General features: G+C 60.8%; 38 protein-coding genes and 1 pseudogene (1 of these 39 running past the window's edge). 24 read left to right on the top strand and 15 right to left on the bottom strand.

The window, feature by feature from the left end:
• Positions 1-127 precede the first annotated feature (127 nt).
• Both QMK33_RS15880 and QMK33_RS15875 read right to left on the bottom strand, forming a co-directional pair.
• Complete coding sequence (locus tag QMK33_RS15880; RefSeq protein WP_283565595.1) at positions 128-742, bottom strand: hypothetical protein; 615 nt, start codon at positions 740-742, stop codon at positions 128-130.
• Positions 743-886: 144 nt separating this feature from the next.
• Positions 887-1,681: a M48 family metallopeptidase gene (locus QMK33_RS15875; RefSeq protein WP_283565594.1), complete on the bottom strand. Its 795-nt coding sequence runs from the start codon at positions 1,679-1,681 to the stop codon at positions 887-889.
• 206 nt (positions 1,682-1,887) lie between these two features.
• Between QMK33_RS15875 and QMK33_RS15870 the strand changes: the two genes are divergently transcribed.
• The 3 genes from QMK33_RS15870 to bcp all read left to right on the top strand — a co-directional run bounded on the left by QMK33_RS15870 (position 1,888) and on the right by bcp (position 5,193).
• Positions 1,888-2,502 (top strand): fumarylacetoacetate hydrolase family protein, encoded by a 615-nt coding sequence (locus QMK33_RS15870; protein WP_283565593.1) that lies wholly within the window; start codon positions 1,888-1,890, stop codon positions 2,500-2,502.
• A gap of 107 nt (positions 2,503-2,609) precedes the next feature.
• The gene (locus QMK33_RS15865; protein ID WP_283565592.1) at positions 2,610-4,658 is read left to right on the top strand and encodes a M23 family metallopeptidase; all 2,049 of its coding nucleotides are present in this window, start codon (positions 2,610-2,612) and stop codon (positions 4,656-4,658) included.
• A gap of 85 nt (positions 4,659-4,743) precedes the next feature.
• Positions 4,744-5,193, top strand: a complete 450-nt coding sequence (gene bcp, locus QMK33_RS15860; RefSeq protein WP_283565591.1) for a thioredoxin-dependent thiol peroxidase — start codon at positions 4,744-4,746, stop codon at positions 5,191-5,193.
• A gap of 133 nt (positions 5,194-5,326) precedes the next feature.
• On the opposite strand, the gene QMK33_RS15855 is transcribed toward bcp, so the two are convergent.
• The gene (locus QMK33_RS15855) at positions 5,327-6,301 is read right to left on the bottom strand and encodes an NAD(P)H-quinone oxidoreductase (protein WP_283565590.1); all 975 of its coding nucleotides are present in this window, start codon (positions 6,299-6,301) and stop codon (positions 5,327-5,329) included.
• 191 nt (positions 6,302-6,492) lie between these two features.
• Between QMK33_RS15855 and QMK33_RS15850 the strand changes: the two genes are divergently transcribed.
• The gene (locus QMK33_RS15850; RefSeq protein WP_283565589.1) at positions 6,493-7,209 is read left to right on the top strand and encodes a 3-ketoacyl-ACP reductase; all 717 of its coding nucleotides are present in this window, start codon (positions 6,493-6,495) and stop codon (positions 7,207-7,209) included.
• Positions 7,210-7,406: 197 nt separating this feature from the next.
• Positions 7,407-13,382, top strand: coding sequence for a carboxypeptidase-like regulatory domain-containing protein (locus QMK33_RS15845; RefSeq protein ID WP_283565588.1), 5,976 nt, complete (start codon positions 7,407-7,409; stop codon positions 13,380-13,382).
• A gap of 39 nt (positions 13,383-13,421) precedes the next feature.
• Here the strand turns inward: QMK33_RS15845 and QMK33_RS15840 are convergent, their stop codons facing one another.
• Positions 13,422-14,036 carry a MarC family protein gene (locus QMK33_RS15840; RefSeq protein WP_283565587.1) on the bottom strand — a complete coding sequence of 205 codons (615 nt, stop codon included), beginning with the start codon at positions 14,034-14,036 and terminating at the stop codon, positions 13,422-13,424.
• A gap of 127 nt (positions 14,037-14,163) precedes the next feature.
• Between QMK33_RS15840 and QMK33_RS15835 the strand changes: the two genes are divergently transcribed.
• Positions 14,164-15,264, top strand: coding sequence for an endonuclease/exonuclease/phosphatase family protein (locus tag QMK33_RS15835; protein WP_283565586.1), 1,101 nt, complete (start codon positions 14,164-14,166; stop codon positions 15,262-15,264).
• A 95-nt stretch (positions 15,265-15,359) separates the two neighbouring features.
• Here QMK33_RS15835 and QMK33_RS15830 read toward each other — a convergent pair whose 3' ends face one another.
• From QMK33_RS15830 to dnaK, 3 genes are all read right to left on the bottom strand, one after another.
• Positions 15,360-16,040 carry an LEA type 2 family protein gene (locus QMK33_RS15830; RefSeq protein WP_283565585.1) on the bottom strand — a complete coding sequence of 227 codons (681 nt, stop codon included), beginning with the start codon at positions 16,038-16,040 and terminating at the stop codon, positions 15,360-15,362.
• 464 nt (positions 16,041-16,504) lie between these two features.
• On the bottom strand, positions 16,505-17,584 hold the full coding sequence (locus QMK33_RS15825) for a hypothetical protein (protein ID WP_283565584.1): 1,080 nt from the start codon (positions 17,582-17,584) through the stop codon (positions 16,505-16,507).
• A 169-nt stretch (positions 17,585-17,753) separates the two neighbouring features.
• Entirely contained in the window at positions 17,754-19,694 is a 1,941-nt protein-coding gene (dnaK, locus tag QMK33_RS15820; RefSeq protein ID WP_283565582.1) for a molecular chaperone DnaK, read from the bottom strand.
• Positions 19,695-20,060: 366 nt separating this feature from the next.
• On the opposite strand from dnaK, the gene QMK33_RS15815 reads away from it, so the two are divergent.
• The 4 genes from QMK33_RS15815 to QMK33_RS15800 all read left to right on the top strand — a co-directional run bounded on the left by QMK33_RS15815 (position 20,061) and on the right by QMK33_RS15800 (position 25,020).
• The gene (locus QMK33_RS15815; RefSeq protein WP_283565581.1) at positions 20,061-20,573 is read left to right on the top strand and encodes a CHRD domain-containing protein; all 513 of its coding nucleotides are present in this window, start codon (positions 20,061-20,063) and stop codon (positions 20,571-20,573) included.
• A 133-nt stretch (positions 20,574-20,706) separates the two neighbouring features.
• Entirely contained in the window at positions 20,707-23,196 is a 2,490-nt protein-coding gene (locus QMK33_RS15810) for a M1 family metallopeptidase (protein WP_283565580.1), read from the top strand.
• A 228-nt stretch (positions 23,197-23,424) separates the two neighbouring features.
• Complete coding sequence (locus QMK33_RS15805) at positions 23,425-24,285, top strand: transporter (RefSeq protein WP_283565579.1); 861 nt, start codon at positions 23,425-23,427, stop codon at positions 24,283-24,285.
• A gap of 252 nt (positions 24,286-24,537) precedes the next feature.
• Positions 24,538-25,020, top strand: coding sequence for an META domain-containing protein (locus QMK33_RS15800; protein ID WP_283565578.1), 483 nt, complete (start codon positions 24,538-24,540; stop codon positions 25,018-25,020).
• A 4-nt stretch (positions 25,021-25,024) separates the two neighbouring features.
• Here QMK33_RS15800 and QMK33_RS15795 read toward each other — a convergent pair whose 3' ends face one another.
• The 6 genes from QMK33_RS15795 to argB form a co-directional block, all read right to left on the bottom strand.
• Positions 25,025-26,332 (bottom strand): M20/M25/M40 family metallo-hydrolase, encoded by a 1,308-nt coding sequence (locus tag QMK33_RS15795; protein ID WP_283565577.1) that lies wholly within the window; start codon positions 26,330-26,332, stop codon positions 25,025-25,027.
• Positions 26,333-26,418: 86 nt separating this feature from the next.
• Positions 26,419-27,138, bottom strand: coding sequence for a hypothetical protein (locus QMK33_RS15790; protein WP_283565576.1), 720 nt, complete (start codon positions 27,136-27,138; stop codon positions 26,419-26,421).
• Between the two features lie 39 nt (positions 27,139-27,177).
• Positions 27,178-30,621: a pyruvate carboxylase gene (locus tag QMK33_RS15785; RefSeq protein WP_283565575.1), complete on the bottom strand. Its 3,444-nt coding sequence runs from the start codon at positions 30,619-30,621 to the stop codon at positions 27,178-27,180.
• A gap of 70 nt (positions 30,622-30,691) precedes the next feature.
• Positions 30,692-32,008, bottom strand: coding sequence for an argininosuccinate lyase (argH, locus tag QMK33_RS15780; protein ID WP_283565574.1), 1,317 nt, complete (start codon positions 32,006-32,008; stop codon positions 30,692-30,694).
• Between the two features lie 78 nt (positions 32,009-32,086).
• Positions 32,087-33,211 (bottom strand): M20 family metallo-hydrolase, encoded by a 1,125-nt coding sequence (locus QMK33_RS15775; protein ID WP_283565573.1) that lies wholly within the window; start codon positions 33,209-33,211, stop codon positions 32,087-32,089.
• Positions 33,199-33,984: an acetylglutamate kinase gene (argB, locus tag QMK33_RS15770; protein WP_283565572.1), complete on the bottom strand. Its 786-nt coding sequence runs from the start codon at positions 33,982-33,984 to the stop codon at positions 33,199-33,201. The genes QMK33_RS15775 and argB overlap by 13 nt, the downstream gene beginning before the upstream one ends.
• 406 nt (positions 33,985-34,390) lie before the next feature.
• Between argB and QMK33_RS15765 the strand changes: the two genes are divergently transcribed.
• The 14 genes and pseudogenes from QMK33_RS15765 to QMK33_RS15700 form a co-directional block, all read left to right on the top strand.
• The gene (locus tag QMK33_RS15765) at positions 34,391-34,939 is read left to right on the top strand and encodes a GNAT family N-acetyltransferase (protein WP_283565571.1); all 549 of its coding nucleotides are present in this window, start codon (positions 34,391-34,393) and stop codon (positions 34,937-34,939) included.
• A gap of 134 nt (positions 34,940-35,073) precedes the next feature.
• The gene (gene argG, locus QMK33_RS15760; protein ID WP_283565570.1) at positions 35,074-36,255 is read left to right on the top strand and encodes an argininosuccinate synthase; all 1,182 of its coding nucleotides are present in this window, start codon (positions 35,074-35,076) and stop codon (positions 36,253-36,255) included.
• 154 nt (positions 36,256-36,409) lie between these two features.
• On the top strand, positions 36,410-37,399 hold the full coding sequence (gene argC, locus QMK33_RS15755) for an N-acetyl-gamma-glutamyl-phosphate reductase (protein WP_283565569.1): 990 nt from the start codon (positions 36,410-36,412) through the stop codon (positions 37,397-37,399).
• A gap of 186 nt (positions 37,400-37,585) precedes the next feature.
• Positions 37,586-38,682, top strand: a protein-coding gene (locus QMK33_RS15750; RefSeq protein ID WP_502867070.1) for an IS3 family transposase whose coding sequence is annotated in 2 segments (ribosomal slippage) — positions 37,586-37,832 and positions 37,832-38,682 — 1,098 coding nt in all. Because the reading frame shifts where the segments join, the coding sequence is not laid out codon by codon here.
• Between the two features lie 13 nt (positions 38,683-38,695).
• Positions 38,696-39,154 (top strand): Imm50 family immunity protein, encoded by a 459-nt coding sequence (locus QMK33_RS15745; protein WP_349361759.1) that lies wholly within the window; start codon positions 38,696-38,698, stop codon positions 39,152-39,154.
• Between the two features lie 72 nt (positions 39,155-39,226).
• Positions 39,227-40,411, top strand: coding sequence for an aspartate aminotransferase family protein (locus tag QMK33_RS15740; RefSeq protein ID WP_283565567.1), 1,185 nt, complete (start codon positions 39,227-39,229; stop codon positions 40,409-40,411).
• A gap of 125 nt (positions 40,412-40,536) precedes the next feature.
• The gene (carA, locus tag QMK33_RS15735) at positions 40,537-41,625 is read left to right on the top strand and encodes a glutamine-hydrolyzing carbamoyl-phosphate synthase small subunit (protein ID WP_283565566.1); all 1,089 of its coding nucleotides are present in this window, start codon (positions 40,537-40,539) and stop codon (positions 41,623-41,625) included.
• Between the two features lie 109 nt (positions 41,626-41,734).
• Positions 41,735-41,995: a hypothetical protein gene (locus tag QMK33_RS15730; RefSeq protein ID WP_283565565.1), complete on the top strand. Its 261-nt coding sequence runs from the start codon at positions 41,735-41,737 to the stop codon at positions 41,993-41,995.
• A 71-nt stretch (positions 41,996-42,066) separates the two neighbouring features.
• Positions 42,067-42,357, top strand: a complete 291-nt coding sequence (locus QMK33_RS15725) for a GIY-YIG nuclease family protein (protein ID WP_283565564.1) — start codon at positions 42,067-42,069, stop codon at positions 42,355-42,357.
• Positions 42,358-42,465: 108 nt separating this feature from the next.
• Entirely contained in the window at positions 42,466-45,699 is a 3,234-nt protein-coding gene (gene carB / locus QMK33_RS15720) for a carbamoyl-phosphate synthase (glutamine-hydrolyzing) large subunit (RefSeq protein ID WP_283565563.1), read from the top strand.
• A 701-nt stretch (positions 45,700-46,400) separates the two neighbouring features.
• A complete protein-coding gene (locus tag QMK33_RS15715) occupies positions 46,401-47,345 on the top strand; it encodes a Rossmann-fold NAD(P)-binding domain-containing protein (protein ID WP_283565562.1) in 945 nt (314 codons plus the stop codon).
• 86 nt (positions 47,346-47,431) lie between these two features.
• Positions 47,432-47,923 (top strand): GNAT family N-acetyltransferase, encoded by a 492-nt coding sequence (locus tag QMK33_RS15710; protein WP_283565561.1) that lies wholly within the window; start codon positions 47,432-47,434, stop codon positions 47,921-47,923.
• 206 nt (positions 47,924-48,129) lie between these two features.
• Positions 48,130-48,330: a hypothetical protein gene (locus QMK33_RS15705; RefSeq protein ID WP_283565560.1), complete on the top strand. Its 201-nt coding sequence runs from the start codon at positions 48,130-48,132 to the stop codon at positions 48,328-48,330.
• 434 nt (positions 48,331-48,764) lie between these two features.
• A pseudogene (locus QMK33_RS15700) lies at positions 48,765-49,001 on the top strand (urease subunit gamma); the annotation flags it as partial.
• A gap of 268 nt (positions 49,002-49,269) precedes the next feature.
• On the opposite strand, the gene QMK33_RS15695 reads toward QMK33_RS15700, so the two are convergent.
• Positions 49,270-49,689, bottom strand: a complete 420-nt coding sequence (locus tag QMK33_RS15695; protein WP_283565559.1) for a response regulator — start codon at positions 49,687-49,689, stop codon at positions 49,270-49,272.
• 38 nt (positions 49,690-49,727) lie between these two features.
• Positions 49,728-50,358 carry the end of a PAS domain-containing protein gene (locus QMK33_RS15690; protein WP_283565558.1) on the bottom strand. It continues 3,572 nt past the right edge of the window, so the window shows 631 of its 4,203 coding nt (coding positions 3,573-4,203); its start codon lies off the right edge, out of view; it ends in the stop codon at positions 49,728-49,730.

Here is a 50,358-nt window from a genome sequence, read left to right as displayed (position 1 = left end):
GCCCAAGTCCCTAAAAAAACCCGCTATTCGGCGGGTTTTTTTAGGGACTTGGGCCGGCCGCTATCGTTGACCAATAGCACGGCTAAGGCGGTGAGGGTCAGGCGCAGGGCCCATTTGGCGGCGCGGCTCATTTGAGAGGTTTTACAGTGGGGGCGTCGGGCATGGTTTTAGCAAACACCTGGTTGGCGGGCAGTATCTGCATGGTGCAGCTGCTGCCGCCCGAGTTGTCGTCGCAGGTGGTGCCGATGATGTGGCCGTCCTCAAAATCGAAGTAGCAGCTGGGGCAGCCCACGCCTGAGATAACGTAGCGGCTGGCGCTGGGCGCGAGGTAGTAGGTGCTGTCGGTGGTGGCGCGCAGGGGCAGGGCAATGGCCCGGTAGCTGCCTTTGTTGTGGCCCAGGCCAATGAGGTAGTACACGGGGCTAACGGCATCACTACCAGGCGCTTTGCGCACCTGCACGCGGTCGATAACCGTGCCGTCGTTGAACTGCCGGATGAGCGCCGCCGCCATCACCGATTGCGCTAGCTTGTACTTCACCTTGCCGTCGCCATCGAGCTGCATCACTTGGTGGCTGGCCGCTGAGCCCGACAGCGAGGCCCCGGGCACCTTGCCCACACGCTGCGACCGGTTGGCCGGGTTGCTATCCTCACTGGTGCGCGTGGTTTCGCACGAGCTGAGCAGTAATAAACTGCTCAGCATGCCCAGCAAAAACAGGCCAAATAAGCGAGGCAATGTACGCATAGTTTTGATTAGTAGGCAGTTACTAAATAAGCGAAGCAGCAATGGAGCGTAGCAATTCTTTGCCTTTCCCACGGCTCGGGTTAGATACGTCGCAGGTAGGACGAAGGATTACCGCGCTCCAACTGGCCAAAAATGCGCGTGCGGCTAGCGGGGCTTGTAGTATTTGAGCGCGCCCGGCAGTTGGGTCTGAATATCGGCGATGCGGGTGGCATCGGCGGGGTGGTCGGAGAGAAACTCGGGGGTAGTGCTCTGGCTTTGGGCGGCCATGCGCTCCCAAAACGGAATTGCGCCGCTGGGATTATAGCCCGCCATCGCCATAAAAATCAGGCCCAGGTGGTCGGCCTCACTTTCCTGGCGGCGGCTAAATTTGAGTAGGCCCACCTGCGTGCCCATGCCTACGGCCTGCTGAAACAGGTTTTTGGTAACGCTCGGGTTTTGCGAGAGCGCCGTGGAAAGCGCCGCGCCGCCCACCTGGGCCGCCAACTGGTCGCTCATGCGCTCGGCCCCGTGCTTGGCTACGGCGTGCGAAATTTCGTGGGCCATTACCACGGCCAGGCCGTTTTCGTCCTTGGTGAGGGGCAGAATACCCGAGTACACGGCCACTTTGCCGCCGGGCATGCACCAGGCATTCACCGTTTTGGGGTCGTCGATAAGATTAAATTCCCACTGGTAGCCTTCGAGCTGCGCCGACTGGCCCTGCTGCTTGAAATACAGCTCCACGGCCTGCGAAATGCGCTGGCCCACGCGCCGCACCTCGGCCACCTCGGCGGCGTTGGTCGAGAGCTTAGCCTCGCCCAGCGTTTGCTTGTACTGAGTGATAGCCAGTGTGTTCATCTCGCTGTCTGACACCAGGCTGAGCTGGCGGCGGCCCGTGATGGGCACCGTAGTGCAGCCGGCAGTGGCGAGCAGGCAGCTGGCAAGAATGATTTTTTTAAACATAAGAAAGTAGTCGTAAGGTTTGGAGATAGCGTGGAATAAGCCCGCCGATTCCTGGCTGAAAGCAAGTCATTGCTGGCACCGGCCGGCCCTAGCTATACGCAACCGGGCGGGGAGAATGTTTACTTTGTGCAGGCAGGGGCCGCGCCGCGGGCCGCCCGCCGGCCCCGCCCCTGCCCTCCTCCCTGGTTTTTAGCTATTCCTCGTCCATGAAAATTATCTGCATCGGCCGCAACTACGCCGACCATATCGCCGAGCTGCAAAACGAAACGCCCAGCGCCCCAGTCATCTTCCTCAAGCCCGAAACCGCCCTGATACAGCGCGGCCAGCCGTTTTTTGTGCCCGCTTTTTCCGGCGATGTGCACCACGAGCTGGAGCTGGTGCTGCGCATCTGCAAAAACGGCCGCCACGTGGAGGAGCAGTTTGCCCACACCTACTTCGACGCCATCGGCCTGGGCATCGACTTCACGGCCCGCGACCTGCAAAGCGAGCTCAAGAAAAAAGGCCTGCCCTGGGAGCTGGCCAAGGCCTTCGACGGCTCGGCCCCGGTGTCGCCCACGTTCAAGCCCGTAACCGATTTCCCCGACCTGGCCAACATCAACTTCAAGCTCGAAATAAACGGCGAAGTGCGCCAGCAGGGCAATTCGGGCCTCATGCTGCACCCGTTTGCCAAGATTATCGCCTTCGTGTCGCAGTACTTCACCCTCAAGCAGGGCGACCTCATTTTTACCGGCACGCCCGCCGGCGTGGGCCCCGTGCAGCCCGGCGACGAGCTGGTGGGCTACCTGGAAGGCGAAAAAATTCTGGAAGTACCCGTGCGGTAGCACGTGCGGTAAGCTTTAGCTTGCCGTAGCCCGCCCGGTTCATTATAAAAACAGCCTGCCGCCCCTATTACCGACGGCAAGCTAAAGCTTACCGCACTTTTATCTTGTTGATTATCAAATTAGTGCGCCGGCTGTCAGTGCCGGCGCTCGGTGGCTTGCTGTTGCTGGCCACCGCCGGCCACGGCCAAGACGATGGCCAGGACGACACCACCGCCCGCCGCGCCAGCGGCCCCATTAAGCCGGCCGCCGCCGCGGGCCACGTAGACGTGCCGCCCGGCTATTTCCTGTTTCCGATTGCGCCCGGCCAGCCGGGCTTTCTGGCGGCCAGCATGGGCGAACTGCGGCCCAACCACTTCCACGGCGGCCTCGACATCAAAACGGCCAGCGTGGTGAACAAGCCCGTGTACGCGGCGGCCGATGGCTACGTGTCGCGCCTCAAGCAGTCGGCGTTTGGCTACGGCAACGTGCTGTATATCACCCACCCCAACGGCCTGACCACCGTGTACGGCCACCTCAACAAGTTTGGGGGCGCCGTGGGGGCCGAGCTGCTGCGCCGCCAGTACGAGCAGCAGACCTACGAGCTGGAGCTGTTTTTTGACAAGGGCCAGTTTCCGGTGCGGCGCGGCGAGGAGGTAGCGCTATCGGGCAATACCGGCGGCTCGGCGGGCCCGCATGTGCACTGGGAAGTACGCGACGCCCAGGACCGCCAGCTGAACCCCCTGCAATGGGGCGGCTTTTCGGAAATCCAGGACCACACCGGGCCCACCTTGCAGGCGCTGGCCGTAGAGCCGCTGGCCATTGGGGCGCGGGTGCGCGGGCGCTTCGAGCGGGCGCTGCTGGTGCCCAAGTTGCAGCCCGCCCCCGGCGCGGCCACTACGTGGCACGATACCGTGGCCTGCTTCGGGCCGGTGGGCCTGCTGTTGCAGGGCTTCGATAGGTTTGACGGGGCTTGGAACAAGAACGGCATCCAGCGCGTGACGGTGCGCGTAAATGGGCAGCCTCACTACCAGCACGTTATCGACGCAGTGCCGTTTCCGACCGGCACCCGGCAGGTCAACAATTTTGTGGACTTTGCCTACGCCCGCACCGGCGGCCGCACCCTGCAAAAGCTGTGGGTGGATGAGGGCAACGACCTGCCCTTCTACACCCCGCCCGGCATCGGCCAGGGCAAGCTCGACGTAGAGGCCGGCAAAGTGTATAGCATTGATTTTGAGCTGGCTGACGCGTATAACAACAAGGCCACGGCCCACCTGGTATTGAAGGGCGAGCAGCCCCTCGACTACGCCAAGCTGCCCGGCGCGGCCACGGCCCCCACCGCCAAGCCCAAGCTCAGCTACGACATCACCCGCAACCTGCTGCGCGCCACGGCCCTCAACGCCCCCACCGACACGGCCGGGCTGCCCGCGCAGCTGCTGCTGCGGCGCGGCGGCCGGCAGTTGGCCCTGCGCCCCAGCTACTCGGTGGGCGCGGCCACCACCTACCTCTACGACCTGCGCGCCGGCCTGCCCGATTCGCTGCTGCTGGGCGGCACCCGCCTGGCCTTCGACCGCCAGGCCATGATTCCGGCCAATCAGGAAACGAGCTATGCCACGCCCTACGCCAACCTGGTTTTTGGCCCGCAAACGCTGTTTTCGCCCCTCTTCCTCAGTACGCTGCACCGGCCCAACGCCGGCCCCACCGCCCCCGAAAGCTGGACCATCGGCACGGCGCTGGTGCCGCTCTACCTGCCCCTGCGCCTCACCCTGAAGCCCGCCACCCTGCCCGCCGACCGCCGCCGCGCCGCCATCTACAGCGTATCGGCCAACGGGGGCCGCGCCTACGTGGGCGGCACCTGGAACGCCGACAGCACCCAGCTCTCGGCCAACCTCAAGCAGTTTGGCCAGTTCCGGCTCTGCACCGATACCAAGGCCCCCGAGGGCCGGCTGCTGGGCCGCGCCGGCGGGCAGCTCACCTTCCGGGTGGGCGACGATATGTCGGGCCTGGCGTCGTATAAGTTGCTGATTGGCGGGCGCTTCCGCCTGCTGCGCTACGAGTACAAGAACGCCACGCTCTTCACCGTGGCCGGCGATACGCTGGGCCCCGCGCTGCGCGGCCCCGCCGAGCTGCACCTCACCGACCAGGTTGGTAATAAGCGCGTTATCCCGCTGACTTTGTAGGCTGTTGTTAAGTAAAGAATGTCATGCTTCCCTGCGTTCAGCATGACGTTCTTTTTCCTTCTTTACTCCTCCTAAATTCTATCCTATGCTTCCCGAAACCGGCACCCCCGCCCCCGACTTCACCGCGCCCGACCAGCACGGCAACCCCTTTACGCTGAGCAGCTTGCGCGGCCAGCGGGTGGCGCTCTACTTCTACCCCAAGGACGATACGCCCGGCTGCACCGCCCAGGCCTGCAACCTGCGCGACAACGAAAGCCAACTCGCTGCCCAGGGCATCAAAGTAGTGGGCGTGAGCACCGACGACGCGGCCTCGCACGGCAAGTTTGCGGCGAAATACGACCTGAATTTTCCTCTCGTGGCCGATGCCGACAAAGCCATCGTAACGGCCTATGGCGTGTGGCAGGAGAAGAAAAACTACGGCAAAACCTATTGGGGCACCGTGCGCACCACGTTTTTGATTAATGCTAACGGGCTGATTGAGAAGGTTATCAAGCGGCCGGACACCAAGGAACACGCGGCGCAGGTGCTGAAGTAGCGCCGCTTAGCTGAACATAAAAGAACGTCATGCTGAACGCAGTGAAGCACCTCTACCACGCCAACAGGTTCGTAACCCAACGGCGTGGTAGAGATGCTTGACTGCGTTCAGCATAACATTCTTTTTCAGCTGGTTACGCCTCTTCCTGCACCAGCAGAATCTTCCCGATGTGCTCACTACTCTCCATTAGTTCCTGCGCCTGGGCAGCCTCCGCTAGCGGGAACGTCTTGTAAATCACGGGTTTGAGTTGGCCGCTGGCGGCCAGTGGCCACACGCGCTTTTCAACCTCAGCCGCCAGTGCGGCCTTGAAATCGACGGAGCGGGGCCGCAACATGCTGCCGCTCACACGCAGGCGCTTGGTCATGATGTCGAGCAAGTTGATTTCGACTTTGGCACCTTTCATGGCGTTGATGTATTGCAGGCGGCCATCGGGCGCGAGTAGGCGCAGATTTTTGGCGGTATACTCGCCGCCCACCATGTCGAGGATAACGTTGATTTTCTCGTCTTTGAAAGCTTCTTCGAATTCTTCCTCCTTATAATTGACGCAGCGGGCGGCCCCGAACTTTTCGCAGTCGTGGCACTTCTCAGCCGTGCCGGCGGTGGCCAGCACCCGGCTGCCCAGCGCCGTGGCTAGCTGAATGAGGGTGAGGCCGATACCGCTGCTGCCGCCGTGCACCAGCACCGTTTCGCCGGGCTGGAGGGCAGCCGTTTGAAACACGTTGGACCACACCGTGAACACGGTTTCGGGCAGGCTGGCGGCTTCTTCCAGCGACCAACCGGCGGGTACCGGCAGGCAGTGCCGGGCATCGACGGCCACGTACTCGGCGTAGGCCCCTTCGGTCACGAGGGCGCACACGGCGTCGCCCACGCGCCAGCGCGGGGCATCGGGGCCTACCTCTACTACTTCGCCGGCTACTTCGAGGCCGGGGATGGTGCCATCCACGGGCGCGCCGCCGTACTTGCCCTCGCGCAGGCCAATGTCGGAGCGGTTGAGGCCGGTGGCGCGCACTTTTACCAGCACTTCGTGGGCGGCCGGCACGGGCCGGGGGCACGTTTGCAGCTGCAATACTTCGGGGCCGCCGGGGTGGGTAATGACGATGGCTTTCATGGGGGAGAAGGGCTATTGAATAATGTGAGGCTTGATTAGTAGCAAGTTGACCCGGCAAGCCGGGGCCGACAGTACCGCTCGTCCCTACTCGATACGCGAACAACTCGTTCTGGTGGGCTGTTCAGGGGCAATTGTTTGGCACGCTTCGCCGTAAAGACAAACACTCACCAGCACTAAAAACCAATCTTCTCATGGAAAAACTAACCGGAAAAGTCGCCCTCGTAACGGGCGCAGGCAAAGGCATCGGCAAGGCAATCGCCATTGCGCTGGCCCACGAGGGCGTGCACGTGGGCCTGCTGGCCCGCTCGGCCGACCAGCTCGCCGAGGTAGCCGCCGAGCTGCAAAAGCTGGGCGTGAAAACCAGCGTGGCCACCGCCGACGTGGCCGACGAAGCCGCCGTGAACGCCGCCGTGGCCCACATCACCGGCGAGCTGGGCCCGCTCGACATCCTGATTAACAACGCCGGCATCGGCACCTTCGCCAAGTTTCTCGATATGCCGGTGGCCGATTGGGAGCATATTATTCGGGTGAACCTGCTGGGCGTGTACTACGTGACCCGCGCCGCGCTGCCCGCCATGATTGAGCGGCAGTCGGGCGACATCATCAATATTTCCTCGACCTCGGGGCTGCGCGCCTCGGCGGGCAGCAGCGCCTACAGCGCCTCCAAGTTTGCGGTGATGGGCCTGAGCGAATCGCTGATGCAGGAGGTGCGCAAGCACAACATCCGGGTGTCGGCCCTCGCGCCCAGCACGGTAGCTACCGAGCTGGCAATCAGCAATAACCTCACCGACGGCAACCCCGACAAGGTGATGCAGCCCGAGGATATTGCCGAGTTTGTGGTTTCGCAATTGCAGCTCAACCGCCGCATTTTCGTGAAGGAAGCGGGGCTGTGGTCTACTAATCCGTAGCGGCTCACAAAAGCCCGCATAAGAACGTCATGCTGAGCTTGTCGAAGCATCTCTACCACGCCGCCGGGATTAGTAACCCTACTGGCGTGGTGGAGATGCTTCGACGAGCTCAGCATGACGTTCTTTTTTTCATCCTTTTTAGCTTGTGCAAAAAACCATATACCGGCATCAGGTAGCCAGTCCCTACCCCGCCGCTTATGTATCAACTTGTACTCGCCCTGCTGCTGTGCTGGCTGGCGCTGCCCGTGCTGGCCCAGCAACAGCTGGCCAAAGCCCGCCAGAGCAGCTACCTCACCAAAGTTTTTCGGCTGACCGAAGCCCAGGCGCGCCGCCTCTACGAGCAGGGGCTGCAAAGCGCCCGGCCCGATTTTTTCACGGTGCCCGTCGATTCTTTCCCTACCGACCAGCTGATGCTGCGGGGGCGGCCCCTGCCGCTGGGCTACTACCTGGTGGCCCACACCGAAGGGCCCCAGCTCGTGTACTGGCTGCGCGCCGAAACCAGCCGCACGGTGGAAGTCATTGACAACCAGCGCGACCTGAGCCTGACGGTGCGCGACTCGCTGGGCCGCCTGCTGCCCGGTGCGCGGGTGGCCGTGGCCGGCCGGCCCCTCCCCTACGACCCCGCCACCCACGCCTACCGCCGCGCCCGCGGCGCCCGCCCCGGCCTGGTGGCCGTGACGATAGACGGGCGCACCACCTTTCACCCGCTGGCCCCGCCCGCTGCCAAGCCGCGCGGCAATTGGGCAGTGCGGGCCGGGCGGCGGGTAGTGTTTGGGCGGCCGCTGGGCTACCTCACGGTGCCCATGTGGCGCACGGCGCAGGCGCTGCGGCACCCCAGCCGGGCCACTACCGGGCTGGTGGGGCTGCTGCGCTCGCCCTTTAGCAAGAACCTGCGCAACCAGCGCCAGCGCCAGCGGCAATACCAGAACCAAGAGCGTGAGCGCTGGCTCAGCTACCTGCTTCTCAGCCAGCCGCGCTACCGGCCCACCGGCGACACCCTGCGCCTGAAGGCGCGCGTGCTGCGTCGCCGCAACGGCCGGCCCAGCACCCAGCCCCTCACGCTGTGGCTGGGCGGGCCCGCAGCGGGGCGCAAGCGCTTGGCCGTGCTGCGGCCCGTGCGGCCCGGCTCGTACGAGTACAGCCTGCCGCTGACCGACACGCTGGGCTTGCGCGCGGGCACTAGCGCCGAGGTGTATTTGGAAGATGACCAGTACGTTACGGTGGCCAAGGGCAGCTTTCTCTTTGAGGATTACGAGCTTAAAAACGACCACTATGCCCTGCGCCTGCTGGCCGATAAGCCCTGGCGGGGCCAGCCGCAGGCCGTGTTTTTGCGCGGCAGCGACGCCAACGAGCTCAACCTGCCCGATGCGCGGGTGCGGCTGGCGGTGCTGCCCGCCGCCGCGCCGGGGCTGCTGCCCACGCGCCGGCTCTTCGTGCCCGATACCCTCTGGACCCACGCCCAACTACTTGACCCGCTGGGCGAAACGCGGGTGAATATCCCGGCGCGCATCTTCCCTGACCTGGACCTGAGCTACGCGGTGCAAGCCACATTTCTGACCTCGGATAATGAGCGGCACGTCGAAACTATCGGCCTGCCCTATCGGCGTGACCCCGGCCGGCTGTACCTGGAGCTGGGCCCCGATTCGGTGCGCCTGCGCTTCGACTCGCTGGGCGTGAGCCAGCCCCACCGTGCCCGCCTCACCCTCAACCTGGCCGACTACGCCCCCGGTGGCTCGCCTACAACGGCCGTGCAGCTGCCCCTGACGCTGCCCCTCAACTTGCTGGCTACCAGCTACGAGCTGCGTGATGCGCTGGACCGCGCCGATTATCTCTACCTGAATGAGAACAACGCAGACCTGACCCTGCGCGCCGACCGCCGCGACTCACTGCGCCTGGCCGTGGCTAACCCGCACCGCCTGCCCTTCTGGTACTACGTGTACCAGGGCAACGCCCTGCGCTACCAAGGATATACTACTGATTATAAGCTCACTATCAAGGACCAGAGCCCGGCCGCCTGGCACGTGTCGCTGCACTACGACTGGGGCGGCGAGCGCCGCACGGCCGAGTACACGGTGGGCGCGCCGCAGCCGCAGCTCACCATCACCACCACGCAGCCCGATGTAGCCTACCCCGGCCAGCGCCTGCGCCTGGGCATCGCCGTGACGGACGAGGCCGGCCGGCCCGTGCCCAACGCCGACCTCACGGCCTACGCCTACACCAGTAAGTTTGGCGAACCCGAGCCGCCCGAGCTGCCCCGCTTTGCGCCGCGGTCGGTGCCGGGCCGGGTGGCGCGCCAGCGTTTCACGCTCAGCGAGGGCTTTGGCGAAAGCGCGGCCACGCGGCCGCTGGCCTGGCCCACGTGGCGGCATCGGCTGGGGCTCGACTCGCTGCAATTCTACCACTTTTTGTATCCCGAAAGCGGGGCGTTTTACGCGTACCAGCCGGCCCCCGGCGGGCTTGCGCAGGTGGCGGCGTTTGTGGTCGATTCGGGCCGGGTGCAGGCGCCCATTGCGGTGTACGTGGATGGCGAACCGGCTTATATTCATGATATTAACCTGAATCAGCCCTACACCGCTCTGGCCGACAGCGGCTTCCACACGCTCAGCATTCGCACCCGCAACCGGCTCGTTACGCTGCGCGAAGTGTACCTGCGGCCCCTGCACAAGCTCACGCTCAGCCTCGACCTGAACCACCCCTGCGCCGAGCTGACCGTGGAGGCGCGCCCCGCCACGCTGCTACCCGACGAGCTGCTGCCCCTGCGCCGCACGGTGGTGGCCGCGTCCAACACCGGCTACGCTACCCTGCGGCAGGGCAACGCCCTGCGGCCGCTCGATTACAACACGACCACGAGTGGGCTAATGGTAGCGGGGCCTTTCCAGCCCGATTCCGTTTTGCTGCGCTACCGCGAGAATGGGCAGCGGCGCAAGTTTTTGTTTGAGCCGCTTTATGACTACCAATTCAGCCCCGGCGTTCTTAAGCTGACCTGCCTCGCCCCCGACCACCTGGGGCCGCTCAACGGCGCGGGCTTCCCGCCGAATCTCCCGCTCGGCGACTTTGCCTATACCGAAAGTGATTTTCCGCGCGGCCCCTATCTACCCTATACTATTGCAGGGCAGCGTATTATCCAAAAACCACCTACCCTTACTAACCCTACCCAGACGCCTGTTGGCCAGGGCCGCCTAGAGCTGCGCCTGCCACTAGCCCAGCAGCCCGCTGTGCTGCCGGCCATTCTGTACACCCTGCTCACCCGGCCCGACCAGCCCAAGTTTCGGCGCTTGCAAGCGGGGCTGGCGGTGCTGCACGCCCTGCCGCCCGGCCGCTACCGCGCCGCCGTGCTGCTGGCCGACAGCACCTGCCTGGCCCCGAAAGAGCTGATTTTGGTAGAAGCCAACGGCCAGACTTACTACCAGCTGCAAGCCGCCGACCGCCAGCCGGCCGGCGCGCTCAGCCACCGCATCAACCAACTGCTGGGGCAACTGGGGCGGATGATAGTCGTCATTCCCGAGCGCCGCGAGATACTGGTAGAGCAGCCCACGCAGGCCCAGCCGGGCTGGCACCTGCTGCGCGGCCGCGTGCTCGACCACACCACCGAGGAGGGCCTGCCCGGCGTAACGGTGCTGGCCAAGGGCACCACCGTGGGCACCTCCACCAACGCCGATGGCAGCTTTTCGCTGCGGGTGCCGCTCACGGTGCAGGCCCTCACGTTTTCCTTCATCGGCTTCGTCACGCAGGAGTTGCCCCTTAGCCCCGATGGCCTTTTCGCGGTGAGTATGGCGGCTGATTCCAAACAGCTGGAAGAGGTAGTGATAACTGGCTACGGCACTATGAGCCGGGCCAGCCTCACGGGCAGTGTGAGTACCGTGCTGCAAGGCCGGGCGGCCGGCGTGTTTATCTCGGGCGGCCCTGTTCAGATTCGGGGCACGGCCTCGCTGGCGCTGAATTCGGAGCCGCTGTATATCGTTAATGGCCTGCCTTTTAGCGGCAACATGGCCGACATCGCCCCGGCCGATATTCTGGATATAAAGGTGCTGAAAGGCCCCGCGGCGATGGGCCTCTACGGTTCGCGGGCCAGCAACGGGGTTATCCTGATTACGCTGCGCAAGGGCGCGGCGCTGGCGGGCCAGCCCGTGGGCCCCGCCGCCGACCAGCTGCCTGGCCAGGATGCGCGCCTGGCGCTGCGCCGCCGCTTCCGCGACTACGCCTGGTGGCGGCCCACCCTGGTGACCGACGCCCAGGGCCGCGCCCGCACCGACGTGGTGCTGCCCGATGACCTCACGAGCTGGGACACTTTCGTGGTGGGCTCCGATGGGTGCGGGCGCGTGGGCACCGCCACCAGCCGGCTGCGCGCCTTTAAGGCGCTGCTGGCCACGCTGGCCGTGCCGCGCTTTCTGGTGGCCGGCGACCGTGCCCAGGTACTGGGCAAAGCGATTAATTATCAGTCGGATACCGCACAGATTACCACCACCTTCCGGGTGGGTGGGCAGGTAGTGCGCCGCCAGGCCCGCCGCGTGAGCAGCGCCGTTATCGACACGCTCACCGTGACGGCCCCGGCGGCGGCCGACTCCTTGCAGCTCACCTTCGGCCTGGAGCAGGCCAGCGGCTACGCCGATGGCGAGCAGCGCACCCTGCCGGTGCTGCCCGTGGGCACCCGCGAGCGCGTGGGCACCTACGCCGTGCTCACCGCCACCGATACCACCCTGGCCCTACCCCTCGACCCGCGCCTGGGCCCCGCCACGCTACGCCTCGAAAGCGACGCCCTCCCCACCCTGCTGGCCGAGATTCACCACCTGCAAGACTACGCCTACCTCTGCAACGAGCAGGCCGCCTCGCGCCTGCTGGGGCTGCTGCTGGAGCAGCGCATTCGCGCGGCGCAGGCTACGCCGTTCAAGTACCCGAAAATTGTCAACTTTCTCATCAAGAAGCTGTTGGATGGCCGTCAGCAAGCTACCGGCATCTGGGGTACGTGGGCGGCGGCCACTGGCAGCCCCTGGGCTACCGTGCACGTGGTGGAGGCGCTACTGGCCGCCGAAAAGGCCGGCTATGCCGTGAAGCTCGACCACAACCCGCTCATTGCCTATCTCTTGCATGAGCTGGATGCCAGCCTGAGCGCCCCCACCGCCACCCATCGCTACGCCGGCTATTTCCAGCAAAACGACGACCAAATTCGGCTGCTGAAGCTGTTGCATGACCTGGGGGCCCCGGCGCCCTACGCCACCTACCTGCGGCGCATCGAGGCCCTTGCGCCGCCCGCGCCGCGCCGCCCGCCCCTCGACCGCTACCTGGCCCTGGCCGAATTGCGCCAGCAGCTCGGCCTGCCCTACCAGCTCGACAGCCTGCGCCACTACCGCCTGCGCACCGCCCTGGGCGGCGTGTTCTACGCCGACACGCTGCGCGCCGGCACCTACTACCGCTACCTGCTCGCCGACCGGGTGGGCACCAGCCTGCTGGCTTACCGCGTGTTACGCCAGCAGGGCGGCCACGCGGCCGAGCTGGCGCGCATCCGCACGTTCTTGCTGGGGCTGCGCGGCGGTGGCTACTGGGGCAGCACCTACGAAGCGGCCCAAATCCTGACCACCATCGGCCCCGATTTGCTGGGGCCGGGCCCCGGCGGCGCTATGGCGCAGGTGCAGCTCAGCGGCAGCCCGGCGCTGCCGGCCGGGCCGGTTACGCAGTTTCCGCTGGCGCTCACGCTGCCCGCCGGCACCGGGCCGCTCGCGCTGCGCAAGCAGGGCGGCCTGCCCGTGTACGCCACCGCCTACCAAACCCGCTGGAACCCCGCGCCCGAGGCCGTGGCCGCCACCTTCACCGTTGCCACCACGCTGGCTGGCCAGGCTGGCCGCCGCGTGGCGCTGCCCGCCGGCAAGCCCGCCGAGCTGCTCATCACGGTTGAGGTGGCCGCTGAAGCGCGCTACGTGGTGCTGGAAGTGCCCATTCCGGCCGGCTGCTCCTACGGCGAGCCCGCCCCGACTAACCCTTTGGAGGTGCACCGCGAGTACCTCCAGCACCAGGCCGGCCTCTTCATCGACCTGCTGCCGGTGGGCCGCCACACGTTCCACATTGCCTTGCAGCCGCGCTACCGGGGCAGCTACACCCTCAACCCCGCCCGAGCAGAGCTGCTGTATTTCCCCACCAAGTTTGGCCGCTCGGCCAGCAAACGGGTGGATATAAAGTAGGTGGATAAATTAAGCAAAACCGGTTTTTATCCTTACCTACTAATCAACGTGAAATAACACCTTCACGGCCGTTACGAAGAAGTTGACACCAATGGCCAGCGTGAGAAAGCCCATGATGCGGGCCAGCGCGGCCATACCCGGCCGGCCCATGAGCTTGGTGAGGCGCAGCGACGACACCAGGATGAGAAACGCCGCCGCCGCCACCAGCGCAAAGCCCAGCACCGTCATGGCCTTGTCGGCATACGTGGGCCGGATGAGGCCGATGCAGAGCGCCATCGAGCCCGGGCCCGAGAGCATGGGCATGGCCAGCGGCGTGAAGCTGATATCGTCCTTGAGCTTGCTCTCCTCCAGGGCGTCGGGGCCCACGCGGTCGCGGCTGGCGCCCGGCGTGAGCAAGTCGAAGGCCGAGCGCATGAGTAGGATACCGCCCGCAATGCGCAGGTGCTGGATGTTGATACCGAAGAAGTTAAGAATATACTGCCCCCCAAAAAAGGCCACCGATAGTATCGCCATCATATACACGCACGAGCGCAGGGCGATGGCCGTGCGGTCCGAGTTGCTGTCGTCGGCGGTGAGGGTCAGGAACATCGGCATGGCCCCGAAGGGGTTGACGACCGAAAACAAGGTGGTAACAGTGGCAATCAGAACTTCCATGCCGTAAAGGTATTAGCGTAGTAAGCTGGTTGCCGGGCTCGACTCACCGTATAGCAGGCTTTTTTGGACTTTGGCGGCGGCCGCCCATCTTTGCCGATTCATCTGCCCACCGCGCTACTTTCACCACGTGCCCACTCTGTATCTTGTTCTGCACGGCCTGGGGCTGGTGCTGGGCGGCATCGGCCTGCTGGCCACCCTGCTCCCCCTGTTTCGCCAAACTGCCTGGTGGATTCGCGTATGCGATTTTCCGCGCCTGCAAATAGTAGCTGGCTTGCTACTCAGCCTGTTACTACTGAGCCTGCCCGGCGACAGGCTGTGGCTGGCGCACTCGCCGCTGGCCCTGGCGGCGCTGGGGGTGGCCGTGGGCTACCAGGCCTCGCGCATCTGGCCCTACACGCCCTGGCACGGCAAGCAGGTGCAGGACAGCCAGCGCCGGCCCGACGACCCTAACCACCTCAGCCTGCTGGTTACCAACGTGTTGATGTACAACCGCGACGCCTCGCGCTGCCTGGGCGTCATCCGCGAGTACCAGCCCGATATTGTGCTGGCCGTCGAAACCGACGAGTGGTGGCTGAGTCAATTGCAGGGCCTTACTGACGACTACCCGCACACCTGCCACGCCCCGCTGCCCAACACCTACGGTATGCTCGTGTTTTCGCGCTTGCCCTTGCTGGCCAAGGACATGCAGTTTATCCTGGACCCCGGCATTCCGTCGTTTCACGGGCGGGTACGGCTGCCCAGCGGCGTCGAGGCCAACCTACACTTTGTGCACCCCAAGCCCCCGGCCCCCGGCGAGTCCAAAACCAGCACCCGGCGCGATGCCGAGCTGCTACTGGTAGGCCGCGCTATTCAGGCGCACGACGGCCCCACCGTAGTGGCCGGCGACCTCAACGACGTGGCCTGGTCGCACACTTCTGAGCTGTTTCGGCGGCTGGCGCGGCTCCTCGACCCACGCGTGGGCCGGGGCCTACTGCCCACCTTTCACGCCGAGCACAAGCTGCTGCGCTGGCCCCTCGACCACGTGTTTCACTCGGCCCATTTCCGGGTGCAGCGCATGGAGCGGCTGCCCTACATTGGCTCCGACCACTTCCCCATTTTTATTCGTCTCAGCTACGAGCCCCAGGGCTGGGAGGCGCAGGAAGCCGAGCTGGAAGCTTCCGACGCCGAAGACCGCCTCGAAGCCCGCGAAAAAATCAACGACGCCATCGCCGAAGGCCCGGCCGACTAATCAGCGGCCCACCAAGCGAAACGACCCGCCCGGTCGTCCTTTCAAGGACGACCGGGCGGGTCGTTTTTATTTATAATCAACTGGTTATCAAATAGCTATAGTTTTTGGGGAGTAGGCTTGGCGGGCTTCACCCGCGAGTCGGCCTGCACGGTGGGGCGGGCGGGCTTGGTAGTGGCCACGGGCACCGCCTTGCGATGGATGAGCGTGCTGAGGCGGCCCCGGCCATTGCGCGTAATGGCGCGGATGTTCAGCGTTACCCGCTTGCGGCGCAGGTCGCCAAAACCCAGGGCGAAGTTGCGCAGCGCAGGCAGTGCGTCGCTGCCCAGCAGCTTATAAGTATTCATCTCGAACTCGAAGGGCACGCGCACCGAGTCGCGGGCGGGCAGTTCCAGGGCCAGCGGCATGCGGCCGGCCCCCAGCTCTTTGCCATCGACCAGCACCGTGTAGTCGAGGCCCGTGATGGCGGTGGCCTCCAGGTTGGGGTTGTAGGCGTTGAGCTGCAAGCGCATTTTCAGTGGCAATTCCTTATTTACGTATCCCTCAATAAGTTGATTGCGGCGTGGCAGGTCCACATCGGTGGGCGTGCGCAGCTTTAGCACATCCAGGGTGCCGAGGCTGGCTTGCTCCACGGCCCGCACTTTCACCTCGGGCTGCACGTTGGGCGCGCCCTCCTGGCGGGTTTCGCGCAGCGTGCAGCTCGATGCCAGCAAAAGCGCGGCAGCGGGCAAAAGCAGGGTAAAACGGCGAATAGATAGCATAATAGTAACAATTTTCATAACGCGACCTACGAAACGGGCCAGCTAATCGGTTGGCAAAGCACTAAAATAAAAATCATGCCGGGAACCTATTTTCGCCAAACTCCCTCTGCCGCCGGTTGCACCCACTGTGCAGGTGGCTTAAAGAAAAACGGCTGCCCCAGGAGTATCCCCTTTTCAGCTGGCAAACAGCCCCACTTCCCCTTACACTGAAGGCAGCGGCCTGCCAATTAAAATGCTACCTAGATTAGAAGTGGCCGCAAATAATTCCCGGTTAGTAATTACTATGCAAGTTATAGTATATCGCGCCCCACCACAAATAAGCACCTTCGAATCATCCAACCCTCCTCCCATCGCTTATTTTATACAAAGTACTACCAACAAGTAGCTTACAAATTGTCAGTAATCATTTTTTCTTTCTATAATTCTACTAAATATTAGTTAGTATCCAGGTAAAAAAATTGTTTTTTTACGCCGGTAGGTAGTTAGCCAGTACTGAGGCCCTGCATTACGCGCACGCTCACCAGCAATAGCAGCATTATTATAGACAGCACCAGAATGCGCAGCCCGTGCACCCGGTCGGTGGGGCTGTAGGCGGGCACGTACCGGCCATCGGACAGCTCTTTGCGGTGGAAGTACAACTGGTAGCCGATGAGCAACCCGAAGAACCCACCCAACAACGCCGATACGTAGCCGCCTAGTATCCACATTTTGTGGTCTTTGTCGGGCTGGGCCAACTCGGCTACGCGGTGCTGCCGCAGCAGCCGCAGGGTATCGGCCGATACGTCGTGGCCGCGCTCGCGCAGTAGCTGGCCCGCCAGCGCCACGTCGAAGCTGCTCCACTCGTCGGGCTTCACCAGCAGGTCAAACAGCTCTTCGTCGGAGAAGGTGAACAGGTAGTGATTGGGGTCGGCCTGGCTGATGGCGTGCTGGTTCACATCGGCCAGCAGCTGGCCGCCGCGCTCAAAGTCGGCCAGCTGAAGCTTCACGGTAAACTTGCTGACCAGCCGGTTATTGGCAAACGACGAGTCGAAGGCCATTTGGCCATTGTCGGCGTCGGTGCGGGCCACGATGCCCTGCTGGGCCAGCATGGCCAGCAGCGGCTGCGCCGCCTCGGCGGAGGCGAAGGTCTGGAAAGCCCGAAAATCAGTGCGGGCCTCGTAGCTGGTTTCCGCGCGCGCCGCCTGCATATCGGTCGGCGTTTCGTCGAAGTACTCGCCATCGTCGCCCTGCACGCGGGCCTCAAAAACCTGCGCAACCGCCAGCATCTTCCCCAAAATCTCCTCATCGGGGTTCTGCACTACCACCCGGTCCTCCTCATGGCTGAACCACGCATACTTACCCCCGCGCCCATGCCTGGAGTAGCCCAGCCACACGCTCAAGCCCGCCGCCTCCGCAGGCAGCCCCGCCTCCAGCCCCGGCACGGGCGCGCCGGCCTGGCTATCCAGTTGCATCTCAGGGTCGTTGGCTACGTAGGCCAGCCACTCGGGCAGCGAAATAACCGCGTCCTCATCCCCCGCCGCCCAGCTTTCCGCCTTGCGGGTAATGTGTACATTGTAATCCATATATTTATTCGAAACACCCACCAAAAGTGCCCCTCAAAAATAAACAAAAAAAGGCCGGAAGCATAAGCTCCCGGCCTTCCAAAAATCCGAACAAACCACTCAAAAAACGGCCAGTCAGGAGCACCGCCCCGTATCTGCGAAGTCCGTTAAATTCGGTTGAATCTGCGGTTTATTTGCCGTCTACTTCCTCGTAGTCCACATCGGTTACGTGGTCGCCGGCGGGCTGACCCTGGCCGTTCGAGCCCTGGCCGCCATCGGCCCCGGGGAAGCCCTGGCCGCCATCCTGGCCGCCCTGCGCGCCTGCGGCGGCGTACATCTCCTGCGAGGCAGCTTCCCAGGCCTTGTTCAGCGCGGCTACGCCGGCTTCGATGGCAGGGAGGTCCTTGCTTTCGTGGGCCTTCTTGAGGTCGGCCAGCGCGCCTTCAACGGCGGTTTTGTTGCCACCGCTCAGCTTGTCGCCAAATTCCTTCAACTGCTTCTCAGTCTGGAAGATGAGCGAGTCGGCGTCGTTGGTTTTCTTGATGCGGTCGGCTTCGGTTTTGTCCGACTCGGCGTTGGCCGTGGCCTCGGTGCGCATGCGCTCGATGTCGGCATCGGACAGGCCGCTGCTGGCTTCAATGCGGATTTTCTGCTCCTTGCCGGTGCCTTTGTCCTTAGCCGTTACGTTGAGGATACCGTTGGCATCAATGTCGAAGATTACTTCAATCTGCGGTACGCCGCGGGGTGCGGGCGGAATGCTGTCGAGGTGAAACTTGCCGATGGTGCGGTTCTGCGAAGCCAGTGGGCGCTCGCCTTGCAGCACGTGGATTTCTACCGAAGGCTGCGAGTCCGAAGCCGTGGAGAAGGTTTCCGATTTCTTAGTCGGGATGGTGGTGTTGCTCTCGATGAGCTTGGTCATTACGCCGCCCATCGTCTCAATGCCCAGCGAAAGCGGGGTCACGTCGAGCAGGAGCACGTCCTTTACCTCACCGGTGAGCACGCCGCCCTGGATGGCCGCGCCGATGGCTACTACTTCGTCGGGGTTCACGCCTTTCGAAGGCTTCTTGCCGAAGAACTTCTCCACTTCCTCCTGGATGCGGGGAATGCGGGTTGAGCCACCCACGAGGATAACCTCGTCAATTTGCGAAGCCGACAGGCCGGCGTCTTGCAGCGCCTTTTTGCAGGGCTCCATCGAGCGGCGCACGAGGTCGTCGCTGAGCTGCTCAAACTTGGCGCGGCTCAGCTTGACCACCAGGTGCTTGGGGCCGCTGGCGGTTGCCGTGATGTAGGGCAGGTTGATTTCGGTTTCGTTGGAGCTCGACAGCTCAATCTTGGCTTTCTCGGCAGCTTCCTTGAGGCGCTGGAGGGCCATGGCGTCGTTGCGCAGGTCGAGACCTTCATTTTCGCTCTTGAACTGGTCGGCCAGGAAGTCGATGATAACCTGGTCGAAGTCGTCGCCGCCGAGGTGGGTATCCCCGTTGGTGCTCAGCACTTCAAACACGCCATCGCCCAGTTCCAGAATGGATATATCGAAGGTGCCACCGCCGAGGTCGTACACGGCGATTTTCTGGTCCTTGTGCTTCTTGTCGAGGCCGTAGGCCAAGGCAGCCGCCGTGGGCTCGTTGATGATGCGCTTTACTTCGAGGCCCGCGATGGCGCCGGCTTCCTTGGTAGCCTGGCGCTGGGCGTCGTTGAAGTAGGCCGGCACCGTGATAACGGCTTCGGTAACGGGCTGACCCAGATAGTCTTCGGCGGTCTGCTTCATTTTCTGAAGCACCATGGCCGAAATTTCCTGGGGCGTATAGTTGCGGTCACCGATTTTAACGGCAATCGTGCTGTTGGCGCCGGGCGTCAGGTCGTAGGCTACGTACTTGCTCTCGGACGAAACCTCCGAGAACTGACGGCCCATGAAGCGCTTGATGCTGGCGATGGTGTTTTTAGGGTTGGTAACGGCCTGGCGCTTAGCCGGGTCGCCTACTTTGCGCTCGCCCTTGCCATTGTCGAGAAACGCGACAATCGACGGGGTAGTGCGGCGGCCTTCGGAGTTGGGGATTACAACCGGCTCGTTGCCTTCCATTACGGCTACGCAAGAGTTGGTGGTGCCTAAGTCAATACCGATGATTTTGCCCATGATGGTGGGGTGCTAAGGTTTAAAAGTGAAGTGGTGTCTTGGTTAGAGGTAGGGCCGTGGGGCCGCTACCTGCTTACTTACAAGCCGCGTACCAGCCGCGTTTTTCTGCCACTTTGGCCGGGCGGGCGGGTGGCGGCGGGCGCAAGCTGCCAGGGCGGCCAGCCGGCTGGCTCACTATGGCGCCCGGCCTGCCGAAATTGCGGGGCCGTCGCTTCACCCGCACCCCGCTTGGCACAGCGCGGCCGCCGATTAGCCAAAATTTTGGTAGGTCGGGCACATCTACCGAACTTTGTGAAACCGTTTACGGCGTAAGTTAGTTGAGAGCGCACTTGCTTTTATACTTTACTTACCCTTTTTCAAGCTTACATGAAAAATTTCCTCCTTCTCGCGCTGGCTGGCCTGGCCTTCACCACGGCCTGCAAAAAAGACGACAACTCGGCACCTGCTATGATGCAGCTTTCGGGCAACCTGAGTGCGACCAATTCCATCAAGCCAACCAGTGCCTCTACTGCCACCGGCACCGTCACTGGCACGTACGACCCTAATAGCAAGGTTCTCAACTACACGCTGACCTTCTCCGGCCTCACGGGGGCACCGATGATGGCGCACTTCCACTACGGCGACCCGAAGCACGTTGGGGATGTGTTTATTCCCCTTAGTGGCCTGCCGACCGGCACCAGCGGTACCATTACGGGAAGCACTACGCTAACTACGGTTCCGGCCGTAGCGGCCGTACCAGCGACCACAACTACTCCGGCCATCCCGGCCAAGCCAATGGCCGTGCAGCCCGATTCCTTTAAGTTGGGCAACGTATACGCCAACATTCACACGGCTCAATATCCTGCTGGTGAAATTCGCGCCAACGTTGTGGTGAAGTAAGCTGCGTAATGTTTTCGAGCCGGCCGCTACCCAGCGGCCGGCTTTTTGCGTTTAGGGCCGGCTGTGTAGCAACTTTGCGGGGCGGCCGTGCATCTTTGGGCCCCTCACCTCGCTACCCTTCCCCTCCTCACCCATGAAACTCCTTTCCGCCGCCTTGCTGCCGGGCTGCCTGCTGCTAGCCGGGCTAGCCCAGGCCCAGGCCCCCACCACGCCCACAGCCGCGCCCAATGCCCCGTACCAGCCCTCATCTACTAAGACCAACGACCTGGTGCACACCAAGTTGGCTGTGCGCTTCGACTATGCCAAGCGCTACCTCTACGGCCAGGAGTGGGTGACGCTGAAGCCCCACGCCATTGCCACCGACACGCTGCGCCTCGATGCCCAGGGCATGGACATCAAGACGGTGGCCCTGATGAACGGCACCACCCAGAAGCCGCTCAAGTTCGATTATTCGGATAAGAACAACCTGCACATCAACCTGGGCCGCTTGTTCAAGCCGGGTGAGGAATACATCGTGTATATCGAGTACACGGCCAAGCCCGATGAATTGCAAGTACAAGGTTCCCAGGCTATTACCGATGCCAAAGGCCTGTATTTCATCAACCCCGACAGCGCAGTAGCGGGCAAGCCGGTGCAAATCTGGACGCAGGGCGAGACGCAGAGCTCGTCGGCCTGGTTTCCGACCATCGACCGGCCCAACCAGAAAACGACCGAGGAAATTGCCATGACCGTGCCGGCCAAGTACGTGACGCTCAGCAACGGCAAGCTGGTGAGCCAGGTGCCCGCCGGCCCCGGCCTGCGCACCGACACCTGGAAGATGGACCTACCCCACTCGCCCTACCTGTTTATGATGGCGGTGGGCGACTTCAAAATCTACAAGGACACCTGGCGCGGCAAGGAGGTCAATTATTACCTCGAACCCAAGTACGCGCCCTTCGCCAAGCAGATTTTTGGCAATACGCCCGACATGCTGGAGTTTTTCAGCGAGCGCCTGGGCGTGGAATATCCGTGGAATAAATACGCCCAGATTGTGGCCCGCGACTACGTGAGCGGGGCTATGGAAAACACCAGCGCCACCCTGCACGGCGAACAGGTGCAGATGGACGGCCGCGAGCTGCTCGACCGCGAGTACAGCAGCGAGTCGGTGATTGCGCACGAGCTGTTTCACCAGTGGTTTGGCGACTACGTCACGGCCGAGTCGTGGTCCAACATCACGGTAAACGAGTCGATGGCTGACTTTTCGGAGGCGCTTTACGCCCAGCACAAGTACGGCCAGGATGCCGCCGACGCCCACAACTACCGCTACCTGAAGTCGTACCTGGGCAGCCCGCGCGACGCCACCAAGGACCTCGTGCGCTTTCACTACAACAACCGCGAGGACGTGTTTGACCTCGTGAGCTACCAGAAGGGCGGGGCCATTGTGCAGATGCTGCGCACCTACCTGGGCGACGACGTATTCTTCGCCGGCCTCAAGAAGTACCTGACTGACAATAAGTTCGGCAACGGCGAAGCGCACCAGATGCGCCTGGCCATGGAAGCCGTATCGGGCCAGGACCTCAACTGGTTTTATAATCAGTGGTACTTCGGCAGCGGCCAGCCGGTGGTGAGCATCGACTACGCCTGGAACGCGGCCAGCAAGACCCAGAACGTGACCATCAAGCAGACGCAGGCCGACAAGGTGTTTCGGCTGCCGCTGGCCATCGACTACTACGTGAACGGCAAGGCCCAGCGCCAGAATATCACGATGACGCAGGCCACCCAAACGTTTAGCATGGCGCTGGCCGCCAAGCCCGACCTGGTGAACGTGGACGCCGACAAGTTTACCCTCTGGCAGAAAACCGACAACAAGCCCGTAACCGAGTCGCTGTACCAGTACAGCCACGCGCCGCTGTACGTAGACCGCCGCGAGGCCCTCGACGCGGCCCTGGCCTTGCAAACGGCCAACCCCGCCGCCCGCGCCGTAGTGCTGGCCGCCCTCAAGGATACGTTCTATGGCCTGCGCATTGCGGCCATCAACGGCCTGAAGCTCGACAATGCTGCCGTGGCCAAAGCCGCCGCGCCCACCCTGCGCAAGCTGGCCGCTACTGACCCCGAAACCCACGTGCGAGCCGCCGCCCTGGTGGCCCTGGGCCAGCTCAAAGACAGGAAAGACAGTAAGTTGCTGACGGCTGCGCTCAGCAGCCAGTCATACGGGATACAAAGCGCGGGGCTGCAAGCCCTGAGCGAAATCGACGCCCCCACGGCCCTGGCCCGCGCCAAAACCCTGGAAACCGACGAGCACCTGGCCGGTGCCGTTACCACCGTGTATGCCCTGCACGGCGGCCAGGAGCAGTGGAACTACATCCGCACTACCTACGATGCCGCCTCGGGCCGCGGCCGCTACGGCTACATTCAGCCCATGCTGCAGATGCTGGGCCGCCTCGACGACCCCACCGCCTTTGCCGAGGATGTGGACCGCCTGCAAAAGCTGGCCATGGTACCGCAGCTGCGCGCCTACGGCCTGGATAAGCGCATCGTAGATGGCATCCAGAAAGGTGGCGCTGCGCAGGCTGGCAAGCCTAATGCGGCCAAGAACCAGGCTACGGCAGCGGCGGCTGTGCAAGCTATTCAGGCGGCTAAGTAGGGGCTGGCTGAGCAGGCTAAATTAAAGGCTGGCTGATGTCAAAAAGGACGTCATGCGGAGCTTGCCCAAGCATCTCTACCGCTTCATCCAACGATGCGGTAGAGATGCTTGGGCAAGCTCCGCATGACGTCCTTTTTTACGCCTATTAATACCCATTCTACCACCCTCTACCACAAAACGTAACGCGCTACGGTGAACTATCCCTGCGGGTTGCGTGTCGGGTAGGCCATGCGCAAAACCACTCCGCTGGTGCTGGCTATTCTGCTCGCAGGCTGCCTCACCCCCGCCCTGGCCCAAAACACGCCGGAAGAAAGCAACCCGAACGGCGACACGCCTTTTGTGCAGCACATTCGGCCCGACCGCCCTGGCCAGACCATTACAGCGGGCGTGCTGCGGGCGGGCGAGTTTCAGCTCGAAACTGGTATTCAGCGCTTTACGCCCCGCTTGGGCGTGGGCGTGAGCAGCAACGTGAACACGCTGCGCATCGGCTTCTGGAACAGCATGGAGCTGCGCGTAACGCAGCCCTACGTGTTTGGCACACCCACCCTGAGGCAGCCCGGCGGCGAAACCCCCACCCTGCGCACCGACTCGGTAGGCTGGGCTCCGCTCACGGTAGGCCTCAAGCTGATGCTGACGCCCGACCGGGCCAGCCGCTTCCAGGCCTCGCTGCTGGCCGAGGCCAGCCTGCCCAATACCGGCCAGAACGGCCTGCGCCGCACCACCTGGGCCCCCGCCGGCCGCCTGCTGCTGAGCCAGCAGCTGGGCCGCCGCGCCGCCCTGGAGGGCAACTTCGGCTTCGTGCAGTCGGGCCTCACCATGACAGATTTGTTTAATGGCCAGATTGGTGGGCAGTACATCGGCTCGCTGGCCCTCACTGCGCCCATCGGCAACAAGGCCGGCTACTTTGTGGAAGGCTACGGCCGCGGCCGCAGCGAGCTGACTACCGGGGCCACCGCCGGCCTCTACTACCGGCCCTGGACGGGCCTACGCTTCGATGCCACGGTGGGCCGCATCTTGGGCGGCCTGAACGCGGGCGCCAATACGGTGGGCATAGGCATGGCCCTGCGCCTGGGTGGCAACCACCACTGACCGTAGCTTTCAGACTAATATGCTCTTTTGAAATAAATTAAACACGATAAATTAGCAACCTGATTGTCAGCTTTTTAATTTATCTTTTTTAATTCTGCGTGGAGATTCGAAAACCACACTCACTGTTGGAGTTAGCCCAAAAGAGGCAGCCCACGGCCACCCCCACGCATGATGCCCGCATGTACCTCTAGCCAGCCCGCCACGTATACTGGCGGGTTGGCCTTTTTTTGGCCTTCTGACCCACTTTCTGCTATGCGCTTTCAAGCTTTTTTTCTGCCCTGCCTTTTAGTACTTGGCGCTGCCTGCCAGCGCACCGACCGTGGCAACTCCAGCCCGCTTGGTAGCTCCACGTCCACCATCACTACCGCCGATGCCCCACTGCGCGAAACCCGCTGGGTGCTGCGCCAGGTAGCCGGGCAGCCCGTTGCGGCCGTGCCGGCCAATGGCCAGGAGCCGTTTTTGCGCATCACGGCCGCGGGCACAGCCGAAGGCCAGGGCGGCTGCAACACCTTCCGGGGCGGCATGGAGCCCGCCACCAACGACGGCGAATTGAAATTTGCGCCCCTCCGCAGTACCCGCATGGCCTGCCCCAGCCTTACCATTGAGCAGCAATTTTCCCAGGCGCTCAGTGCCACGCGCGCCTACCGCATTAGCGGCGACACGCTGCTGCTGTATGGGAATGCCGAGCGCACTGGCCAGCCGCTGGCCCGCATGGAGGCCGTGTACCTGCGCTAGGCGGCTAGTCTTTTTCGGGGGCAATGCGCGTCGGCGTTTGCTGGCCCGCCACAATGCCACTGGCGCTGCGCGCAATGGCCGAAATTACGGCCGTCATGTTAGCCACGTCCAGGCTGCTCACTTCGTCGTCGACGCTGTGGTAGAGCTTATCGGTCGGAATCTGGTCGGTGCTGATGGTGTGGGCCGGCACGCCCAGCCGGGCCAGCGTGGCGTTGTCGGAGCGGTAAAACAGGTTTTGCTCGGGGTACGGGTCGGGCTCAAACTTGAAGCCCGTGCCCTTCAGGTTGGCTTGCAGCAGCTTGCCGAAGTCTGACCGCTCGTAGCCCGTGATAAAGGCGGTTTTGGGCCCAAACTTGGCGGGCTTGCCAATCATCTCGATATTGAACATGGCCGTGAGGTCTTTCGCATCGAGCTGCTTAGAGAAATAAGTAGCCCCGAAGCCCCCGATTTCTTCGCCCGTAAAAGCTACAAAAACCAGCGACCGGGCGTTGTCGTGGCGCTTCTTAAAATACTCGGCCAGGGCTACTACGGCCGTGGTGCCGCTGGCATCGTCGTCGGCCCCGTTGGCAATAGAGTCGCCGGCCGTGGGTTTGATGATGCCCAGGTGGTCGTAGTGACCCGAGAAAATAACGTCCTCTTTGGCGCGCGCCGCGTTGCGGCCAGGCAGGTAGCCCACCACGTTGCGCAGCAGCAGGGTTTTGGCAACGGTAGTGGCCGCCACGCGGTAGGTAGCCGGGGCCGCCGATGCCGCCACCAGCGCCACCACGCACGAATACGGATTGGTAGCCGCCTCCTTGTGCAGCTGCGGGCCGGCCAGGCGACCCGCCAGGCGTTTAAACAGGTCGGCCTGGGCGGGGTCTACTAGCACCAGCAGGTTTTTGGTGGGCTGAAAAATCTCCTGGAAGTGCGGTTGCAGCTTGTCGGCGGGGCCCAGCACCAGTACCTCCACGGCGTCTTTCTCCGTCCAGGTTACTTGCGGCTGCGTAGTGATGGCCAGCGCATTACCAGCTGGCAGCGCCTGCCCCCCCAGCGTCACCTGCACGCCCGCAGTAGTCGTCTCATAAGCTGGAAATTCCTGCATGAAGCTCGTTAGCCCCGGCAGCGGCTGCAAGCCAATGCGGGTAAACTCGGCGGCCAGAAACTCGGCGGCTTTCAGGTTGCCAGGGCCGGCGGTGGGGCGGCCCCCCATGTCGTCGGCGGCCAGCGCATTAAGCACCCGCTCCACCGTGGCGGCCGATACTTCCTTTTTGGTTTGGGCCGCGGCTGTATGAGAGCTCACGGCCAGGCAGCTTAGTAGTAGCGTAGTGCGCATTATTTGCAAGTTATTGATTATCAATTTTTTATCTCAATCCTTGACCCGTTGCCGAGCGAGGTAACGAGGCATTTCCCGCCGCCGCCCTAGTTGCCGGGGGCGGCCAGCAACGGCTCCAGCTCGGCCACGGCCTGCGCCATTTCGGCCTCGGAGCCCAGGCCGCCCTTGCGCGCTTTCAGCGCCGCCAGGGCGGGGCCGTAGGCGGCCAGCGCCCGCTCCAGGCTGGCGCGCTTCAGGCGCAGGGGCGAGAAGCGGCCATCACTGGGCCAGCGCAAAAAGTACTGCGCTTCCTCCACCAGCGCACCGGGCGTGTGGGCCGTGTACGAGTCGTTGCCGGTGGAGGGCTTAGTCATTTCCTTGTGCAAATACTTGACCAGCTGCACGTTCTTTCCCTCCACCAGCACTTCGGCGCAGGTGCTGGCCACGTCGGGCGGCGAGATGGGGAAATTAATGAAGCGCCGGGCCGGCTCCAGCAGCCGGAACTCACGCACCTGGCTCATGGGCAGCAGCACCGAATCGCCCTGCGGGCGGCGCACTCGCAGCTCCTGCCGGTACAGGTCGTACTTGAGCAGCGCCGCCGTGGCGTGCTGGTTGCCGGCCAGCAGCAGCTCGCCCGGCCGCCAGCCTGCGTACAGCATGGGCGAGCCCAGCAGGGTATCGTCGCGGTTCGAGAAAGCGATGTCGGTACGGTTGCCCAGCACAGTAGCCATGTTCTGGGTTACCTGCATCGTTTCCTTCACCACGCCCTGGGCACCGGCAGCCAGCGAAGAGAGCAGCAGCGGTAAAAATAAGCTCTTGTAAATCATTGGCTTAAGGCTTTGCGCAAGCGTGAAAAGGTCGGGTTACTACGCCACCGTCAGCACCAGGTCGTCGGCCTGCACGCGGGCGCCCTCGGCCAGCGCGAGGCTGCCCACGGTGAGGTCGGCGGGCGCGGTGATGGTGGTTTCCATTTTCATGGCCTCGATGACGAACAGCGGCGTGTTTTTGGCCACCTGCTGGCCCGCCTCCACCAGCACCTTGCTGAGCATGCCTTGCAGGGGCGCGCCAATTTGCTTGGGGTTGGCGCGGTCGGCCTTGGCGTTGTGCACGGTTTTGACCTCCACCTGCCGGTCGCGCACTTCGAGGTTGCGCGTTTGGCCGTTGAGGGCAAAAAACACGGTGCGCATCCCATCCTCATTAACCGGGCCGATGGACTGCAGCCGGATGATAATGGTTTTGCCGCGCGCAATGGTGATGATGGTTTCCTCGCCTTCCTTAAGGCCGAAAAAGAACACCGGCGTCAGGATGCGGCTCACGTCGCCGTAGTCCTGCCGAAACTTCCAGTAATCGGCAAACACCTTGGGGTAGAGCAAGCTAGAGAGCAGGTCGGTAAACTGCGCGTAGGGGTGCTCTTTCTCAAACCCGGCCCATTCCTTGTCGAAGTCGATGGGCGTGAGGTGCTCGTTGGGCCGGTCGGTGAAGGGCTTTTCATCGCGCAGCACGGCCTGCTGAATATCGGCGGGCCACCCGCCCAGCGGCTGGCCAATGTCGCCGCGCAGCAGCTCGCGCACCGACTCCGGGAAGCTCAGGCTCTCGCCCTTGCTAATCACTTCCTCGGGGGTTAAGTTGTTGGAAACCATGAACAACGCCAGGTCGCCCACCACCTTCGACGAGGGTGTGACCTTCGGAATGTCGCCCAGCAGCTGGTTGGCATCGTGAAAGCGCTGCTTCACCTCCTCAAATTTGTCGAGCAGGCCCAGCGCCGCCGCCTGGGGCCGCAGGTTGGAGTACTGCCCGCCCGGAATCTCGTGCTCAAACACCTCGGCCGTACTGGCCAGCAAGCCCGATTCAAACGGGTAGTACTGCTCGCGCAGGGCCTCCCAGTAGTCACTGAACTCGTTGAGGCTGTGCTGGTTGAACTCGCGGTGGCGCGGCGTATGCCGGAACATCTCCACCGCCGAGTTGAAGTTGGGCTGCGAGGTGAGGCCCGAGAGGCCACCCAGCGCCACGTCAATCACGTTTACACCCGCCTCCACGGCTTTCAAATAAGTTGCTGGTTGCAAGCCACTTGTATCGTGGGTGTGCAGGTGAATGGGCAGCTTCACGGTTTCGCGCAGCGCCGTAATCAGCTCCTGCGCCGCGTAGGGCTTCAGCAGGCCCGCCATGTCCTTGATGCAGAGGATGTGCGCGCCGGCATCTTCCAGCTGCTTGGCCAGCGTAAGGTAGTAGTTGAGGTTGTATTTGGGCCGGCTGGGGTCCATGATGTCGCCGGTGTAGCAGATGCTGCCCTCGGCCAGGCCAGTGGTTTGCTGGCGCACAAACTGGATGCAGGCCTCCATGCCCTTCATCCAGTTCAGGGAGTCGAAAATGCGGAACACGTCCACGCCCTTGGCGCCGGCCTCGGCCACGAAGCGCTCGGTCAGGTTGTCCGGATACGCTTTGTAGCCCACGCCGTTGGCCCCGCGAATCAGCATTTGGAGCAGGATGTTGGGCACCGCCTCGCGCAGCCGAGTGAGGCGCGCCCAGGGGTCTTCGTGCAAAAAGCGCAGCGCCACGTCAAACGTGGCCCCGCCCCACACCTCCAGCGAGAAGGTTTGGGGGTGCTGGCGGGCGTAGCGGTCGGCCACCTTCAGCATGTCGATGGTGCGCATGCGGGTGGCCAGCAGGCTCTGGTGGGCGTCGCGCAGCGTGGTATCGGTGTAGTGAATGAGCGGCTCGGCGCGCAGCCACTCGCCAAATTTCTCGGGTCCCAGCTCCTGCAATTTCTGGCGGGTGCCGGGCGCAGGCGGCTGGGTGAGGTCGGCGGCGGGCAGGGGCACGCGGCGCAGTTGGCGGCGCTCGTCCACGCGGCCGGCCACGTCGGGGTTGCCATTCACCACCACCTCGCCAATGTAGTGCAGCAGGCGCGTGGCCCGGTCGAGGCGCTTGCGAAACTCCAGCAGCTCGGGGTGGTCCTTGATGAAGTCAACCGTGGCGTGCCCAGCCTGAAACTCAGGGCTGCGCACGATATTCTGCAAAAACTGCATGTTCGTCTTCACCCCGCGCACCCGGAACTCATCCAGCGTACGCAGCATTTTCTGGGCCGCGCCGGCAAGCGTGGGCGCGTGCGCCGACACCTTCACCAAGAGAGAATCAAAAAACGGCGAAATGATAGCACCTTGGTACACAGAGCCTTGGTCGAGCCGGATGCCGAAGCCGCCCGCCGAGCGGTAGGCCACAATGGTACCGTAATCGGGCTTAAAGTCGTTGGTAGCGTCCTCCGTGGTGATGCGGCACTGCACGGCCACACCTATGCATGGTACCACCACCTCGGGCCCCAGCCCGATTTCGGGCGACTCCAGCGCGTAGCCGCAGGCAATGTAAATCTGAGTTTTTACAATGTCCACGCCCGTTATCATCTCGGTCACCGTGTGCTCGACCTGAATGCGGGGGTTGACTTCGATAAAATAAATGCGGTCCAGCTCGGGGTTCACCAGGAATTCCACGGTGCCCACGTTGTCGTAGCCCACGGCCTTGCCAATCTGCAACGCGTAGGCATACAGTCGGTTACGCAGCGAATCGGTAAGGTCCACGGCCGGCGCTACCTCCACCACTTTCTGGAAGCGGCGCTGCACCGAGCAGTCACGCTCGTAGAGGTGCGTGAGGTGGCCGTGCTGGTCGCCCACCAGCTGCACCTCAATGTGCTTGGGCCGCTCCACAAACTTTTCCAGGAACACCGTATCGTCGCCGAAAGCGTTCAGAGCCTCGTTGCGGGCCTCAAAAAAACCTTTCCGCAGCTGCTCATCGTCGCGAATCACGCGCATGCCGCGCCCGCCGCCGCCGCTAGCTGCCTTCAGCATCAGGGGGTAGCCAATGCGGTGCGCCTCGGTCAGGGCCACGTCAACATCTACCAAATCGGCCTCGCTGCTCTCGATGAGCGGCACGCCGCACTTCAGGGCCACGGCCTTGGCCGCCACCTTGTCGCCGAGCGCCTCCATCACCTCGGGGCGCGGCCCCACGAAGATGATGCCCTCCTCACGGCAGCGCCGGGCCAGGTTGGCATTCTCGCTCAAAAACCCGTAGCCGGGGTGAATGGCCTCCACCCCATTCTCCTTCGCTACCGCGATAATCGCCTCAATATCAAGGTAGGGGCGCAGCGGCTCGTCGTCGCCGCCAATCTGGTAGGCCTCGTCGGCCTTGTAGCGATGCAGCGAATTGCGGTCCTCGTAGGTGTAGATGCCGACCGTGGAAATACCTAGTTCGGTGGCCGCGCGAAACACGCGGATGGCTATTTCGCCGCGGTTAGCGACAAGGAGCTTGGTGATTTTCATGAGAGGGTTGGTAGTAGTAGCGAAATTTCGCTACTAAACTACGCAGCGAAATTTCGCTGCCCAAAACCGCTCAGTTGGCCGCGCCGGTCCCGGCCCAGGGCCGCCGCGCCCGCACCTGCTGCACGCGGGCACTCAGCTCGGCCAGGCCCGGCCGGTGCACGCTGCCCAGGTGCGTGGTGGCAAATTCCTTGTGCGGCACATAGGTACCGGCGTCCACGGCCTGCCCCACCTGCTTGTACGCGTCGCGAAATGGCACCCCGCTCTGAATGAGCTGGTTGATATTTTCGACCGAGAAAATGGCGTCATATTTAGGCTGGTCAATCACGTCCGGTACCACTTCCAGCACCGGCACGGCGAAAAGCAGAATATCCAGGATATTGGCAAACTGCGTCATCGGCCGGAATAGTAGCTCCTTCAAAATCTGGAAGTCGCGGTGGTAGCCGCTGGGAAGATTATTAACAGTGAGAATAATATCGTTCGGTAGCGCTTGCAGCCGGTTGCAGTGCGCCCGCACCAGCTCAAATACGTCGGGGTTTTTCTTGTGCGGCATAATGCTGGAGCCGGTCGTAAACTCCTTCGGCAGCTTCACAAAGCCCAAATCCTGGCTGTTGTACAGCACCAGGTCATAGGCCAGTTTACTGAGCGTACCGGCCACGCCCGCCATGGCAAACGCCAGCGTTTTCTCGGTTTTGCCGCGCAACATTTGTGCACCGACCGCGCTGATGGCCACGTTGCCAAAACCCATCTCCCGCGTCGTCTGCTCGCGGTCGATGCCGAAGCTGCTGCCGAAGCCCGCGCCCGAGCCCAGTGGGTTGTGGTCGGCCACGGTGTGCGCGGCCTCCAACAGGCTCATATCCAGCACTAAATGCTCGGCATACGCCCCAAACCACAGCCCAAAGCTGCTCGGCATAGCCGCCTGAAAATGCGTGTAGCCGGGCAGTAAATGGTCTTTATATTTCTCGCCCTGCCGAATTAATAAATCAGCTAATTCCAGGATTTTCGCGCCGATTTTCTCAGTGTAATCCTTGATAAATAATTGAATCGCCGTCAGTACCTGGTCGTTGCGCGAGCGCGCCGTGTGGATTTTCTTGCCCGCGTCGCCGAATTTAGCAGTGAGGTAATATTCAATTTTAGAGTGCACGTCCTCAAACTCTGGCTCGATAACGAATGTGCCGTTTTCGACCTGGGCCAGCAGCTCATCCAAACCGGTAATTAATTGACCTTCTTCCTCTTTGGAAATCAGACCAGTACTGGCCAGCATTTTGGCCTGCGCCTTGGAGGCTTGCATGTCAAACTGCGCCAGATACAGGTCTAATTCGCGGTCCTGCCCCACCGTGAACTGCTCAATTTTATCGTTGACGGAGAAGCCTTTTTCCCAGATTTTCATAGCGCAAGGTTTCGCGAGGTTAAAAGAGGTTTCGCGAGGTTTTTAAAAAATAAATTGTGGGCTATTTATGCCAGTTGGCTAGCTACCCGGCTGGTTATCCAAACCTTGCGAAACCTCTTTTAACCTCGCGAAACCTTGCGCTTCAAAATCAGTCAGCAGCTTAATATAATCCGCAATTCCGTCGCGGATTTCGCTTAGCAAAATATACTCGTCCGGCGCGTGCGAGCGGGCGCTGTCGCCGGGGCCCATTTTCAGCGTATCAAACGGCATCATCGACTGGTCCGACAGCGTGGGCGAGCCATACGTCGTCTTACCCATCGCCACGCCCTTCTTAATCAACGGGTGATTTTCGCTAATCCGCGAGGAATTTAAATGCGTGGAGCGCGGCATAATTTCCGAAGTTAATTTCTCGCGTAGAAAATCGACGATTGCTTGGTTTTGATATAACTCATTCGTCCGCACGTCAATCACAAACTGGCAGCGGTCGGGCACCACGTTGTGCTGCGTGCCCGCGCTCATTTGGGTTACCGTCATTTTCACCGGCCCCAGCAGCGGCGACACCTGCGGAAACTGGAAGCTACGCAGCCATTGAATATCATCCAGTGCTTTGTAGAGGGCATTTTCACCCTCTTCGCGGGCCGCGTGGCCAGTTTTTCCGTGGGCGGTGGCATCCAGCACAATCAGGCCTTTTTCGGCGATGGCGAGGTTCATGCCAGTGGGCTCGCCCACAATTCCAAAGTCGATTTTCCCAAATTCCGGCAGCACGCTCCGGATACCGTTAGCGCCCGATATTTCCTCCTCGGCCGTGATGGCGCAGATTAAATTGAACGCCGTATCCTGGCCGTAGAAATACCGGAATACCGCCAGCAAACTCACCGCCGAAGCGCCCGCGTCATTGCTGCCCAGGCCCGTTAATTTATCGCCTTCCAGCACCGCGCCGAAGGGCGGGTACGACCAGGCCACACCCGGCTTCACAGTGTCGTGGTGCGAGTTTAGTAGAATGGTAGGTTTTTGCGCGTCGAAGTGGTGGCTCGTGGCCCACACATTATTACCCCGCCGCTGGGCCGGAATACTGTGCTGCGCCAGAAAACTCACCATGATATCGGCCGTACTGGCTTCTTCCCGCGAAAACGAAGGCGTTTGAATTAATTGCTTTAGCAATTCAATCGCATCGTTGCTTAGCTGCGCAATTACTTCAGACATAGCACCGTGCGCAAATCAGCACTAATATGCAGCGCGTGGCCGATAATCACCTGCGCCACGCCCTGGTTGAGTGCTGCGAAAGCATTTTCGAGCTTCGGCAGCATACCCTCGGCAATAATTCCATACTGCTTTAATTCGGCGTAGGTGTCTGAATTAATTTCGGGAATTACCGAATTATCATCGGCTACGTCGTGCAGCACGCCGTTTTTCTCGAAGCAATAATGCAGCGTTACCGTGTACTCAACGGCCAGCGCTACGGCCACGGCCGAGGCAATGGTATCGGCGTTGGTATTTAATAATTGGCCCTGCCCATCGTGAATAATGGGGCACAGCACGGGCGTAATACCAGCTTCTAACAAGCTTTCTAGCAAGGTGTTATTGACGCTGACCGGCGTGAGGTCGCCCACGAAGCCGTAGTCAATATCCTTTACCGGGCGCTTGTGGCCCTTAATTACATTGCCATCGGCCCCGCTCAGGCCGAGCGCGTTCACGCCCAGCTTTTGCAGCTCGGCCACTACCTGCTTGTTGGTTTTACCGGCGTAAAACATCGTCACGATGTCGAGCGTGGCGGCGTCGGTGATGCGGCGGCCATTCACAAGTTGCGGCTGCATGCCGAGCTCGCGCATCAGGGTGCTGGCACCTTTGCCGCCGCCGTGCACCAGAATTTTGGGGCCGTCGGCCTGGGCCAGTAAAGCCAGGAACTTGGTTAGCTCAGCAACGTCGTCAATAATGCTGCCCCCAATTTTATAAATAGTTACGTCCGGCTTATTCATAATCTGTTCGTTACCAAGCCCTGCCCTCCCGGCGAAAAAAAACGTTTTTTCTATTGCGGGCAAAAGTAGGAACTTTTACCTTTGTGGCTCAATTAGGGTCCTTGGTTTGCTAGTCCATTGGCTGGCCCCTGGCTGTTTTACTGCAATGACTCACTTGGTTCGCGCCACTTTTCAGCTTTCTGCCCCGGCCCTTTTGGGTGGCGAAAGCGTGCGCCCACTGGTTAGTGCCTTACTACGACGACCCTAGCCGGCTTCAACTGCCGGGTGCTGGCTGCGAGCTAGCCACGCTGAGCCACCGCTAACGCGCTCAGCCACTTACCGATAGATTTCGGGTTTTCTGCCGCTAACTCGCGTGGTGCGAGGGCCGGTCAACTGCGTCTCTTTCCTAAGTCTTTCTTCCTTACTAATGACAATACGGGTTGCGACAGCAGCAGACGCGCAGTACGCGGACTTGCTGTGTCAATGGTACATCGAATCGGCTAAGCAGCGGGGCACCGGCATTGCCAAGCGCGAGCCGGAATACGTGAAGGCTAAAATGCTGCAAGGCAACGCCGTAATTGCGTTCGTGGACGACAAGCTGGCCGGCTTCTGCTACATCGAGACTTTCGAGAGCGGCAAGTTTGTGGCCAATTCGGGCCTCGTAGTGAATACGGAACTGCGGAAGCACGGCCTGGGCCGCGCTATTAAGCGCGAAATATTCCGGCTCTCCCGCACTAAATATCCGGATGCCAAGATTTTCGGTATCACCACCAGCCTGGCGGTGATGAAAATTAATAGCGACCTGGGTTACAAGCCGGTAACGTTTTCGGAGCTAACTACTAGCGAAGACTTTTGGAAGGGCTGCAAGAGCTGCAAAAACTTTGGCATCCTGACCGAGAATGAGCGCAAAATATGCCTCTGCACGGGCATGGTGTACGACGACATAACAGCCCCACCGCCACCCGAAGAATTATAAAACGGAGGGACACTCCGTTTGGCGTCAGGGTTATTTGCTCTGCTGACTACCAACGATTAACGGAGTACCACTCCGTTTCACTGATTGATTAACCAATGATTAACGGGGTACCAATCCGTTTTACAGACCGACTCATGAAGAAAAAGGCAATTGTAGCGTACAGCGGCGGGCTGGATACCTCGTACTGCGTCGTTAATCTCTCGCGGGAGCATGACCTGGAGATTCACACCGTTATTGTGAACTCGGGCGGTTTTTCGGCCGAAGAACTGGCCGCCATCGAGAAGCGGGCCTACGAGCTGGGCTCGGTGAAGCACGAGGTAATTGACATTACCGAGCGCTTTTACCACGATTGCCTGCGTTACCTGCTGTTTGGCAACGTGCTCAAAAACGACACTTACCCGCTGAGCGTGAGCGCCGAGCGCATGTTTCAGGCGCTCGCCATTGCCGAGTACGCCAAGCGCGAGAATGCCGAATACATCGTGCACGGCAGCACTGGGGCCGGCAACGACCAGGTGCGCTTCGACGTGGCCTTCGCCGTTATTTCGCCTGATACTGAGATTATTACGCCCATCCGCGACCAGAAGCTGTCGCGCCAGGCCGAGATTCAGTACTTGCAGGACCAGGGCTTCGAAATGAGCTGGGAGAAGGCCAAATATTCCATTAACCGGGGCATTTGGGGCACCAGCGTGGGCGGCGTCGAAACGCTGACTTCGCGCCAGGCGCTGCCCGAGAGCGCCTACCCCACCCAGCTTTCCAAAACGGAGCCCAGCCAGCTGGAAATCACCTTCGAGAAGGGCGAGCCAGTGGCCTTGAACGGCCAGCGCATGGACGCTGTGTCGCTCATTCAGCAAATCAACGACATCGCCGGGGCCTACGCCATCGGCCGCGATACGCACGTGGGCGATACCATTCTGGGCATCAAGGGCCGCGTGGGTTTTGAGGCCCCGGCGGCGCTGCTGCTCATCAAGGCGCACCATTTGCTGGAAAAGCACACGCTGTCGCGCTGGCAGCAGCTGCACAAGGAGCCGGTGGCCACCTGGTACGGCACGCTGCTGCACGAGGCGCAGTACCTCGACCCGGCCATGCGCGATTTCGAAGCCTTCCTGCTCTCATCGCAGGAGCGCGTGACGGGCACGGTATTCGTCGAGCTGCGGCCCTATCACTTTGAGCTGCTGGGCATTGATTCGAAGTACGACATGATGCAGTCGAAGGTGGCTACGTATGGCGAGGAGAATAATGCTTGGGATTCACGCGATGCGCGGGGCTTCATCAAGATTTTTGGCAATCAGTTGAAGATTCACGCTTCACTGGGGTAGCCGCCAGCCGTGCAGCCCCACCCCCCGGCCCCCTCCTCTGCGGGAGAGGGGGAGCCAAACGATTTTTTAGCTGCATTTATATAAGTAACCGCTTGCGCCGCCGTGGCTCCCCCTCCCCCGCAGGGGAGGGGGCCGGGGGGTGGGGCTGCACTACATGACCAAATCCATCATCACCGTCGGCATCGTGGGCGGCGCGGGCTACACGGCCGGCGAGCTGCTACGCCTACTACTGCACCACCCGCAGGCTACCATCGGCGCGGTAGTCAGCACCACGCAGGCGGGGCTGCCGGTGCATTCCGTGCACGACGACCTGCTGGGCGATACCGACCTGACCTTTGCCAGCGCGCTGCGTGGCGATGAGGACGTGGTGTTTCTGTGCCTCGGCCACGGCAATTCCCGCGAGTGGCTGCTAAAAACGGACCTGCCCGCCCGCACCAAAATCATCGACCTGAGCAACGACTTCCGCCTGGCGGCCGACCGGCAGGCGGGGGGCAGGGAATTTGTCTACGGCCTGCCCGAGCTGAATCGCGCCGCCATCCGCGCCGCCGACAGCGTGGCCAACCCCGGCTGCTTTGCCTCGGCCATTCAGTTGGCGCTGCTGCCGTTGGCGGAGGCTGGGCTACTGCGCGAGGCGGTGCACGTATCAGCCATCACGGGCAGCACGGGCGCGGGACGCGGGCTGGCCGAAACAACCGGCTACACCTGGCGCACCGGCAACATTTCGACCTATAAAACCTTCACACACCAGCACTTAGGCGAAATCGGCGAAACGCTGGTGGGCTTGCAACCGGACTTCGGGCAGCCAATCCGCTTCATCCCCTACCGCGGCAATTTCACGCGGGGCATCTTCGCCTCCGTTTATACTACCTGTGAACTTTCAGTACTGGAAGTACAAAATTTATACTCCGATTACTACCGCGACGCGCCATTCACGCTTGTTTCGGAGAAGGAAATTCACCTCAAGCAAGTGGTAAACACCAACAAATGCCTGCTGCACGTAGCCAAGCACGACGACCAGGTGCTCATTACCTCCACCCTCGACAACCTACTGAAGGGCGCTTCGGGCCAGGCAGTGCAGAATATGAACTTGATGTTTGGGCTTGAGGAAACGATGGGATTAGGAATAAAGGCTTCGTATTTTTAAGCTAGTAGAACGTCAGCAAAAAGAACGTCATGCTGAGCTTGTCGAAGCATCTTGGCAGGTTCGTTTAATTAGACTGTGTTAAATATGGATGACTATTCAGCAATGAGTGTAGGCTCCCCCTCAAAGTGCGCCAGCCAAAAGTAGAGAGAAGTAGTAACTTTTCACTTTCTCTATTTTTAGCTACTCATGAAAAAGAGTCGATTCAGCGAAGCCCAGATTCTGGGCATCCTGCGCCAACAGGACCAGGGGCAGACCGTCGCCCAGATTTGCCGTGAACATAGTATTAGCGAGGCCACGTTTTACGGGTGGAAAAACAAGTTCGGTGGCATGAGCACCAGCGAGTTACAGCGTCTCAAGCATCTGGAGGACGAAAACCGCCGCCTCAAACAACTCTACGCGGAGCTGAGCCTGGAGAATCAGGTCATTAAGGAGGTGTTGCGAAAAAAGTAACCACCCCCACGGCCCGGCGCGCCGTAGCCCACTACGCCTGCGGGCGGGGGCTGAGCCAGCGCCAGGCGTGTACGCTGGTGGGCCTGGCCCGCAACAGCTACGCCTCGCCACCCGGTGGGGGCCGTGGGGGCATCCAGCCCGTCGATACTGACCTGATGGGCCGCTTGCAGGCTCTGGTCACGCGCCACAGCGGATGGGGCTTTTGGAAGTACTACTACCGCCTGCGCAAGCAGGGTATACTGGTTAATCACAAGCGCTTATGGCGTATCTATCAGGCAATGAGCTTACAACTAGGAAAGCGGCGCAAAAAGAAACGCCTGCCCGAGCGGGTTAAGCGGCCCTTGGAAGTCCCTCCACAGCCTAATGTCTGCTGGTCGCTCGACTTTATGAGCGATGCCTTAACGGATGGCCGCCGCTTCCGCACGCTCAACGTAGTGGAGGACTGGAACCGGGAAGTGCTCGGGATCGAGGTTGATTTCTCGCTGCCCGCTGTGCGTGTAGTGGCCCTGCTCACGACACTGGTTGGTCGCCACGGCCCACCCGCCCGGATTCGAGTAGACAATGGGGCCGAACTCATCAGCCAGGTCTTGCAGACCTGGTGCCAGGACCAGCACATCGAGCTGCACTGGATTCAGCCTGCTAGTCCAACCCAAAACGCCTATATTGAACGCTTTAACGGCTCGTTTCGCCGCGAGCTGCTTAACGCCCACCTCTTCACCAGCCTGCGGCAGGTGCGGGAACAGTGCCAGAGCTGGCAGTATGATTATAACCACCTGCGGCCCCATGAGGCCCTTAACTTCTTAACTCCCATTGAGTTTCGTCAAGCTGCTTGACCTCTACTTTTGACTGGCTCACTTAAAGGGGGAGTCTACAGTTAATTCGGAAGTAATATTTCAGCATTTTGGCTACTGGCCAGATTTTCATGATGCTGAGGTAATGAAAGTTACTTTCGAAGCACTTCCTACTCTACGCTCTGCTGTGACATTCACAATTAACGCTTTTGAGATGACTAATAAGGTCACTGAAAAAGGTTATTTCAAACTAACAAAAAGGTGTCAGATTGAGATACAATTAACTGGGATTAAAAAGCTGAATTTTAACTACTTCAGCTTTCAAAACGTGCTTTTTGAGCTTTGGCTTGAAAAGCAGGGAAGCGATATCAAAGCAGTTTTTAGCTCATCAGTTGGGATGGAAGCTGCCATAGTTGCTGAAGAAGCTTTGATTTTAAGTCTTGTTCCTGTTAATAATTTACAAGTAAATGATATCGGAGGTAATGGGGCCAGGGGTTCAGCTCAGCCTCTTTAGTCAACGAACCTACCAAGATACTTCGGCAAGCTCAGCATGACGTTCTTTTAAAAAGATAACCTACTAGAAATAATGAACCTCTTCAACGTTTATCCGCTGGTTGACATCACGCCGGTGCGGGCGCTGGGTGCGACTCTGTGGGACGACAAGGGCCAGGAATACCTGGATTTTTACGGCGGCCACGCCGTGATTTCCATCGGCCACAGCCACCCGCACTACGTGCAGCGCCTCACCGAGCAGCTGCAAAACATCGGCTTCTACTCCAACTCGGTGCAGATTCCGATTCAGCGCGAGCTAGCCACGAAGCTGGGCCAGGTATCGGGCTACGACGACTACACGCTGTTCTTGTGCAACTCGGGCGCCGAGGCCAACGAGAACGCGCTGAAACTGGCTTCTTTCCACACCGGCAAAAACCGGGTTATCGCCTTTAAGGGTGGGTTCCACGGCCGCACATCGGGCGCAGTAGCGGCGACCGACAACCCTAAAATCGTGGCTCCCTTCAACGCGGGCCACGTGATTTCCATTCTGGAATACGACCTGCAAGCGGTGATAGAAGTGCTGCGCGGCGGCGACGTGTGCGCGGTCATGGTGGAGCCGATTCAGGGCGTGGGCGGCATTATTAGTCCCCCCGACGAGTTTCTGATTGGTCTTTCGCTGGTCTGCGGCGCGCACGGAGCCTTGCTAATTGCCGACGAGGTGCAGTGCGGCTACGGCCGCAGCGGCAAGTTTTTCGCGCACCAGCACGCGGGCATCCGGCCCGATATTATTTCCGTGGCCAAGGGCATGGGCAATGGCTTTCCCATCGGCGGCATCCTCATTGCGCCCCAGTACAAGGCTTCGTTCGGCCTGCTGGGCACCACGTTTGGCGGCAACCACCTGGCCTGCGCGGCCGCCCTGGCCGTGCTGGAAGTCATTGAGGAGGAGGACCTGCTGGCCCACGCTACCGAAATGGGCGACTACCTCCGTACCGAGCTGCTGGCCCACGCCGGTGCCGAAGAAATTCGCGGTCGCGGCCTGATGGTGGGTATTAAATACAACTTCCCCATTAAGGAAATCCGCGATAAGCTATTGTCGGAATTCCACGTGTTCGTGGGTAACGCCTCCGACCCCACGGTGCTGCGGCTGCTGCCACCGTTGAATATCACTAAGGCGGAGGTTGACCGGTTTTTGCAGGCGCTATATGCGCTGGTGCAGCCCCACCCCCTAGCCCCCTCCCCTGCGGGGGAGGGGAGACTAGTTTCTAGTTTTAAATCCTAGTTTACTAATTATAAGCACTTCACTCCTAGTAAATTCTAATTTAAGAATTAAAACTAGCGCTAGAAGCTAGTTCCCCCTCCCCCGCAGGGGAGGGGGCTAGGGGGTGGGGCTGCCATTAGCACGATATGCCACAAGTAAAACTAGTTCTCGAAGACGGCACCGAAATCCAAGGCGAATCCTTCGGCGCGTTCACTTCCGCCGCGGGCGAAGTGGTGTTTAGCACGGCCATGACCGGCTACCCCGAAAACCTCACCGACCCGTCCTTCGCCGGCCAGATTCTGGTGCTCACCACCCCGATGGTGGGCAACTACGGCGTACCCGGCGAGGAATTGTACGAGTCGATTTCCACCATTTTTGAGTCGGATAAAATCCACATTGCCGGGCTCGTGGTGACCTACTACTCGGAGGAGCACAGCCACTGGAACGCCGCCAAGAGCCTAGGCGACTGGCTCAAGGAGTACAACATCCCCGGCATTTTTGGCGTCGATACCCGCATGCTCACCAAAAAGCTGCGCGAGAAGGGCGCTATGCTGGGCAAAATAGTGGCCGAAACCGACGTGCCCCTGCACGACCCCAACCTCGACAACCTGGTGGCGCAGGTGAGCCCGGCCGGCGTGCAGCGCTACGGCAGCGGCCAGCACAAAATCGTGCTCGTGGACTGCGGCACCAAAACCAACATCATCCGCTGCTTCCTGGAGCGCGACGTGGAGCTAATTCGGGTGCCCTGGGACTACGATTTCACGACCCTCGACTACGACGGCCTGTTCCTGAGCAACGGCCCCGGCGACCCCAAAATGTGCGAAGCCACCATCCAGCACCTGCAAAAGGCCCTGGCGCAGGACAAGCCCATTTTCGGCATCTGCCTGGGCAGCCAGCTCATGGGCCTGGCGGCGGGCGGCGACACCTTCAAGCTGAAATACGGCCACCGCAGCCACAACCAGCCCGTGAAGCTCACCGGCACCCAGCACTGCTATATCACCAGCCAAAACCACGGCTTCGCAGTCGATACCGCCACCCTCCCCGCCGAGTGGGACATGCTGTTCGAGAACCTGAACGACGGCACCTGCGAAGGCATCAAGCACAAAACCAAGCCGTTCTTCTCCACCCAGTTTCACCCCGAAGCGGCTGGCGGCCCCCAGGATACGGAGTTTCTGTTTGATGACTTTTTGAAAGCGGTGGTGGAGTATAAAGAGGGAATCAGAACAACGAAATAAGAACGTCATGCTGAGCGCAGCGCAGCGAAGTCGAAGCATCTCTACCGCTTCGTTGTGATTATAAATTCAGCAATTAAGGAAGCATTATCAAACCACAATAGAGGTAGTAATGACCTATACAAAGCGACGTTTTGCAGCTGAATTATTAGCTGAGTTAGAGCGTGATTTAGCAGAAGCTGAACCTACTTTTTCCGTTGTAAGACTTGCGCGTTGGGCTTCAACTAAACATTTCAAATATCAAGGTCATCTTGAAGCTGGCTTAGAGGATAATATGGTGAAAATCATGCTAATGGAAGATGGTGAAGAATTTGAGCTAGACATACACCAAATTAGGCAGCTAGCCACCGAAATGCTGAATATCAACGCATAAAGCTCAACTATCCCAGGGAAGCGGCAGAGATGCTTCGACTTCGCTCAGCATGACGTTCTAAAATCACCAGCATGTACGTCTACATACTGACCAATCAAACCCAAACCGTCCTCTACATCGGCGTTACCAACGACCTCACGCGGCGGCTTTACGAGCACAGCAGCAACCGAGGCAACGCTAGTAAATTCACTGGACGGTATCAGGCTGACTTACTCGTTTATTTTGAAATAGCTCCCAATGCGACGCAGGCCATAGTGCGGGAAAAGCAATTGAAAGGCTGGACGCGCCGGAAGAAAGATGCATTAATTAATGGTTTTAATCCGACTTGGCAGGCCATTGATTTAGAAACGTGGGAAGGCTGAATTTAATAAATCCAACGAAGCGGTAGAGATGCTTCGACTTCGCTGCGCTCCGCTCAGCATGACGTTCAAATTTGACACGACCTTTCGGTCTGTTACCCAACACTTAGAATGAACAAACCCAATAAAGTACTCATCCTCGGTTCCGGCGCGCTGAAAATTGGCGAAGCCGGGGAGTTCGATTATTCCGGCTCGCAGGCCCTCAAGGCGCTGAAGGAGGAAGGCATCCGCACCATCCTCATCAACCCCAATATTGCCACCGTGCAGACGTCGGACAACATGGCCGACGACGTGTACTTCCTGCCCGTGACGCCCTACTTCGTGGAGGAGGTCATCAAAAAGGAGCAGCCCGATGGCATTCTGGTGGCTTTTGGTGGCCAAACGGCCCTCAACTGCGCCGTGGCCCTGTACCGCGCCGGCGTGTTTGAAAAATACAAGGTACAGGTACTGGGCACCCCCGTGCAGAGCATCATCGACACCGAGGACCGGGAGATTTTCAAGGTGAAGCTGGAGCAGATTGGCGTGCTCTCGGCCCGCAGCGTGGCGGTGACGACGATGGACGATGCGCTGGCCGCCGGCGAGAAAATCGGCTTCCCGATTATTGTGCGGGCGGCGTTTGCGCTGGGCGGCCTGGGCAGCGGCTTCGCCAATAACATGGACGAGTTGCGGGAGTTGGCCCAAAAATCCTTCACTACTTCCGACCAGATTCTGGTGGAGGAATCGTTGAAGGGCTGGAAGGAAGTGGAGTATGAAGTGGTGCGCGACCAGTTTGATAACTGCATCACGGTCTGCAATATGGAGAACTTCGACCCCATCGGTATCCACACCGGCGAGAGCATCGTGGTGGCCCCGTCGCAGACGCTCAGCAACCGCGAGTACCACAAGCTGCGCAGCATCGGCATCCAGACCATCCGGCATTTGGGCATCGTGGGCGAGTGCAACATTCAGTACGCGCTGGACCCCGCTTCGGAAGATTACCGCGTGATTGAGGTGAACGCCCGCCTGTCGCGCTCGTCGGCGCTGGCCTCCAAGGCCACGGGCTACCCGCTGGCCTTCGTGGCCGCCAAGCTGAGCCTGGGCTACTCGCTGGCCGAGCTGAAAAACAGCGTAACCCAGACGACAACGGCCTTTTTTGAGCCGGCGCTCGACTACGTGGTGGTTAAGCTGCCGCGCTGGGATTTGGGCAAGTTTGCGGGCGTTAACCGCCAGATTGGCAGCGCGATGAAGAGCGTGGGCGAGGTCATGGCCATCGGCAAATCGTTCGAGGAAGCCATCCAGAAAGGCCTGCGGATGCTGGACACTGGCCGGCGCGGCTTCGTGGCCAACCGGCCTGAGGATGAGCTGGATAACGCCGCCATCGACCAGCTCCTGAGCGAGCCGAACGAGGAGCGCATCTTCGCCATCAACAGCGCCTTTGAGGCCGGCTACACGCTGGAGCAGGTGCACCAATTGACCAAGATTGACCACTGGTTTTTGCAGCGCCTCTACGGCATTTTTGAGCTGGGCAACCAGCTCGCCGCCGGCCGTAGCGCAGGCTTGGCAGGCCTGGAAACCAAACTCCTGCGCGACGTAAAAAAAGCTGGTTTCTCGGACCAGCAGATTGCCGTGAAGCTGCTGGGCGAGGGCGACGTGAAGGCCGACGAGCTGCTGGTGCGCGCCCGCCGCAAGGCCCTGGGCGTGCTGCCCGTGGTGAAGCAGATTGACACGCTGGCGGCCGAATTTCCAGCCAAAACCAACTACCTCTACACCACTTACCACGGCACTGAAAACGACCTGGACCGCGAAACCGCGCAGTCGGTGGTGGTGCTGGGCTCGGGCGTGTACCGCATCGGCTCATCGGTCGAGTTTGACTGGTGCGGCGTGCAGGCCGTGCAAACGGCAGCGGCCGAGGGCTATAAAACCATCATTATCAACTACAACCCCGAAACCGTTTCGACCGACTACGACGTCAGCGACCGGCTGTATTTCGAGGAGCTGAGCTTCGAGCGGGTGATGGATATCCTGGATTTTGAGCAGCCCGGCGGCGTGATTCTGAGCACCGGCGGCCAGATTCCCAACAACCTCGCCATGCGCCTCGATGAAGCTAAGGCCCCTATTTTGGGCACCTCGGCCGCCCGCATCGACGAGGCCGAGAACCGCCACAAGTTCAGCAGCATCATGGATGAGCTGGGCATTGCCCAGCCGCGCTGGAAGGAGCTGACCTCGCTCGGGGCCATGCAGGATTTTGTGCAGGAAGTCGGGTTCCCGGTGCTCATCCGGCCGAGCTACGTGTTGTCGGGCGCGGCGATGAACGTGGTTTCCAACAACTTCGAGCTGGAAGAATTCCTGAAAGCCGCCAAAGAGGTGAGCGCCGAATACCCGGTGGTGGTATCCGAATTTATCCAGGAAGCCAAGGAAATTGAGCTGGACGCGGTGGCCGACCACGGCGAAATTGTGAGCTACGCCATTTCGGAGCACGTGGAGTTTGCCGGCGTGCATTCCGGCGATGCCACCATGTACTACCCGCCGCAGCAGGTGTACGTGGGCACTATCCGCAAGCTCAAAATCATTGCCGAGAAGATTGCCCGGCGCTACGAAATCAGCGGCCCGTTCAACATCCAGTTTCTGGAGAAGAACGGTATTATCCGCGTGATTGAGTGCAACTTGCGCGCCTCGCGCAGCTACCCGTTCGTGTCGAAAATCTCGGGGAATAACCTCATCAAAAAGGCCACCCAAATCCTGCTGGGCCGCCCCGTGGAGCGCGACGAAAGCGAGCGGATTTATGACCTGCCCTTCGTGGGCGTGAAGGCCCCGCAGTTCTCGTTCACCCGCCTGCCCGGCGCCGACCCGGTGCTGCGCGTCGACATGGTGAGCACCGGCGAAGTAGGCTGCCTGGGCGACACCGCCGAGGAAGCCCTGCTGAAATCAATGCTGAGCGTGGGCTACAAAATCCCGCAGAAAACCGTGCTGATTTCCGGCGGCCCCATCAAGTCGAAAGTGGCCCTGCTCTCGGCCACGGAGCTACTGGTGAAGAAGGGTTACCAGATTTACGCCACCCAGGGCACGCACCGCTTCTTCGCCGAAAACAACGTACCCAGCAGCCTCCTCTTCTGGCCCGACGACCACGTGGAGCCCAACGTGCTGACGTATTTGAAGGAAAAGAAAATCGACCTAGTCATTAATATCCCCAAAAACCTGTCTAAAGGCGAGTTGGATAACGACTATAAAATCCGCCGCACCGCCGTGGATTTTGGCGTGCCGCTGCTGACGAATGCGCGGCTGGCAAAGGCGTTCATCCAGGCGTTTTGCACCCTGGAAATGAAGGACTTGAAGATTAAGAGCTGGAACGAGTACAAGGCGATGTAGCACGAAGCTCCTGCTTCGCGTATCGTTGCAGTATGCATTCAAGAAACATCTATATTTCAAGCCAACATAAATTGAAGGGCCTCACATGGTCGGACTTAACTTATGTTGGCTTAAACCATGAAAAGGCGGACGAGTACAAAGCGAATATGGTAGCTGAGTATGCTCATTCCCTATTTGATGAGCCACAAATATTATGTTGTCCTTGGACGTCATAACTCGCACTTGGCCTTATTAGATGACGCGCTGAAAAGCGTGGGCTTTTGGATGAAAACGACTGATGTATTGCTCTGCAACCAGTCATTTACCAAAGCGATGTCATTCGCTAAAATTGGTGTAATGAGTTACGGCGAGAAGTTGGCTTAATTCTTCATCAATATGGGTCATAAAAACGTCTGCCTCGGTTGCCGCACAGCCTTCAATGTTTCTTATGAAGACATTCGTGAAGTAGTTTGCAATGCATGCGGAGTTCCGATGATTCAATTACCGCATAGGTTTCGGCCACCCAAAAAAAGCGAAACTTCTAGATGGGAAACTGTGAAATTCTTGGTCGAAAATGGATTCCCATACCAACACATATCTGAACAAAACGAAAAAGCTCACCTGCTGAATCGAATTGGGCAATACGTTGAGTATCCCGAGATTCTTATAGACGCACAGGAATTTATCATTAAATATAAATCGCAGGCAAAGAAGCCTAAATAATGAAAAACTTCACCTCCTTCGCCGATGCTGGCGATTACAAGGCCTTGTTGCAGAAGGCTTTAGAAATAAAAGCTAACCCCTTCGGCTACCAGCATGTGGGCAAGAACAAAACCGTGGGGCTGATATTTTTCAACCCCAGCCTGCGCACCCGCCTCAGCAGCCTGAAAGCCGCTTACAACCTGGGCGCGCAAGCCTGGGTGCTAAACGCCGGGGCCGACTCGTGGACGCTGGAAATGGCCGACGGCGCGGTGATGAACGGCAGCACGCAGGAGCACATTAAGGACGCCATCGCGGTGATGAGTGAGTATTGCGACGTGCTGGGCGTGCGCACCTTTCCCACCCTCAAGGACAAGGAGGCCGACTACAACGAGGAGGTGCTGCGCAAGATTATGCAGTACGCCACGGTGCCGGTTATCAGCCTGGAAAGCGCTACGCTGCACCCCTTGCAGTCGTTTGCCGACCTCATTACGGTGGCCGAAACCAAGCAGAAGGAGCGCGTGAAAGTGGTGCTGACCTGGGCGCCGCACGTGCGCGCCCTGCCGCAGTGCGTGCCCAACTCGTTCTGCGACTGGTTTGCGGAAATCGACTGGGTTGATTTTGTCATTACCCACCCGCGGGGCTACGAGCTGGACCCCAAATTCACGAAGGGCGCGACCATCGAATACGACCAGCGCAAGGCCCTCGCAGGGGCCGACTACGTACAGGCCAAAAACTGGAGCAGCTACCGCGACTACGGCCAGGTGCTCAGCAACGACCCCAGCTGGATGCTCACGCCCGAGCACATGAATTTGACCGGTAGCGGCAAATTCATCCACTGCCTGCCCGTGCGCCGCAATGTGGAAGTGTCTGATGCCGTGCTCGATGCGCCGGGCTCGCTCATTATTCAGGAAGCCGGCAACCGAACGTTTTCGATGCAGACGGTGCTGCACGAGTTGCTGAAATAGAGTTAGTTATAGAACGGAGTGGCACTCCGTTCCCGTAAGGACCACACCCAACGAGGAACGGAGTGCCACTCCGTTTTACACTTGTTTTGACTTCTACCATCACCATTCGCCCCATCGCGCCCGGCGACGCGGCGGCGCTAGCCGGCGCCATCCGCGATACGCTCGCCGAATTTGGCGCGGCTAAGCCCGGCACCGCGTACTACGACGCGGCTACCGACCACCTCCCTACCCTGTTTCAGAGCACGCCCCGCAGCGCCTATTTCGTGGCCGAAGCGGACGGCGAAGTCCTCGGCGGCGGCGGCATTTTTCCCACCGAGAACCTGCCAACCGACACCGTGGAGCTGGTCAAGCTCTACCTGCGCCCCGCCGCCCGGGGCCGGGGTGTGGGCAAGGCCCTCATCGACCATTGCCTGCAAGCGGCCCGCGCCAACGGCTACGCCCGCGTGTACCTTGAAACTACCGACGAGCTGACCCAGGCCATCCCGCTCTACGAGCGGCTAGGCTTCACGTATTTAACTGCCCCACTGGGCGATAGCGGCCACTTTGGCTGCCAGATTTGGATGATTCGGGCGGTGTAGATTTTACTGCCGGCTTGGCAAAACCCGTCTGTCATGCGCATCTGGCGTCCGCTTGCGAAGCATCTTATCACGTTCGAACGACTTGTTCTGGCGCGATAGGATGCTTCGCAAGCGGACGCCAGATGCGCATGACAGACGGGTTTGTTTTGCGTAAGTCCTGATTAAATATCTTATACAGAATTTTTTACCCTGCTTGTTCGCCCTCGTTGTGGGTATGGGCCACGCCCTTCGAGCCCGACCACCTGCTGGCGGTGAGCACCCTCATCACGCACCACGACCGGCTGCGCCAGGGCCGCCCGCAGGGGCTGGGCCGGTGCCTGCGGCACACCACCATGTTGGTGCTGCTTGGGTCGGTATCATCTTCAGCCGGGCTACCTGGCTGCACTCGGGCTACTTCGAGGTGGTAGTGGGCGTGATGCTCATCAACCTGGGCATCAGCCGCCTGCTGGACAGTAATTCGTGTCAGTCGTTCCAGAAGCCGCCGCGGCAAGCGGGCTTTGCCTACACCGTGGGGGCCTGGTGCATGGGCTGGCCGGTAGCGGGGTGCTGGCGGTGCTTAGCGCCATTCCGCGGCCGGCGGGGGCGGTGGCCTACATTCTCTTATTTGGCCTGGGCTCGGTGCTGGGCATGCTGGCAGCGGTGGGCCTGATGCGCATTCCCTTCACGCTGCGCATGCGAGCCGGGCGGCGGCGGGCCGGCGCGGTGGTGCTGTCGGCAGGGCTGAGTATAAGCTACGGTTGGTGTGGGCGCATGTGTGAGCCCTCCGCGTTCACCCCCCCCCAAAGACCTCGGCAAGCTGGTACTGCACCAAGCCGGCATAGTGGCTTAGAAGCGGTACGCCCGCGGCCTGCGCCTCAACTACCCCGAGGCCGCCGCCCTGCTCGCCACCCAGCTGCTGGAGTTTATCCGCAACGGCGAATCGGTGGCCGCGCTCCTGGACAAGGGCAAGCAGCTGCTGGGCCTCGCCGACGTGCTGGAGGGCGTGGCCAGCCTGCTGGCCGAAGTGCGGGTGGAGGGCACCTGCCCCACCAGCCACTTGCTTTTCGGCCGCAGCGGCAACGGCTTTACCACCCCGTAGGTAGCTACGAAAGTGCAGCCGGTAGTAAGAGGAATTTTCGGATTGGTACTGCCACAAAACTTGTTGGGCAAGGCAAAACACACGCAATAACCTCCGGTGAGGCAGGGGTAGGCATAGCTTCTGACAGATGCATCGCGCCCCAGCTGCTACCCCTACGAAGGCTTGGGCTCCTAGTCACCTACCAGTAAGCGCAGAAGTAAGCTAGCTTGGCTAATCAGTCTTTACTTACTACATAAACACCTTATTATCAATAATTTATGTTTTATACTCAAGCCTCCCCCACTACCTCGGGGGGCAGCTGCCATTGGAAGTGCTGCTGCAACAAGGCGTTAACTTTTTCGCGGGTGAGGGGCTTGGTGACGCAGTTGGCCACGGACAGCTCGGCCAGGCGCGACTGGTCGCGGGGGTGCACGGAGGTGGTGAGCACCACGATAACGGGCGGCGGCGTGGCGGGCTGCACGTAGGCCTCCAGAAACTCTACCCCGCCCATCACGGGCATGTGCACATCGAGCAGCACCAGGGCTGGTACCAGGGCCTCGTCGGCTTCGGCCAGCAGCGCCAGGGCCTCCTCCCCGTTTTCGGCCACCAGGCAGTGGTCGGTCACGCCCAGGCTTAGGAGCAGCTGCTCGTGCAGGAAATTGGTGGTGGGGTCGTCGTCGACCAGCAGGATGCAGGAAAGCTTTTGCATGAAACTTATGCAGTAGTAAACAATAGACTATCTAATTACTATAATTCTTCTAGCAGGGCTGGCGGTTCGTGCGGCAGCGCCACAATAAATGTGGAGCCCACGCCCAGCTGGCTCTGCACCGTGACGGTGCCGCCCGCGTTTTCGACAATGCGCTTAACCATGTAGAGGCCCACGCCCGAGCCAGGCACGTGCGCGTGCAGGCGCTGAAACAGGCCAAAAAGCTTGCCCTGCTGCTGCTCGCTCAGGCCCAAGCCATTGTCCTGCACCTCCAGCAGCGTGGTGCCGTTGGCGCTGTGGCAGCGCAGCCGCACCTGGGGCGGGCGGCCGGGCTGGTGGTACTTCACGGCATTGCTGAGCAGGTTGTAGACCACTGAGCGCAGGTGCTGGGGGGCAAACGAGACGGTGGCGCAGGCCGTGACGTCCACCGTGAGCTGGGCGGCAGTGGCCTCAAACTCGGGGGCCAGGTCGAGGCGCACGGCCTCCACCACGGCGGCCAGGCTGAGGGGCTCGGCGGGCTCGGCGTAGGCTTGTTGCAGGCGCGAAAGGTCGGTGAGCTGGGCAATGGTGAGCTGGAAGCGCTCGATGGAGCTCTGCATCATCTCCAGCACGCGCGGCACCAGGCCGGCTTGCTGGGCCGCGGCGGGCAGCTGCTTACGCAGCAGCAGCAGC

Origin of the sequence: Hymenobacter sp. H14-R3, from assembly GCF_030063445.1 — a bacterium.
Lineage (GTDB): Bacteria > Bacteroidota > Bacteroidia > Cytophagales > Hymenobacteraceae > Hymenobacter.
The sequence above is the reverse complement of the archived record's forward strand: the minus strand, read 5'-3'. Positions and strand labels throughout refer to the sequence as shown.

Excerpts from the sequence above, each read along its gene's own strand:
- QMK33_RS15855 (WP_283565590.1), bottom strand. The coding sequence starts at position 6,301 with ATGAAAGCCATCGTCATTACCCACCCCGGCGGCCCCGAAGTATTGCAG.
- QMK33_RS15875 (WP_283565594.1), bottom strand. The coding sequence starts at position 1,681 with ATGTTTAAAAAAATCATTCTTGCCAGCTGCCTGCTCGCCACTGCCGGC.
- QMK33_RS15715 (WP_283565562.1), top strand. The coding sequence starts at position 46,401 with ATGAAAAACTTCACCTCCTTCGCCGATGCTGGCGATTACAAGGCCTTG.
- QMK33_RS15740 (WP_283565567.1), top strand. The coding sequence starts at position 39,227 with ATGAACCTCTTCAACGTTTATCCGCTGGTTGACATCACGCCGGTGCGG.
- QMK33_RS15840 (WP_283565587.1), bottom strand. The coding sequence starts at position 14,036 with ATGGAAGTTCTGATTGCCACTGTTACCACCTTGTTTTCGGTCGTCAAC.
- QMK33_RS15870 (WP_283565593.1), top strand. The coding sequence starts at position 1,888 with ATGAAAATTATCTGCATCGGCCGCAACTACGCCGACCATATCGCCGAG.
- QMK33_RS15800 (WP_283565578.1), top strand. The coding sequence starts at position 24,538 with ATGCGCTTTCAAGCTTTTTTTCTGCCCTGCCTTTTAGTACTTGGCGCT.
- QMK33_RS15850 (WP_283565589.1), top strand. The coding sequence starts at position 6,493 with ATGGAAAAACTAACCGGAAAAGTCGCCCTCGTAACGGGCGCAGGCAAA.
- QMK33_RS15790 (WP_283565576.1), bottom strand. The coding sequence starts at position 27,138 with ATGATTTACAAGAGCTTATTTTTACCGCTGCTGCTCTCTTCGCTGGCT.
- QMK33_RS15695 (WP_283565559.1), bottom strand. The coding sequence starts at position 49,689 with ATGCAAAAGCTTTCCTGCATCCTGCTGGTCGACGACGACCCCACCACC.
- QMK33_RS15845 (WP_283565588.1), top strand. The coding sequence starts at position 7,407 with ATGTATCAACTTGTACTCGCCCTGCTGCTGTGCTGGCTGGCGCTGCCC.
- QMK33_RS15795 (WP_283565577.1), bottom strand. The coding sequence starts at position 26,332 with ATGCGCACTACGCTACTACTAAGCTGCCTGGCCGTGAGCTCTCATACA.
- QMK33_RS15775 (WP_283565573.1), bottom strand. The coding sequence starts at position 33,211 with ATGTCTGAAGTAATTGCGCAGCTAAGCAACGATGCGATTGAATTGCTA.
- QMK33_RS15805 (WP_283565579.1), top strand. The coding sequence starts at position 23,425 with ATGCGCAAAACCACTCCGCTGGTGCTGGCTATTCTGCTCGCAGGCTGC.
- QMK33_RS15785 (WP_283565575.1), bottom strand. The coding sequence starts at position 30,621 with ATGAAAATCACCAAGCTCCTTGTCGCTAACCGCGGCGAAATAGCCATC.
- QMK33_RS15830 (WP_283565585.1), bottom strand. The coding sequence starts at position 16,040 with ATGAAAATTGTTACTATTATGCTATCTATTCGCCGTTTTACCCTGCTT.
- argC (WP_283565569.1), top strand. The coding sequence starts at position 36,410 with ATGACCAAATCCATCATCACCGTCGGCATCGTGGGCGGCGCGGGCTAC.
- carA (WP_283565566.1), top strand. The coding sequence starts at position 40,537 with ATGCCACAAGTAAAACTAGTTCTCGAAGACGGCACCGAAATCCAAGGC.
- QMK33_RS15765 (WP_283565571.1), top strand. The coding sequence starts at position 34,391 with ATGACAATACGGGTTGCGACAGCAGCAGACGCGCAGTACGCGGACTTG.
- dnaK (WP_283565582.1), bottom strand. The coding sequence starts at position 19,694 with ATGGGCAAAATCATCGGTATTGACTTAGGCACCACCAACTCTTGCGTA.
- bcp (WP_283565591.1), top strand. The coding sequence starts at position 4,744 with ATGCTTCCCGAAACCGGCACCCCCGCCCCCGACTTCACCGCGCCCGAC.
- argG (WP_283565570.1), top strand. The coding sequence starts at position 35,074 with ATGAAGAAAAAGGCAATTGTAGCGTACAGCGGCGGGCTGGATACCTCG.
- QMK33_RS15880 (WP_283565595.1), bottom strand. The coding sequence starts at position 742 with ATGCGTACATTGCCTCGCTTATTTGGCCTGTTTTTGCTGGGCATGCTG.
- argH (WP_283565574.1), bottom strand. The coding sequence starts at position 32,008 with ATGAAAATCTGGGAAAAAGGCTTCTCCGTCAACGATAAAATTGAGCAG.
- QMK33_RS15810 (WP_283565580.1), top strand. The coding sequence starts at position 20,707 with ATGAAACTCCTTTCCGCCGCCTTGCTGCCGGGCTGCCTGCTGCTAGCC.
- argB (WP_283565572.1), bottom strand. The coding sequence starts at position 33,984 with ATGAATAAGCCGGACGTAACTATTTATAAAATTGGGGGCAGCATTATT.
- QMK33_RS15815 (WP_283565581.1), top strand. The coding sequence starts at position 20,061 with ATGAAAAATTTCCTCCTTCTCGCGCTGGCTGGCCTGGCCTTCACCACG.
- carB (WP_283565563.1), top strand. The coding sequence starts at position 42,466 with ATGAACAAACCCAATAAAGTACTCATCCTCGGTTCCGGCGCGCTGAAA.
- QMK33_RS15825 (WP_283565584.1), bottom strand. The coding sequence starts at position 17,584 with ATGGATTACAATGTACACATTACCCGCAAGGCGGAAAGCTGGGCGGCG.
- QMK33_RS15725 (WP_283565564.1), top strand. The coding sequence starts at position 42,067 with ATGTACGTCTACATACTGACCAATCAAACCCAAACCGTCCTCTACATC.
- QMK33_RS15730 (WP_283565565.1), top strand. The coding sequence starts at position 41,735 with ATGACCTATACAAAGCGACGTTTTGCAGCTGAATTATTAGCTGAGTTA.